Annotated in this window: 54 protein-coding genes (2 of these 54 running past the window's edge); 2 read left to right on the top strand and 52 right to left on the bottom strand. The window is 46.6% G+C overall.

Annotated elements, in window-relative coordinates; genetic code table 11:
* The 18 genes from aroA to prsW all read right to left on the bottom strand — a co-directional run.
* On the bottom strand, positions 1–1,248 hold the 5' portion of the coding sequence (aroA, locus tag KNQ02_RS04210; protein WP_088837319.1) for a 3-phosphoshikimate 1-carboxyvinyltransferase. The gene continues 9 nt to the left of window position 1, outside the view; the window shows 1,248 of its 1,257 coding nt (coding positions 1–1,248); it begins with the start codon at positions 1,246–1,248; the stop codon falls past the left edge of the window.
* Positions 1,239–2,297: a 3-dehydroquinate synthase gene (gene aroB / locus KNQ02_RS04205; protein WP_214807342.1), complete on the bottom strand. Its 1,059-nt coding sequence runs from the start codon at positions 2,295–2,297 to the stop codon at positions 1,239–1,241. Before aroB ends, aroA begins: the two co-directional genes overlap by 10 nt.
* Positions 2,294–3,448, bottom strand: a complete 1,155-nt coding sequence (aroC, locus tag KNQ02_RS04200; protein WP_088837321.1) for a chorismate synthase — start codon at positions 3,446–3,448, stop codon at positions 2,294–2,296. The genes aroB and aroC overlap by 4 nt, the downstream gene beginning before the upstream one ends.
* 21 nt (positions 3,449–3,469) lie before the next feature.
* Positions 3,470–4,243, bottom strand: a complete 774-nt coding sequence (locus KNQ02_RS04195; RefSeq protein WP_214765107.1) for a CheR family methyltransferase — start codon at positions 4,241–4,243, stop codon at positions 3,470–3,472.
* A 149-nt stretch (positions 4,244–4,392) separates the two neighbouring features.
* Positions 4,393–4,809 carry a nucleoside-diphosphate kinase gene (gene ndk, locus KNQ02_RS04190; protein ID WP_088837323.1) on the bottom strand — a complete coding sequence of 139 codons (417 nt, stop codon included), beginning with the start codon at positions 4,807–4,809 and terminating at the stop codon, positions 4,393–4,395.
* 94 nt (positions 4,810–4,903) lie between these two features.
* Entirely contained in the window at positions 4,904–5,866 is a 963-nt protein-coding gene (locus tag KNQ02_RS04185; RefSeq protein ID WP_088837324.1) for a polyprenyl synthetase family protein, read from the bottom strand.
* Position 5,867: 1 nt separating this feature from the next.
* A complete protein-coding gene (locus tag KNQ02_RS04180; RefSeq protein WP_029330660.1) occupies positions 5,868–6,575 on the bottom strand; it encodes a demethylmenaquinone methyltransferase in 708 nt (235 codons plus the stop codon).
* A gap of 22 nt (positions 6,576–6,597) precedes the next feature.
* Positions 6,598–7,176 (bottom strand): heptaprenyl diphosphate synthase component 1, encoded by a 579-nt coding sequence (locus KNQ02_RS04175; RefSeq protein ID WP_029330662.1) that lies wholly within the window; start codon positions 7,174–7,176, stop codon positions 6,598–6,600.
* Positions 7,177–7,318: 142 nt separating this feature from the next.
* Positions 7,319–7,591, bottom strand: a complete 273-nt coding sequence (locus tag KNQ02_RS04170; RefSeq protein ID WP_012370671.1) for an HU family DNA-binding protein — start codon at positions 7,589–7,591, stop codon at positions 7,319–7,321.
* Between the two features lie 85 nt (positions 7,592–7,676).
* A complete protein-coding gene (locus KNQ02_RS04165) occupies positions 7,677–8,411 on the bottom strand; it encodes a hypothetical protein (RefSeq protein ID WP_214807341.1) in 735 nt (244 codons plus the stop codon).
* Complete coding sequence (locus KNQ02_RS04160) at positions 8,408–8,605, bottom strand: DUF2768 domain-containing protein (RefSeq protein WP_029330666.1); 198 nt, start codon at positions 8,603–8,605, stop codon at positions 8,408–8,410. The genes KNQ02_RS04165 and KNQ02_RS04160 overlap by 4 nt, the downstream gene beginning before the upstream one ends.
* Before the next feature lie 18 nt (positions 8,606–8,623).
* Positions 8,624–9,649 carry an NAD(P)H-dependent glycerol-3-phosphate dehydrogenase gene (locus KNQ02_RS04155; RefSeq protein WP_201302334.1) on the bottom strand — a complete coding sequence of 342 codons (1,026 nt, stop codon included), beginning with the start codon at positions 9,647–9,649 and terminating at the stop codon, positions 8,624–8,626.
* 18 nt (positions 9,650–9,667) lie between these two features.
* Entirely contained in the window at positions 9,668–10,978 is a 1,311-nt protein-coding gene (gene der / locus KNQ02_RS04150) for a ribosome biogenesis GTPase Der (RefSeq protein WP_029330675.1), read from the bottom strand.
* A 127-nt stretch (positions 10,979–11,105) separates the two neighbouring features.
* The gene (gene rpsA, locus KNQ02_RS04145) at positions 11,106–12,239 is read right to left on the bottom strand and encodes a 30S ribosomal protein S1 (protein ID WP_029330677.1); all 1,134 of its coding nucleotides are present in this window, start codon (positions 12,237–12,239) and stop codon (positions 11,106–11,108) included.
* A 95-nt stretch (positions 12,240–12,334) separates the two neighbouring features.
* Positions 12,335–12,934 carry a lysophospholipid acyltransferase family protein gene (locus tag KNQ02_RS04140; RefSeq protein ID WP_088837326.1) on the bottom strand — a complete coding sequence of 200 codons (600 nt, stop codon included), beginning with the start codon at positions 12,932–12,934 and terminating at the stop codon, positions 12,335–12,337.
* The gene (gene cmk / locus KNQ02_RS04135; RefSeq protein ID WP_214765110.1) at positions 12,931–13,602 is read right to left on the bottom strand and encodes a (d)CMP kinase; all 672 of its coding nucleotides are present in this window, start codon (positions 13,600–13,602) and stop codon (positions 12,931–12,933) included. The genes KNQ02_RS04140 and cmk overlap by 4 nt, the downstream gene beginning before the upstream one ends.
* A gap of 75 nt (positions 13,603–13,677) precedes the next feature.
* A complete protein-coding gene (locus KNQ02_RS04130; RefSeq protein ID WP_088837327.1) occupies positions 13,678–14,334 on the bottom strand; it encodes a flagellar brake protein in 657 nt (218 codons plus the stop codon).
* 25 nt (positions 14,335–14,359) lie between these two features.
* Positions 14,360–15,019 (bottom strand): glutamic-type intramembrane protease PrsW, encoded by a 660-nt coding sequence (gene prsW / locus KNQ02_RS04125; RefSeq protein WP_088837328.1) that lies wholly within the window; start codon positions 15,017–15,019, stop codon positions 14,360–14,362.
* A 157-nt stretch (positions 15,020–15,176) separates the two neighbouring features.
* Here prsW and KNQ02_RS04120 point away from each other — a divergent pair, with 157 nt between their 5' ends.
* A complete protein-coding gene (locus KNQ02_RS04120; protein WP_088837329.1) occupies positions 15,177–16,142 on the top strand; it encodes an asparaginase in 966 nt (321 codons plus the stop codon).
* A 68-nt stretch (positions 16,143–16,210) separates the two neighbouring features.
* On the opposite strand, the gene KNQ02_RS04115 is transcribed toward KNQ02_RS04120, so the two are convergent.
* From KNQ02_RS04115 to KNQ02_RS04080, 8 genes are all read right to left on the bottom strand, one after another.
* Positions 16,211–17,203: a YpdA family putative bacillithiol disulfide reductase gene (locus KNQ02_RS04115; RefSeq protein ID WP_088837330.1), complete on the bottom strand. Its 993-nt coding sequence runs from the start codon at positions 17,201–17,203 to the stop codon at positions 16,211–16,213.
* 117 nt (positions 17,204–17,320) lie between these two features.
* The gene (locus tag KNQ02_RS04110; protein WP_029330690.1) at positions 17,321–18,586 is read right to left on the bottom strand and encodes a Glu/Leu/Phe/Val family dehydrogenase; all 1,266 of its coding nucleotides are present in this window, start codon (positions 18,584–18,586) and stop codon (positions 17,321–17,323) included.
* 134 nt (positions 18,587–18,720) lie between these two features.
* Entirely contained in the window at positions 18,721–19,665 is a 945-nt protein-coding gene (locus KNQ02_RS04105; RefSeq protein WP_029330692.1) for a D-alanine--D-alanine ligase, read from the bottom strand.
* Between the two features lie 175 nt (positions 19,666–19,840).
* Positions 19,841–20,431 carry an adaptor protein MecA gene (locus tag KNQ02_RS04100; RefSeq protein WP_214807340.1) on the bottom strand — a complete coding sequence of 197 codons (591 nt, stop codon included), beginning with the start codon at positions 20,429–20,431 and terminating at the stop codon, positions 19,841–19,843.
* Positions 20,432–20,490: 59 nt separating this feature from the next.
* Positions 20,491–21,375 carry a MerR family transcriptional regulator gene (locus KNQ02_RS04095; protein WP_088837332.1) on the bottom strand — a complete coding sequence of 295 codons (885 nt, stop codon included), beginning with the start codon at positions 21,373–21,375 and terminating at the stop codon, positions 20,491–20,493.
* Positions 21,376–21,446: 71 nt separating this feature from the next.
* Entirely contained in the window at positions 21,447–21,641 is a 195-nt protein-coding gene (locus KNQ02_RS04090) for a hypothetical protein (protein ID WP_029330697.1), read from the bottom strand.
* A gap of 37 nt (positions 21,642–21,678) precedes the next feature.
* Positions 21,679–23,109: a RecQ family ATP-dependent DNA helicase gene (locus tag KNQ02_RS04085; protein ID WP_251131905.1), complete on the bottom strand. Its 1,431-nt coding sequence runs from the start codon at positions 23,107–23,109 to the stop codon at positions 21,679–21,681.
* A complete protein-coding gene (locus KNQ02_RS04080; RefSeq protein WP_214807339.1) occupies positions 23,109–24,125 on the bottom strand; it encodes a YpbB family protein in 1,017 nt (338 codons plus the stop codon). Before KNQ02_RS04080 ends, KNQ02_RS04085 begins: the two co-directional genes overlap by 1 nt.
* 276 nt (positions 24,126–24,401) lie before the next feature.
* Here KNQ02_RS04080 and KNQ02_RS04075 point away from each other — a divergent pair, with 276 nt between their 5' ends.
* A complete protein-coding gene (locus KNQ02_RS04075) occupies positions 24,402–24,650 on the top strand; it encodes a ferredoxin (RefSeq protein ID WP_012370689.1) in 249 nt (82 codons plus the stop codon).
* A 127-nt stretch (positions 24,651–24,777) separates the two neighbouring features.
* Here KNQ02_RS04075 and KNQ02_RS04070 read toward each other — a convergent pair whose 3' ends face one another.
* From KNQ02_RS04070 to KNQ02_RS03940, 26 genes are all read right to left on the bottom strand, one after another.
* Positions 24,778–25,737, bottom strand: coding sequence for an ABC transporter permease (locus KNQ02_RS04070; RefSeq protein WP_029330703.1), 960 nt, complete (start codon positions 25,735–25,737; stop codon positions 24,778–24,780).
* Complete coding sequence (locus tag KNQ02_RS04065; protein WP_088837335.1) at positions 25,737–26,810, bottom strand: ABC transporter permease; 1,074 nt, start codon at positions 26,808–26,810, stop codon at positions 25,737–25,739. Before KNQ02_RS04065 ends, KNQ02_RS04070 begins: the two co-directional genes overlap by 1 nt.
* The gene (locus KNQ02_RS04060; protein WP_088837336.1) at positions 26,807–28,336 is read right to left on the bottom strand and encodes an ABC transporter ATP-binding protein; all 1,530 of its coding nucleotides are present in this window, start codon (positions 28,334–28,336) and stop codon (positions 26,807–26,809) included. Before KNQ02_RS04060 ends, KNQ02_RS04065 begins: the two co-directional genes overlap by 4 nt.
* 68 nt (positions 28,337–28,404) lie before the next feature.
* Positions 28,405–29,472, bottom strand: a complete 1,068-nt coding sequence (locus KNQ02_RS04055; protein ID WP_029330708.1) for a BMP family lipoprotein — start codon at positions 29,470–29,472, stop codon at positions 28,405–28,407.
* A gap of 127 nt (positions 29,473–29,599) precedes the next feature.
* Positions 29,600–30,319, bottom strand: a complete 720-nt coding sequence (locus KNQ02_RS04050; RefSeq protein WP_029330710.1) for a GntR family transcriptional regulator — start codon at positions 30,317–30,319, stop codon at positions 29,600–29,602.
* Between the two features lie 222 nt (positions 30,320–30,541).
* Complete coding sequence (locus tag KNQ02_RS04045; protein ID WP_214807337.1) at positions 30,542–31,558, bottom strand: BMP family lipoprotein; 1,017 nt, start codon at positions 31,556–31,558, stop codon at positions 30,542–30,544.
* Between the two features lie 246 nt (positions 31,559–31,804).
* Entirely contained in the window at positions 31,805–33,973 is a 2,169-nt protein-coding gene (locus KNQ02_RS04040; protein ID WP_214765120.1) for a DNA translocase FtsK, read from the bottom strand.
* 69 nt (positions 33,974–34,042) lie between these two features.
* On the bottom strand, positions 34,043–35,707 hold the full coding sequence (locus KNQ02_RS04035) for a ribonuclease J (protein ID WP_214807335.1): 1,665 nt from the start codon (positions 35,705–35,707) through the stop codon (positions 34,043–34,045).
* 153 nt (positions 35,708–35,860) lie between these two features.
* Positions 35,861–36,523, bottom strand: coding sequence for a M15 family metallopeptidase (locus KNQ02_RS04030; RefSeq protein ID WP_251131906.1), 663 nt, complete (start codon positions 36,521–36,523; stop codon positions 35,861–35,863).
* Positions 36,523–37,782, bottom strand: a complete 1,260-nt coding sequence (locus KNQ02_RS04025; protein ID WP_029330720.1) for a lipid II:glycine glycyltransferase FemX — start codon at positions 37,780–37,782, stop codon at positions 36,523–36,525. The genes KNQ02_RS04030 and KNQ02_RS04025 overlap by 1 nt, the downstream gene beginning before the upstream one ends.
* Positions 37,779–39,242, bottom strand: a complete 1,464-nt coding sequence (locus tag KNQ02_RS04020) for a UDP-N-acetylmuramoyl-L-alanyl-D-glutamate--2,6-diaminopimelate ligase (RefSeq protein WP_088837340.1) — start codon at positions 39,240–39,242, stop codon at positions 37,779–37,781. The genes KNQ02_RS04025 and KNQ02_RS04020 overlap by 4 nt, the downstream gene beginning before the upstream one ends.
* Positions 39,243–39,303: 61 nt before the next feature.
* Entirely contained in the window at positions 39,304–40,536 is a 1,233-nt protein-coding gene (locus KNQ02_RS04015) for a M16 family metallopeptidase (protein WP_214807333.1), read from the bottom strand.
* Positions 40,537–40,610: 74 nt separating this feature from the next.
* Complete coding sequence (pnp, locus tag KNQ02_RS04010; RefSeq protein WP_214807330.1) at positions 40,611–42,830, bottom strand: polyribonucleotide nucleotidyltransferase; 2,220 nt, start codon at positions 42,828–42,830, stop codon at positions 40,611–40,613.
* Positions 42,831–42,967: 137 nt separating this feature from the next.
* Positions 42,968–43,237, bottom strand: coding sequence for a 30S ribosomal protein S15 (gene rpsO / locus KNQ02_RS04005; protein ID WP_023468676.1), 270 nt, complete (start codon positions 43,235–43,237; stop codon positions 42,968–42,970).
* Between the two features lie 123 nt (positions 43,238–43,360).
* Positions 43,361–44,290 (bottom strand): bifunctional riboflavin kinase/FAD synthetase, encoded by a 930-nt coding sequence (locus KNQ02_RS04000; protein ID WP_159172422.1) that lies wholly within the window; start codon positions 44,288–44,290, stop codon positions 43,361–43,363.
* 16 nt (positions 44,291–44,306) lie between these two features.
* Positions 44,307–45,215 (bottom strand): tRNA pseudouridine(55) synthase TruB, encoded by a 909-nt coding sequence (truB, locus tag KNQ02_RS03995; protein WP_214807328.1) that lies wholly within the window; start codon positions 45,213–45,215, stop codon positions 44,307–44,309.
* Between the two features lie 56 nt (positions 45,216–45,271).
* A complete protein-coding gene (gene rbfA / locus KNQ02_RS03990; RefSeq protein ID WP_029330730.1) occupies positions 45,272–45,613 on the bottom strand; it encodes a 30S ribosome-binding factor RbfA in 342 nt (113 codons plus the stop codon).
* 35 nt (positions 45,614–45,648) lie between these two features.
* Complete coding sequence (infB, locus tag KNQ02_RS03985) at positions 45,649–47,823, bottom strand: translation initiation factor IF-2 (RefSeq protein ID WP_029330732.1); 2,175 nt, start codon at positions 47,821–47,823, stop codon at positions 45,649–45,651.
* A 15-nt stretch (positions 47,824–47,838) separates the two neighbouring features.
* Positions 47,839–48,141, bottom strand: coding sequence for a YlxQ family RNA-binding protein (locus tag KNQ02_RS03975; protein ID WP_029330734.1), 303 nt, complete (start codon positions 48,139–48,141; stop codon positions 47,839–47,841).
* Entirely contained in the window at positions 48,134–48,403 is a 270-nt protein-coding gene (gene rnpM / locus KNQ02_RS03970; protein ID WP_029330736.1) for an RNase P modulator RnpM, read from the bottom strand. The genes KNQ02_RS03975 and rnpM overlap by 8 nt, the downstream gene beginning before the upstream one ends.
* A gap of 3 nt (positions 48,404–48,406) precedes the next feature.
* Positions 48,407–49,519, bottom strand: a complete 1,113-nt coding sequence (gene nusA / locus KNQ02_RS03965; protein ID WP_029330738.1) for a transcription termination factor NusA — start codon at positions 49,517–49,519, stop codon at positions 48,407–48,409.
* 16 nt (positions 49,520–49,535) lie between these two features.
* The gene (rimP, locus tag KNQ02_RS03960; RefSeq protein WP_088837345.1) at positions 49,536–50,003 is read right to left on the bottom strand and encodes a ribosome maturation factor RimP; all 468 of its coding nucleotides are present in this window, start codon (positions 50,001–50,003) and stop codon (positions 49,536–49,538) included.
* A 129-nt stretch (positions 50,004–50,132) separates the two neighbouring features.
* Complete coding sequence (locus tag KNQ02_RS03955) at positions 50,133–54,404, bottom strand: PolC-type DNA polymerase III (RefSeq protein ID WP_371816403.1); 4,272 nt, start codon at positions 54,402–54,404, stop codon at positions 50,133–50,135.
* A 150-nt stretch (positions 54,405–54,554) separates the two neighbouring features.
* A complete protein-coding gene (locus KNQ02_RS03950) occupies positions 54,555–56,255 on the bottom strand; it encodes a proline--tRNA ligase (protein ID WP_088837347.1) in 1,701 nt (566 codons plus the stop codon).
* 30 nt (positions 56,256–56,285) lie between these two features.
* The gene (gene rseP, locus KNQ02_RS03945) at positions 56,286–57,527 is read right to left on the bottom strand and encodes an RIP metalloprotease RseP (RefSeq protein WP_088837348.1); all 1,242 of its coding nucleotides are present in this window, start codon (positions 57,525–57,527) and stop codon (positions 56,286–56,288) included.
* Between the two features lie 13 nt (positions 57,528–57,540).
* Positions 57,541–57,671, bottom strand: partial view of a 1-deoxy-D-xylulose-5-phosphate reductoisomerase gene (locus KNQ02_RS03940; RefSeq protein WP_214765126.1) — the end only. 1,024 nt of this gene lie beyond the right edge of the window; 131 of the gene's 1,155 nt are visible here — the last part of the coding sequence; the start codon falls outside the window, past its right edge; its stop codon occupies positions 57,541–57,543.

Genomic DNA, 57,671 nt, shown 5'->3' with positions numbered 1-57,671 from the left:
CCCGTTATCTTGCAGTTTCTTTAAATCATCATAGAACGTTGGGTAGCTGACTTCAACTACTTCATTCCCGTTCACTTGAATTTCTTCGTTCAATGTCTTAGCAATCGTCAACATCATCGCCAAACGGTGATCACCGGCACTGTCGACCTCCGCCCCTTTTAATGACGTCGGGCCTTCAATTGTCATCCCGTCTGCCGTCGCTTCAATCGACGCTCCGAGTCGTCGTAGTGACGCGACGACCGTCTCGATCCGGTCCGTTTCTTTGACGCGTAACTCCGCTGCATCCCGGATGATCGTCTTTCCTTCCGCTTGCGTCGCGAGTAAAGCGAGGAGCGGAATCTCGTCGATCAATGAAGGGATTTGTTCTCCTTCAATCGTCATCGCCTGCAGGGTAGTCGATTCTACCGTCACATCCGCGACTTCCTCCCCTGCCACTTCCTGCCGGTTCGAAATTTTGACGCTCGCACCCATTTGTCGTAATACTTGTAAAAATCCGATCCGGGTCGGGTTCATGAGTACGCGTTCCGTCGTGATGACACTGTCCTCGCCAATCGCCGCCGCCGTCCACCAAAATGCAGCCGAGGACGGATCGCCCGGTATATCGACCGTCGTCGCCGTAAGTTGAACAGGACCTTCGACACGAATATGCCGTCCGTCTTCAAAGTCATCGATCGTCACATCGACGCCGAATTGCGGCAACATCCGTTCCGTATGATCGCGTGATAAGATCGGCTCAATCACCGTTGTCTCACCTGTCGCAAATAACCCCGCTAGTAAGACCGCACTTTTCACCTGAGCACTTGCGACCGGTAAGGTATACGTCGTTCCGACGAGCGGTTGCCCCTGAATCCGTAACGGAGCGTAGTTCCCTTCGATTTTCGCACCAAGCTGACTGAGTGGAATCGTCACCCGATCCATCGGTCGTTTTTTTAACGAATCATCGCCTGTCAATTCATACGCCGCCTCGCTACCAGCTAAAATACCGCTTAGTAGTCGAATCGTCGTTCCGGAATTCCCACAATCGATTTTTGCTTCGTTTAATGCAGTCGTCCCTGTAATCTGAATCGTTTTTTCAGAACGCTCGATTTTCGCACCAAGTGCCTCAACCGCCTTCAGTGAAGCGAGACAATCCGCTCCTTCGAGTGCATTCGAAATCGTCGTCGTCCCGTTTGCAATCCCACCAAATAAAAAAGCACGGTGTGTCATTGATTTATCGCCGGGTACTCGTACCTTTCCCTTTAATCCCATTTCAAGCACCTCACAGTCATGTCATAGGCGGACAGCAATCGTCCCACCGGAATTTCCTCTAAGTTAAATTTCCCGTTTTCTGCTAAGACGAATCGAATCGACTGATTATTTTTTTTATCCCGTTTCATATAGTCGAAATAGACCTCGAAAGATTGCCTTTTTGGTAGTTCGACACCTAAACGCGTCAACAATTGAGCCAGTTGATCTCCTTCTTCGACTTGTCCCTCTAACATTTTGGCAAAGACTAAACCGATTCCGACTGCCTCACCATGCGCGAGACGCTCACTCGCATACTCGACGGCATGACCAAATGTATGCCCATAATTTAAAAAGGTACGGATGCCTTGTTCTTGTTCATCTTGTTCGACGATTCGTTGTTTGACGGAAATCCCTTTCGCAATCCAGGATTCGAGTGGCAACTCTCTCATATCGGACAGTTTTAAATCCATCAATTGATCAGCAAACGGTTCCGCTGCCAATAGACCATGTTTCAACAATTCAAAAAAACCGCTTCTCCACTCGCGGTCCGGTAATGTTTTCAGAAAAGATACATCGTAGAGAACGGCACTCGGTTGATAGAACGCCCCGACGAGGTTTTTACCGAGCGATAGATTTAGCCCGACTTTCCCGCCGACGCTCGAGTCATGCGCGAGTAACGTCGTCGGAATTTGGATGAACGGAATGCCTCGTAGAATCGTTGCTGCAACGAAACCGGCGAGATCTCCAATCATTCCACCACCAAATGCCAGGATGACCGTACGACGGGTCACCCCTCGTTCAATGCCTTCTTGAAGCAAGTCTGCATACGTTTCGAGCGATTTACTGCTCTCACCTGGTACGACAGTACTCGTCATCCAGTTTGTTTTCGGAAAAAGAGTCGTGACGTGTTTGATCAATGTCTCTAAATGAAGGGTACTGACCGTTTGATCGGTGATAATCCAAAATCGATCTGCTACCTGTGCTTCTTCGACTTCCGCCAGGTGTCGCAACGCACCCGGCTCGATGTGAACCGGATACGGGCGACTCGCTTTGATGCAAAGATGCGTCAAAACAGACGCACCTCCTCCTTGTAATCAGCTATCGTTTGTTTTAATCGATCCATCGTTGAACTCCCGAACATTTCGAGAATCGCGGCTGCGACTTCGAATGCGACGACAGCTTCGAGAACGACAGCTGCTGCCGGCACAGCACAAGCATCACTGCGTTCAATTTGGGCCGTGAACGGCTCTTTCGTTTCAATATCGACCGATTGCAGGGGTTGATACAATGTCGGAATCGGCTTCATCGCAACTTGAACCCGAATCGGCATTCCTGTCGACATCCCACCTTCAATTCCGCCTAGGTGATTGGTTCTGCGGGAGTAACCTGCTTCACTATGAATGATTTCATCTTGGACCGTACTACCGGGACGACGCGCCAAATCAAAACCATCACCAAATCCAACCGCTTTCATCGCATTGACACTGATGACAGCTTGGGCGATCCGACTGTCTAACTTCATGTCATTTTGCGTAAATGATCCAATCCCCGGAACAAGTCCCGTGACGACGACTTCGACTTCACCACCAAGTGTGTCGCCGTCTTTTTTAGCTTGATCGATCGCACGCATCATCTGTTCAGTCGCTGCTTCATCTGCACAACGGACTGGAGAAGCTTCAATCAACTCACGCCGCGTCGTCGGATCAACGGCTTCAGCATCAACGCCACCGATTGATCGTACATGGGAAAACAAATCGACATCGAGCTGTGCCAACAATTGTTTCGCGATTGCCCCAACTGCAACTCGGGCCGCCGTTTCTCGAGCAGAGGAACGTTCGAGGACATCACGGAGATCACGATGACCGTACTTCAAGCCACCTACAAGGTCCGCATGTCCTGGGCGCGGGCGTGTCAATGTCCGCGGACGTTCAAGCGCTTCCTCGAGCGGTTCCGCCTGCATGACTTGTTTCCAGTGCGTATGGTCTTTGTTTTCAATAAACAGACTGATTGGCGCCCCCGTCGTGTAACCGTGACGAATTCCACCCCGAACATCAATCGCATCCTGTTCGATTTGCATCCGCCGTCCACGTCCATAACCACCTTGACGTCGTGTCATTTCAGATTGAATTTTTTCGAAATCGATTGTTAGTCCGGAAGGAACACCATCGATGATGACGGAAAGTCCTTTTCCGTGTGATTCTCCAGCTGTCATGTAGCGCATACGCTTCATCCCTTCACGTCGTTAAATTTTTTCATAAAAGAAGCTTTGCTTCATTTTTAGACCAAATCGTTCCGGTTGAAAGATTTGTTCCGTTCCGCCGACGAATAAAATGCCGCCCGGTTTTAACGCATCCACAAAAGAGCGATAGACGTGCGCTTTTGCTTCTTCTGTAAAGTAAATAAGTACGTTACGACAGATGATTAAATCAAATCCACTGTCATAGCGATCTCCTAACAAATTATGTTTACTGAAACGGACGAGCCGTTTGATTTCTGGAGCGACCTCATATTGTTGATCCTGTTCGATGAAATATCGTTTTTTTCTTGATTCGACGACTTCGTTTAAGGCTGAAATGCCGTATCGACCTTGCTTCGCCTTTTCAAGAACGATCTCATCTAAATCGGTCGCTTGAATCGTGAATTGGGCAGGGTCCATCATCTCATTAAGAATCATCGCGAGCGAATAGGGCTCTTCCCCCGTTGAACAAGCCGCGCTCCATGTCCGAATCCGACCATGCGCACGTGCTTGCAGCACCGGAAGAATATCTTGTTCGAGCTGTTGCCAGCGAATCGGATTTCTGAAGAATTCACTAACATTGATCGTCATCCGGTCCAAGAATTCTTCATATAAGGTCTCGCTTTTTTCCATTGCCTGCATATACGAGGCGAAGGTATCATGTCCTTTTTTATCGCGCAAAGCCGTCAAACGTCGTTTCATTTGTGCTTCTTTATATTGTCCTAAATCAATTCCTGACTTTTTTAAGAAACGTTGGATGAAAAGCTCGTAATCGTCCATAGTACACCTCACTGGTCCTCTCTATCATCGGTCATACACGTTTTATGACCCTATCTTATTCTCTATAGTAGCATAAAGCCATTTCCTTTCCAAAATACAAAAACAGACGATTGAGCAATTGCTCAATCGTCTGTTTGCCGTTCGTTTCATTATGCGTTTACCGGTTGCCCTTGAAACCAAAGTCCAAGTTCACGCTCCGCACTCTCGACGCTGTCTGAACCATGGATGACGTTCTCGCTCATCGTGTTCGCGAAATCTCCCCGAATCGTCCCAGGTAGTGCTTCTGTCGGTTTTGTTTTTCCAATCATCAAACGTGAAACAGATACGACATCCGTTCCTTCGACACGAAGTGCGACGACAGGACCAGACGTTAAGAAAGTGACCAACTCTCCAAAGAATGGCTTCTCTGCGTGCTCTGCATAATGTGCTTTCGCCAATTCTTCAGACGCTTGCATCATTTTCATTTCACGTACAACAAATCCTTTTCGTTCGATCCGGCCGATGATTTCCCCAATCAATCCGCGTTCGACACCATCAGGTTTTACCATTAAAAATGTTTGTTCCATTTTTGAGTCCCCCTATGAAATGCTTTTAGAAAAGCGCTTACATAGTAAGTTTACTCGTAAACGGATCGAGCGGCAAGAAATTTTTGACAGTTTCTTATCCTTTTCGCTTTCCAACGTAACGTGCGACTTCTTCAAGTGAACGCTTTGCAGAAGACTTCGGTAAATGCTCTAAACGACGAATCGCTCGCTTAATGTAAAGATCGACGGTCTGTTGTGTCCGTTCAAGTGCGTCAGACGCTTGCAGACGATCAAGAAGTGGCGCGACTTCTTCGTGGGAGGGCATCTCCTGAATTTTGACGAGTTCCTTGAAAAAAGCTGGATTTTCTGAGGCGTAGAAAACTGGCAACGTCTTGTGCCCATGTCGTAAATCTTCTGCGACCGGTTTACCAAGCTCGACCCGGTTCGCTGTGAAATCCAGTAAGTCATCCGCAATTTGAAAAGCAAGACCGATGTCACGCCCAAATTGCCGCAATGCTTTCGTATCCGCTTCCGAGCAGTTCGCGACGATGGCTCCTAGATGACAACTTGCCTCAATCAAGATCGCCGTTTTCCGCTCGATTCGTTTAATATATCGTTTAATCGATTGATTCCAATCGTATTGATCATAAATTTGTTCGATTTCACCCTCACAAATTTCGCGCATCGCATGGACCATGACTTGGACGAGTTCCGGTTTCCCGATTTCTCCAATCAATTTGACTGCCTCACCAAACAAATAGTTACCCGAGTATAATGCAACTTCTTCATCAAAACGTTGCATGACGGTCGGCTTTCCACGTCTCAGTTCGGCATCATCGATGACATCATCATGCACGAGTGATGCCATGTGGACCAGTTCAAGACTTGCCGCGACACGGACCAGTTCATCCCGGTCTGCTTGACCAAACTTCGAAGCGAGCAAAACAAAAGCCGGACGAATCCGTTTCCCCCCCGCTTTCAAGAGTTGTTGTCCCGCAGCATCAATCGTCGGTTCTTCGGACGCAATATGATTTGTTAAGAATCGGTCGACTAAATTCACTTCTTTCGTTACATCTCGATAAATTGAATGCAGTGACATCTCACCACTTCTTCCCGAGGTGCATTGCAGCCGCCCCACCTGCAAACGCCTTTACTTCGACCTGCATGAAGCCAGCCTGCTCAAATAATTGCTTTAATTCAACACGATCGAGGAACACTTCCGTCGATTCTTGAAGCCAGTTATATTGATCAAACGATTTTGCAAACAAACGACCGACTTGTGGCATGATTTTACCAAAGTATAACGAGTAGGCCTCACGGAAAATTGGTGCCGTCGGTTGACTCGTCTCAAGACATACGACTGTTCCACCTGGTTTTAAGACACGATGCATCTCTTTGATGACTTGGAGATAGTCCGGAACATTCCGTAGTCCAAACCCAATTGTCACGTAGTCAAAGGAATGATCACCAAAAGGTAAATCCATCGCATTGCCATGAATCAATTCGACGTTTTTCATCCCTAACGCCTCGACTTTATCGACTCCGACTTTAAGCATGTTTTCAGAGAAATCGAGTCCTTTGATGACACCGGTCGGACCAGCCGCTTTCGCGAGTTGAATTGTCCAGTCAGCCGTTCCGCAACATAAATCAAGACATTTTGCCCCCGGAAATACATCCATCCGGCGCATTGTTTCTTTTCGCCATAATTTGTGCAAGCGGAAACTGATGATGGAATTCATCTGATCATAATTTGTCGAAATTGATTGAAACACTTCATAAACTTTCTTTTCTTTTTCTTGTGTCTGCACGCAGTTCACCCTTTCAAGAATATTACGCTACTGCCATTTGTTCTAAATGTGATAATAATAGTTGTTGCGCTTCGTGATCGAGCAATTCGGCCTGTTTCCGAATGATGCGTTGCCCTTCTCGTGTTAACCAATCTTGACCGCTGATTGCCGCCAAACCTTGAACGAGTCCAAATTCCGCCGTCAGCCAGAGTAAGACGTAATCTTCTGTCGACGTATAATTTCGCTCATGGATCGAACATTTTGCTTCATTCACACGCTGTACGGTCCGTCCTAACGTCACGAGTGCCGTTTGGGGAAGCGACGCTAACTCTTCAAAAAAGTAAGTCGAAAAAAGATCTCCCGCCAATACGAGCAATTGTCTTTCTTTTGATCCTCGTTTCGTTTCACCTACTCGTTCATGTAAGACAAGTGCGACCTTCGCAAAATGTACGCCCTTTACGAGCGCCTGCCAATCCAATGTCTCGTTTTGAGCGACATCAATCAACCAACTGATCTGTTCACGATCGATGGAAGGGAAATCCACATGTCGAGCTAGTTGAGTCGTCTGTTTGTTGTTGAGCGCAGTAATGATTTCTGTCATGAATAGCTCTCGTTGGTCCATGCTTTTACCCCCCGATCTCCAGTGCCATCTCGTTGATGGATGTTCTTCTTTTTTAATATACCATAATCATCGCTTTTTCACGCCTTTGAATACCCACAAAAAAAGCCGTTCGAGGAATTCCTCGAACGACTATGTAGCCAAATTACTTGACTGCATCTTTCAATGCTTTACCCGGTTTGAAGGCAGGCACTTTGCTTGCTGGGATTTCGATATCTTCTTTCGTACGTGGGTTGCGACCTTTACGAGCGGCACGTTCACGGACTTCGAAGTTACCAAAACCAATCAATTGGACTTTTTCTCCAGATTGGAGTGTCTCAGTGATTGATTCGAATGTTGATTCAACAACTTTAGTCACGTCTTTTTTTGTAAGACCTGATTTTTCGACAACCGCTTGAATGAGTTCAGTTTTGTTCATTACTTTCACCCCCTCCCAATCGCTTCTTCGAGGCTAATCATACCTTATAAACGTTGCTATTACAACATTTTCGTCATAATCCCTCTCAATTTTCTGATTCTTCGATCGATTCCTCAGAAAACGTAGGTTCGCCTTTTTCGTTAATTGTATAGCTTTGAGAGTATGCCGGGACAAAAGGTTGATCATCATACAGTAAATGACGAATATCTTGACCGACTTTTGGTTTTTTCTTCGCAGTTTCAACGGCTTTCTTCAATTCAGGAAGATAGTTGACATACAACTGCCCTTGACCGTCGACATAGATGTCCAGTTCCGTATCGGAATAAGGACTCGGAATCTTCGGTTCTTCCTTAATGAACAACTTTTTATAGTCGAGTGTGAATTGATTTTTACCAATCGAACCTTTAAATGGATATTTTTCATTTTTCTTTCGGTACGTATCGATGCGCACCTGTAGCTTTTGGAGTTCTTCCGCAACGAGTAAATCCATCAGCTTTACAGTCGGTTTCTCTTCCACATCGACTAACAAGTAAATGAACGTTCCACCACCTTCGAAACTATTCGGTGGAGGATCACTCATATAACGAGGAATCAAGCGTCCGAGTTCAATTTGATACCGCTCCATCAAAGGCGTATCTGCGTCTCTTGTTTTGATCGGTAAGACACCGGTATCTTTTTGATACGCGTCGACAGCATCTTGAACCGTTGCGATTTGTTGCGGATAAGGTATCCGGTTCGAAGGTTTTTGACTATCCGGGAAGAGACATCCCGATAACAACATGACAGGCACCAACATGATAAGAACGACTAGCTTCTTCATGCGCTCGGACCTGCCATGACGATGAACACCATAATAATGGAAGCTACAATAAAACATAGGAAGGCAAGGGTCGAGAGCAGGAACTGCCAAACCCCTGTCAATTTCGTTCGACTGATCGTGACGAATAAGACGCTAATCGCAAATAACCCGATCCCGCCAAACGAAATCCACATTTTTAATAATCCAGGACTCAAGGTTTCCACCCCACTCCGTTAATCTTTCGTCGTAAACAGATGTTCAATTTCATTTTTTTGCGGGCGTTGCATCAACTTCCGTACTTCTTCTTCCGGTGTGTGACCATCGAAAAGGACATGGTAGAGTGCCGTCGTGATTGGAAGCTCGCACTGTTTCGTTTCTGCCAAATCGTAAGCAGCTTGAGTCGCACGAACTCCCTCAACGACCATCCCCATGTTTTCTAATACGGTTTCGAGTTTTTCACCACGCCCGATGGCATTCCCGGCTCGCCAGTTCCGACTATGGACTGATGTACAGGTCACGATCAAGTCCCCCATCCCCGTCAAACCGGTGAACGTCATCGGTTTAGCACCAAGCAATGTACCGAGACGCGCGATTTCTACCATTCCACGCGTAATCAATGCTGCTTTCGCATTATCTCCATACCCTAAACCGTCCGTCATTCCTGCAGCTAAGGCAATGATGTTCTTCAAGGCGCCACCAAGTTCCGCTCCGATGATATCCGCGTTCAAGTACACCCGGAAGTTTTCATTCATGAAGAGTTCTTGGACACGACCGGCCTCTTCTAAATCTTCAGAAGCAATCGTCACCGTCGTCGGTTTACGTAATGCAACCTCTTCGGCGTGTGACGGTCCTGTCAAAACACAGACCGCCGAACGTTTTGCGGGATCGATTTCTTCTTCAATCAACTGAGACAATCGTAAGTGCGTCTTCGGTTCAATCCCTTTCGACGCATGAATGAGGACGACGGGTTCTGTTAATCGTTCATTTAACTGGCGTGCGACGCCACGAATCGCTGACGAAGGCGTCACAATCAAAATATGCGAAGCACCTGCTACAGCATCATCTAAATTCGTCGTTGCCCGTAAAGAAGAAGGCAATGCCACACCAGGCAGAAATTGTGTATTCTCATGATTTTCATTAATGGCATCAACATTTTTTTGATCACGGCCATAAAGAATGACGTCATGACCATTATCTGCTAAAACGAGTGAAAGCGCAGTTCCCCAGCTTCCAGCTCCAATGACTGCAATTTTTTTCATCATGATTTTCACCCTGCCTTATTGTTTTTGACGTGCCAAAATCCGAATCGGTGTTCCAGTAAAATCAAATGCTTCCCGGATTCGGTTATCGAGATACCGTTTGTATGAGAAATGCAAGAGCTCTGGATCGTTGACGAACAAGACAAATGTAGGCGGACGCGATGCCACTTGTGTCGCATAGTTAATCCGTAGACGAACACCCTTATCCGTCGGCGCTGGATTCATCGCGACTGCGTCGACGATAACATCGTTCAAGACGCTTGTCTGAATGCGTTGGGCATGACTTTTCGCCGCTTGATTGATGACAGGGAGCAATGTTTGAAGACGACGTTTCGTCTTCGCAGAGACGAAAACGATTGGCGCATAGTCGAGGAAGCGGAATTCTTCACGAATTTCTTCTTCCATTTTCTTCATCGTTTTATCATCTTTTTCGACCGCGTCCCATTTATTGACGACGATGACAATCGCACGTCCGGCTTCGTGGGCATATCCGGCGACTTTTTTATCTTGTTCGATGATACCTTCTTCACCGTCGAGGACGACACAAACGACGTCAGCTCGCTCAATGGCTTTTTGGGCACGCATGACACTAAAGCGTTCTGTCGATTCGTAGACTTTCCCACGTTTACGCATACCTGCTGTGTCGATGATGACGTATTCTTGATCGTCACGTGTAAACGGTGTATCGATTGCATCACGGGTTGTACCAGCGACACTTGAGACGATGACACGTTCTTCACCGAGAATCGAGTTCGTCATACTCGACTTCCCGACGTTTGGACGACCAACTAAGGCAAACTTAATTGTATTTTCGTCGTATTCGATGTCTTCTTTGTTTGGAGCTAGTTCGAGGACACGATCAAGCATGTCTCCGAGTCCTAGACCATGCGTTCCGGAAATCGGATATAAATCGCCGAATCCTAATGAGTAAAATTCATACATTAAATCACGCATTTCAAAGTTATCGACTTTATTGACCGCGATAACAACTGGTTTATTTGAACGGAACAACATGCCGGCGACTTCTTCATCGGCAGCCGTAATCCCTTCGCGTCCATTGACCATGAAAATAATGACGTCCGCTTCATCGATTGCAAGCTCCGCCTGATGACGCATCATTTGAAGTAAGGGCTCATCCCCGACTTCGATTCCACCTGTATCAATCAAATGAAAATGACGATTGAGCCATTCTCCAGTTCCGTATATACGGTCGCGGGTAACACCTGGCTTGTCTTCTACGATCGAAACCCGATCTCCAATCACCCGGTTAAAAATCGTCGACTTTCCGATATTTGGGCGACCTACGATCGCCACTACTGGAATTGCCATCCCAACACCTTCTTTCTCTTCTCTCGCTTCATAGCCGTTCTATTGTATCAAATCAAGCGCGCTTATACCACATCTAACCGAAACATAAAAAAAGCAGACACGAATCGTGTCCACTTTTTGTCAAAATTTATTCTTTTGCGTCCGAGTCTTTATCAGCGAGGTCCGCTACCGAAAACCCTTCATTTTGATCCGTATATTGAGAATAGTCATCTTCATCCGTCTCTTCTTGTTCTAAGACACGCGTCGAAAGGGAAATCTTGTGTTCATCTAAGTGAACCTCAAGAACTTTCGCTTCGATTTCTTGTCCCTCTTCAAGCACTTCCGACGGCGAACTAATATGGCGATTAGCGATTTGAGAGATATGGAGGAGACCTTCGACTTGCGGTGCAAGTTCGACGAATGCTCCGAATTGAACGAGACGACGGACACGTCCTTTGACGATGTCACCCGCTTCGATTTTCCCTTCCATCTGTTGCCATGGACCTGGTTGCGTCTCTTTAATTGATAGCTTGACCTTTTCTGTATCGCGGTCGACACCAAGTACTTTCACTTCGACTTGTTGCCCTTCCGTTACGATATCAGACGGTCGTTCGACACGATGATGCGCCATTTCAGAAATGTGGACGAGTCCGTCAACACCACCGATATCGACAAATGCACCAAAATCCGTTAAGCGTTGGACAGTTCCTTCAAGGACTTGACCCACTTCCAAGTTTTCAAGCGTCTCTTTTTTCTTCGCATTAAGCTCGCCTTCGACGACCGCTTTATGTGAAAGAATGACACGATTTTTTTCTTGGTCGAGCTCAACGACCTTGACTTCGATCGACCGGCCGATGTAGTCAGAAAAATCTTCTACATAGTGACGTTCGACAAGTGAAGCTGGAATGAATCCACGTACGCCGATGTCGACGACGAGCCCCCCTTTGACGATGTCTTTGACGACAACTTCAAAAATTTCAGCCGATTCATATTTCGCTTCGACTTCTTCCCATGCTTTTAAGGCATCAATCTCACGTTTTGAGACGACGACTTCTTCGTCTGTAATCTTCTTCACCTTTACTTGTAATTCATCACCGACTTTTAGCACACCTCGTATGTCATCCAAATGGAGACTTGAGACTTCGCTAATCGGCAGGATTGCTTCTGTCTTATATCCGATATCAATGAGTGCTTGCTTGTCTTCAATCTTCACGACCATCCCAGTAACTACCTGGTCCCGATGAATTTCAAAATCAGGCATATCTTTCATTTCTTCGACCATTCCAACACAACCTCCTCACGATGAGTACAAGAAACGTAATAAAATACGTTTATCCTTCTTTTAACTTCTTACAATTCTGACTATTTGTCAAGGTTTTACACATGATTGTAGTAGACCGATTTGATTTCTTCGAGAATTCGTTCTGAAATCGCTTTCGCGGCACCGCGTTGATCGCGTAAATCTTCAATATCGACTGGTTTTCCGATTACGACCCGCATCGGCTTAAACGGGCGATAGTTGCCGATGATCGCGACAGGAACGATTTGCGCCGGAGATCGGAGTGCAAAAAAACCGACACCTGGTTGCGCTGCCGTGAACTCACCTGGAGCAGACCGTGTTCCTTCTGGAAAAATTCCGACGGTTTCGTCCGTTTTCAATAATTCAATCGTTCGTTTTAAAGCTTGACGATCGCCCTGTCCGCGTCCGACGGGATACGTCCCCGCTGCCGTCATCAATTGTTTTAATCCAGGGACTTTAAACAGTTCCTCTTTTGCCATATAACGAACCGAGCGACTCGTCGGAATCGCGCTAACTAGAAAGACGGGATCCCAGTTCGAGCTATGATTCGCACATAAAAGAACGGATCCATCCTTCGGAAGATTTTCTCTCCCTGTCACGCGAAGACGAAATACAGTTTTGGCGATGACGAGCACGACGAATCGCGCTAGTCGATAAACGGAGTCCGTTCGACTCATTTTAATACCCCTTCCGCAAGCTCTGTCAGACGGAGGACGACTTGATCGATCGACATGACGGTTGTATCGAGATAAATGGCATCGTCTGCTTGTCTGAGCGGAGACACTTCCCGTTCACTATCACGTTTATCACGCAACGCGATTTCTGCTTGAAGTGCTTCTAAGTCACTGTCCATCCCCCGAGACACGTTTTCACGATGCCGGCGACTCGCACGTTCTTCGACTGTTGCTGTCATGAAGACTTTCAGTTCAGCATCTGGTAAGACGACTGTACCGATGTCACGCCCATCCATAACAATACCGCCCGATTCTGCTAAGCGGCGCTGCATCTCGACGAGTGCCGAACGTACTTGAGCATGTTTTGCGACGAATGAGACATTGTTCGTCACTTCGCTCGACCGAATCGACTCTGTTACTTCGCGCTCGCCAATAAAGACACGTTGCCCGTTTTCACCTGGTGTTAAACGAATATCAAGTGATGTCATTAACTCACCTAACCGTTGCCCATCCTCGAGATCGATTCCTTGCTCAAGTGCTGCGAGCGTTACGGCCCGATACATCGCCCCTGTGTCGATGTAGACGTAGTCAAGATGTGCTGCTAATTGTTTAGCAATTGTACTTTTTCCGGCACCAGCTGGTCCGTCAAGTGCGATTTGAATTTTAGTCATGTTTTTCGTTCCTTCCGTTTGAACCATTTTTAAGCGGTTCATAGTATCGACCGTTATCATAGCAAAAAAATAGACTTAGGTGAATGAATTCGTGCCACTCCGCGAATTTTTCATTTGCGCCTGATAACAGTGCCGTAAGACGAGCTCACGACTTCGATCATGAATTTGTGTAAATTGAAAGGCGAGTTCGTAACGTTCTTCGCGTCGATCGACGCGAACTAACTCACCTAAAACATCAAGTGTATGGGTTCCTCCATGTTCGGCCGGTAGTAAAAACGTCAATTCAACCTCGTCTTTTAGTTCAATCGGTAAATGATTCGCTAAGATCAATATTCCACCTGCTGATAAATCAAGCGAGACCGTCGTGAACGGTTCGAATTTAGTTTTATGTGGATGAAGTGCGACGTCCAAAAGTAACGGCACACGTACGAACTGACGACGTTGAACACGCTCAATCTGTTGGTCGGTCGGGCGTCTGATTGCATATCGTTGTCCACGAAGCGGATCATTTTGTCGTTCGACGATTTCCGATTCAAAGCCATACAACCGTCCCTTTTCTTTAAAAAAGTAAACGTGAATCGATTCATCTTCCGATAAAATAAATGTTTTTAGCGTGTCCGCCTCACTCGGCGCTTCCATCCAGATTAAACGGTTCGTCACAGCCGTGACCTTCGTCCGACCTTGTCGATCTTCACTGTTGCGTACCATTATCAAATCACCTGTTTGCATCATGTCACTCTCTCCCAATCCATTCTATTCAATTACTATTTTTTTTGTATCGATGATTCAAGCGATTCGCACTCTTAACTTGGTAAAGGCCGACTCCCCATAAAATCACCATAAAAATAATGGGCAGCAAGGAAATACCACCATTTTCCAATATTAACAAATTAAACATACTGTGCGCAATCATCGGAACGATTAAGGACAGACTTAGCCAACGATTCGGGTAAATTGAAAATTTTGCACGCCCCATAAAGAAGCCCATTAGAACAGCAAAGAGTGCATGACCCGATACAGGAAGCAACGCTCTGAATATCATGTGTTCAACCGTCCCATTGACCATTAAATATAAAATATTCTCAAGCGTCGCAAAGCCGAGCGAACAGGCGACTGCGTAAATGATACCATCATAATAATCATTGAAACGTTGATGGATATATACGGTATAAAAAACGATAAACCATTTCGCAAATTCTTCCGTAATTGCCGTTCGAAACAGACGAATCGATTCATCTCCCCCAAATTCAGTCTGAACGACGTAGTCGATGAACATCAATGGAAACACAAGTAAAATGCCAAAAATGAAACTCCGTAAAATATAACCGACGGGTTCAGCTTCATGTTCATGGCGGAGATAAAAATAAGTAAGTAGTGCAATTCCCGGGGCAATTCCTGAGAAAACGATCGATAACACGTTTTTGCCCCCTTCCTATTCCTTAAGGATAAAGGTTTCTCCTGGAAAAGAAAACCGAGTCCATTGTATATCCGAAAAAAAAAGGTACAATTATGGATGAAAATGAATAGTCAGCTTTTAGTGTCTGACTATCGAACGAATAGACAGGAGGCTCTTTATGAAAAAATTACTATTAGTCCATACCGGAGGCACGATCGCGATGGCACAAAATCATTCCGGTCACGTTCTGCCGAATGACATCAACCCACTTGATGCTTCATTGCCACGTGCGACCGACATCGCGGACATCACGACACGCCACTTCGCGAACCTTCCTTCACCACACATCACACCGGACATCATGCTCCGTCTCGCACACTTCATCAAAGAAGAACTGCAGGCAGGGTATGATGGCGTCGTCATCACGCACGGAACGGATACGTTAGAAGAAACGGCTTATTTCTTACAGTTGACGATTGGTGCTCCAATTCCAATCGTCTTGACAGGTGCGATGCGTTCATCAAATGAAGTCGGTTCAGACGGTGAGTTTAATTTGATTACGGCATTGCGTGTAGCCGTCAGTGATGCAGCTAGAGGAAAAGGGGTTCTCGTTGTCTTTAACGGAGAAATCCACTCTGCTTTTAACGTCACGAAAACGCATACTTCTTCTGTCGATACTTTTAAATCTGTTCATTTCGGTAACTTAGGGATGGTCACGAAAGATCATGTCTATTTATTCAATACACCTGTCTTAAAACCAACGCACATGGTGACGAAACTAACAAAGCGTGTCTCCGTCCTAAAAGTTTACGCCGGGATGGACCCCGACCTTTTAGTTGCTGTCGGTGAACTTGGTTATGATGGTCTAGTCCTCGAAGTACTCGGGCAAGGAAATGTGCCACCAAGTCTGATGGATGCGATTCGTCAGCTGACTGAACAAATGCCAATCGTCATCGTCAGTCGTTGCTTTAACGGCATCGTCCAAGATGTCTACGGATATGCAGGCGGAGGACAACAATTAAAAGAACTTGGTCTGATTTTCTCGAATGGTCTGAACTCACAAAAAGCTCGCTTGAAATTGATGATTGAGCTCGAAATTGAGGCTACACACCCTGAACTTGAGACTTCATTTCAAGTCGAATGATCTGTCACTAAAAATAACCGCTTCCCGGGGAGGGAAACGGTTATTTTTTTAGCGATCGAAAAGAGCGCTTATCGCGTCGTTTCACGAACAAGTCGATCTGCAAGACTCGTTGCAATCAATTCTCCATGAAAACGACCGTTTTCGATAAATATTTTGTTGGCGTCATATCCTGCAGCGACGACACCCGCAATATAAATGCCGGGAACGTTTGACTCCATCGTTTCCTCATTGAAATCCGGAATTCCCGTTTCTCCATCAATCATGATACCGGCATCCGCGAACAAACCAACGTCCGGTGTGTAACCTGTCATCGCAAAAACAAAATCTGCTTTAATTGAGGTCGCTTCTCCTTGTTCTTTATAATGGACGTGCGTCGGTGTGATGGAATCGATCGTTGCGTTAAACACCATCTTGACCTTCTCGGCCCGTACGAGCGCTTCGAAGTTCGGGAGGACCCATGGCTTGATTGACGGACTGTACGCTTCACCACGGTATAACAGCGTGACATGTGCACCTGCCTTCTCAAGTTCAATTGCGGCATCGACACTCGAATTTTTTCCACCAATGACGACAACGTCTTGTCCGAAGAAAGGATGACCTTCTTTAAAATAATGAGAAACGTGCGGTAATTCCTCACCTGGTACGTCCATTTTATTTGGCAATCCGTAATAGCCTGTCGCTAAGACGAGTGCCCGTGCCTGACGCGTCACCGTCTCCTCCATTCGCGACGATACGACTTCGAACCCTTCACCATCCGCACGTTTACTGATTCGTTCCACCGTCTCAAACGGACGAATCGTGATTTCTTTCCGTTTAACGACTTCACGGTAATAGACGAGTGCATCTTGGCGTTTCGGCTTAAGTTCCTTGTTGATAAACGGAACACCACCGATTTCTAATTTTTCGCTACTCGAAAAAAATGTTTGATGCGTCGGATATTGATAAATCGCTTCGACGATGTTTCCTTTTTCGATGACTTCGACAGCTAATCCACGATCTTGCATCTCGATCGCTGCCGATAACCCACACGGTCCTGCACCAATGATGAGACAATCCAGCATAATCTTTTCTCCTCTTCCACGTGTTTTTTTTTTTATCTTAGCAAACATGAGCAAACGAAGAAAGAATTTAAGTTACATGAAAAAAGTTCACTCCTGTAAGAAGTGAACTTTTTCAAATTAAACCCATCCACGGAAGCGTGAGGCTTCCGCCATTTTACGAACGCCTACCATGTAGGCAGCGAGGCGCATATCAACATTTCGTGTATGCGATGTTTGATACACTTGATTAAACGAGTTCACGAGTACTTTTTCAAGCTTTTCATGCACTTCTTCTTCCGTCCAGTAATACCCCTGGTTGTTTTGAACCCATTCAAAGTAGGACACCGTTACGCCACCACTTGAAGCCAAGACATCGGGAACAATCAAGATTTCACGATCTGCGAGAATTTTCGTCGCTTCATTCGTCGTCGGACCGTTGGCTGCTTCGACGACGATTCGCGCTTTAATGTCATGCGCATTATCTTCCGTGATTTGATTTTCAATCGCTGCCGGAACAAGAATATCACACTCTAATTCGAGCAGTTCTTTATTTGAAATTGTATTTTTGAAAAGCGTCGTCACCGTCCCGAACGAATCGCGACGATCAAGTAAATATGGGATATCCAGTCCGTTCGGATCATGGAGAGCGCCATATGCATCACTGATCGCAATGACTTTCGCCCCTAAATCATGCATGAACTTCGATAAGAAGCTCCCTGCATTACCAAACCCTTGAACGACGACGCGGGCTCCTTCTAATGTAATCCCTTTCTTCGCAGCAGCTTCCCGAATCATGATGGCGACCCCTTTAGCTGTCGCAGTCTCACGCCCGTGGGAACCACCGAGTACTAACGGCTTTCCTGTAATGAAGCCCGGTGAATTGAATTCATCAATCCGGCTGTACTCATCCATCATCCAGGCCATGATTTGTGAGTTCGTGAAGACATCAGGTGCTGGAATATCTTTTGTCGGACCAACGATTTGACTGATTGCACGGACATAGCCACGACTCAGACGCTCGATTTCCCGGAAACTCATCTCTCGTGGATCGCAAATGATTCCACCTTTACCACCACCGTATGGTAAATCGACGATTCCTGCCTTCAAGCTCATCCAGACTGATAACGCTTTGACTTCGACTTCCGTTACGTTCGGGTGGAAACGGATTCCACCTTTCGTCGGACCGACAGCATCATTGTGTTGCGCCCGGTAGCCGGTAAAGATTTTTGTTGACCCATCGTCCATCCGAACTGGAATCCGAACCGTCAACATCCGCAACGGTTCTTTTAACAATTCATACATTTCGTCCGGGTAACCCAACTTCTCAAGTGCCTCTTTTACGATTTCCTGTGTTGCTTCAAGTACGTTTTTCCGATGATTCGCATGTTGTTGGTCAGTGATCATTCCAACGTTCCTCCCCATAAGTGGCATCCCCTATGCCGTTTCCTTGTTCGGATAAAGTATACCTTGTTCCGACGTGTAATGAAAGGGATTCCTACTATATTTGTAAGCGCTTTCTATCATCTACTCTTTTTTGTTTACTTTATGTTGTTCGAAGTCGCTTGATGACGTGTAATCGCTAGATTGATAAACGATTCGACTAGCTCTGGATAATCAATCCCGATTGCCCGTGCCCCGTCCGGGAATAGACTTGTCGCTGTCATACCAGGTAGCGTATTGGTTTCTAAAATAACGGGATGACCGATTTCAGGCACCAGGAAATCAGAACGGGAATAGCCCGAACATCCGAGGACTTGATGGGCGAGGACTGCCCACTCTTGTAATTTTTGTGTCGTCACCTCATCAAAATCAGCAGGACAGATATGCTCTGATCCACCGACTGCATATTTTGATTCATAATCATAAAATTCATTTTTAGGAATGATTTCGATGACGGGCAACGCTTTTTCAGCACCTTTTTGGCCGAGCACCGGTACGGTTACTTCTCGCCCTTTAATGAATTGTTCAATCAAGACCGCATCGTCTGCCTGAAAAGCGAGTTCGATTCCGCTTCGTAACATCGCGTCGTCCATCGCAATCGTCAATCCATTTGACGATCCTTCTTGAGCCGGTTTGACGACACAAGGGAATTCACCGCCCCACTGCCGGACCTTATCTGCGATGTCGTCACCGCGTTCAATCAAGACATCACGCGCAATCCGAATGCCAGCCTTCTCAAAGTGCAACTTCGACCGTGCTTTGTCCATCGCTAAAGCGGAAGCCAACACACCTGATCCAGTATACGGAATATCCGCTAATTCTAGTAATGCTTGAACACGACCATCTTCTCCATATTTTCCATGAAGAGCAATGACGGCGACTTCAACATCCAGATTGAAAATTTCTTCAGCACGTTCCGGATGGAAATCGATGGCAACGACTTCGTGCCCTTTTCCCTCCAATGCTTGAATCACGGACTTCCCGCTACTTAACGAAACCTCACGTTCTCCAGAAATCCCACCATATAATACTGCCACTCTCATACTCTTCACTCCTTCATCTTACGTTCACTGTTTATCATACCATCACTCTTTCAACGAAAAAATACAAAATGGTGTTAACTGATGATTCCTCATGAAAAAGACCACTTTCCGTCAGAAACCGGTCAGTGGTCTTAAAAAGAATCGTCGTATGTGCCGATTCGTTAAAAATCATCATTTACACAGAAAATGTTCCGGCAATCATTTTGATTGCATCTGAACGCTGAAGTGTTTTTCCGTATTCCGCCATCGCGAGCGGACTTTTCGCACTTGGTACGCCATATTCAGACAGTACGGTCGTAATCGTCCGTTCAAGCGCCTCTGCCATCCGTTCCTCGAAATACAAGTAATACCGCCCTTCGAAGTAGTACAGCCTACCACCCGTTTCCGTCATCAGAACGTGGCAAAGCAATCCGTGGCTCGCTTGAATGACGTCCTCGAATTCTTCGAGTTGATACAGGACATGGTGTACGATATCGACGGTCATCCGAATTTCTACTTGATCAAATTCATCAAACGTTTCTTCTGGTAATTCACCTTCTCGTCGTACATCGACCAACATCCCGTCATTCGGAAAGAATGTCACAAAAAATTCAAGTGTCCCGACCGCATGAAATCCAAAATTTGATTCTGCTTCTTCTAACAGGTTACGTAATAGGTCCTGTCCTTTTCCAACTGCCAGTGTTTCTGGTCGAACGTCGTGAACGGAAAGTTCCTGCTTCGTAATAAACACACGTAAATGCCCTTGTTTAAATGTCTCAAATCTCATCTAAGACTCCTCCAGTCAATGCCGGAGAAAAACAACTTCTCCGTTCAATATGAATCACACTATACACCAGTTGTCGGAGTGAGTCGACTTAACCAACTTTTCCAGGAGGAATCGTCCGTCCCGAGGAGGTGATCCGCGTATTTTTCAGGGAGCTGTTCGACGGCATAACCACCTAGACCAATCTCGACGTTCGGTACAGCCTGTCGTAGTTCGGCAAGCGCTTCATCTAAAAGACTGAGGTGGTCAGAAATCGTACACGAAAGGACGACAGCACGTGGTACTAATTGTTTCGTCACCGTCACAAGATCTGACACGGGAATTCCTGCCCCAAGAAAAATCACATCGAAGCCGGATTGGCGTAAGTATAGCGTAAAAAATAACAATCCCAATTCATGTTCTTCTTCTGGCGCACATACACATAAAATGCGCGGTAAAAAAGGATTGATCGGCATTTGCAACGACAATGTTGAAAGGCGGGCCCGTAAAAAGGCTGTCGCAAAATGTTCATGCGCAATCGTAATTTCACCATTTTCCCACTTTGAGCCGATTTCGTGCAGCAACGGTCCAACGATATCTTGAATCACCTTATCGAAACTAAACATTGAGAATGCCTTATTCATGATGTCATGGGCATGTCGTTCCTCAAATGTCGTTAATGCCTCAAACAGCTGTTCACGTAGTTCAACACCATAATCAAGTGGAAGCTCCGTGCGACTGACAGGCATTTCGTACAGTTGAATCGCTTTCGAAACAGATAGTCCTTCTTTTTGTTTGTCTACAATCCAGCGGAGCTTCGCGACATCGCTATCACTATAGATGCGATGCCCAGATTCACTCCGATCCGGATCAAGCACTTGATATCGCCTTTCCCAAGCACGAATGGTCGTTGGGTTGAGCCCTACTAATGCAGCGACTGCTTTGATATTATATTTCCCACGATCCATGCACCGTGCCTCCTTCCTTCTCCTTTTCAGTATACCCGTAAAGGAAAATAATCTCTGTTCACAATGTGCCCTTACATCATGAAACCGAGGGAAACGAAGGCGATAATGATTGTAATCATAAGAATCGTCAGCGTAATGGCTAACGGATTTTTGACAAAGGGTTGCTTTAACCGTTCATTCCGCACATGTTCAATTCGTGAAGAACGTGGTGGTAAGCTTGATTTTGGTTCTTCTTGTCGGTTCTTTCGTTGATCGTATTTACTCAATTTCATCACCTTTTCTAAAAATAAGGATAGTACTAGTTTACACTGAATCGGCTGATGAAAAAAAGACCTCTTCTAATCGTTGTTCCCAATCCAAAATTTCAATCGTATGCCTTTTTTGCGGTGATTGCGTTGTCGTATTACCGCAAATATCACAGCACCGGTCCTGGACGATCGGTTGCTCATCAAAATGATTCAAGATGAACGTTCGTCGACACGTTATACTTTGAATATAATTTATCATTTGCATAAGTTCACGTAAACGTATCTTTTTTCGCTCTTCTTGCCAAGCGATGATGTTCTCACGCGACCAGCGATCACTTAGTTGCGATTTTAATAACCGATACGCCGGATCTTCGACATCTAACCCTAAACGCCGTTCCATCGTTTCAAGCGGTTCCTGACGTGCCATGCCCGCTAACAATTGATCAATCCAAAGCACAGGGGCATACTGCTTTTCGACTAAAAACTGCTGTAGACGGTGATCCCCCTTTGCATAGAGCAGTAGCGCTGTCGACGGCTCTCCGTCTCGCCCTGCCCGACCGACTTCCTGCATATAGGCTTCAATCGTCGCCGGCATCGAGTAATGGATGACGGTCCGGACATTCCCTTTATTGACCCCCATACCAAATGCGCTTGTACAGACGAGACACTCAATCTCATCGTGTAAGAATTGTTGTTGAATCAATTGACGATCCTCTGCTTCGAGTCCTGCATGGTAGTATGTCGCCTTCGTGATTAGACGTGCGACACGCTCTGCTTCGTTTCTTGTCGTCGTATAGATGACACACGGACGTTCTACCTTCGTTAACCAGTTTACCAGCACATGATCTTTTTGATCAGGCTCAACGTCTTCGACGATAAATTGAATTTCCGGTCGATTGACGGAATGCCGGATAATCGTCGGGTCCGACAGCTCTAAGCCTCTTAACATATCCTGTTCCACTTGTTTCGTTGCTGTTGCCGTCAAAGCTAAACAAGTCGGGTTTCCGAGTTGTTTCTTTACGATTCCAAGCTTCGCGTACTCGGGGCGAAACTCATGACCCCATTGTGAAATACAATGCGCTTCATCCACGACGAATAAATTAATGTTTGTTTGCTGAAGCCGTTGTTTGACGTTCGGCATCGCCAATTGTTCCGGTGACAAATACAAATACCGAAGTTGACTCAGATGACGTAAAATCTGCTCTTTTTGGTCTCTTGTTTCGTGCGACGTCAATTTAGCGACGGAACGTTCACCGCGACTTTTGATTTGCATGACTTGATCTTCAATCAACGATAAGAGCGGCGAAAGGATGACGGTCAACCCTTCTGGCAACAAATAGGACGGAAGTTGATAACAGATCGACTTCCCTCCCCCGGTCGGCAAGATGGCGACCGTATCGCGGCCTGCTAAAACGGATGCAATGATGTCTTTTTGACCGGCTCGAAAGCGGTCATGCTTAAAATAACGTTTTAAGACAGTCTCCATCATCTCTCCTCCCATCTTTTTCGCGCTAACGCGATACGAATTTGAAAATAATCGGTCTCAAGCTTCAATTCACCTTTAATTCGTTTCAACGAAAATGTCTCGTTTCGATTTGCTACTTCAATCACTTCTTTAAATTGTGCATCCGATAAGAATTGGCTCCGCGGGAATACGTCACTGTACATCGCAATTTCGACGAGGTGATCTTCCATCGTGCTCTTCTTCAGGCGGCGCCGCTCGGAGATTTCATTCAAAGCAAATCCGTTACGTAACATATCCCACGTTTTCTGTGCTGATTGTGTCATCTTCGATTGATCAATATCTTCACCAAGACGTAAAATCAGTCCTGCTTCATCCAAGTGACGCAGACATTTTCGCCAAGCCATCATAAATTCCAAGCGGAGCGACAAGACGTCACTGTCAAGTTTCTCTTCAAGTTGCGGGTAAGACAAACCTGTTTTCAACCCCGACAAGCGGTAGCTGATGAGCGTCGCTTCTTTTACCGACAGCTGACGCAACGCCTCTCGTAATTCATGGTACACCTGATCAATCCACTGCGTACGCTGCGGCATCCCTTTGACGCATCGCCGGACCCAGTCCTTTATCGCGACGTCTTGCTGAACCGGTACGAAAAATCGTTTTTGTTCGAGACAAACGACGGTTTGAATCAGAAGGCTTAAGCGTTTCCATAAAATGATTGGAAATCCACGCAATTCACCGCCCATGTCATCGATTAAAAACGGTACTTTGATCGAGGATTCACCAAGCTCCGTGATGCGCAACGTTTCCGCTCGTTCAATGAGTCCCTGCTGTTCCAGCTCAAGCAGTAGCCGATCGAATGTTTCTCGTCGAAAGGGCAGCACCCCAAAGACAGTTTCTAATTCATAGAAATGTGCATCCTGGAGTGATGTTGCCGAACGTTTTCCTTGAAGGATATGAAAGAGGCTACGATCTGTCCGTTCACCCCGGAGACGACTAATGGTTTCTAACAAAACTTGATTGACGACAGTCAATTTCATCCACTCCCCCTCACCTTCGATCGGTTTGATTATATTTAAAGTATCGTCTTCATTCGTTTATATGTATAGCATAATTAGCTTGGCCTTTCCAAACCTCTTTCTTAGATTAACGCACCTACTGCGCATTACCCGACTATTTCCATCGCATCCTGTTACTTTGTTTGAATACTTCTACCGCTTCCTCATTGAAAAGAACGCATGAGTCCGATACAATGACATATAGATGAGAACAATACTAGATCAATCATGTTTTCGAATAGAGAGGAGAAATACAAAATGGCTAAATTTACGATTGTCGATAAAGACACGTGTATCGCTTGTGGCGCTTGTGGTGCCGCAGCACCTGATATCTATGACTATGATGACGAGGGCTTAGCATACGTCATTCTAGACGATAACAAAGGGACAGCAGAAATCCCGGAAGCATTGTTCGATGACATGATTGACGCATTCGAAGGTTGCCCAACTGATTCAATTAAAGTGGCAGACGAATCATTCGAAGGCGACGCATTAAAATACGAATAAGTATTTGACAGTATGGTAGCTTCACGCCATGCTGTTTTTTTTATGACCATACATCAAAAAAGCTGTACGGCTCGACCCAATCGGTCGAGCCGTACAGCTTTTTTTAACAAGAATACCTGAATGATCGTTATCGTTTTCCTTTGATGTACGGTACACCAACAGCTTTTGGTGCATCGGCGCGACCGACGACACCAGCAAGTGCAAGGATCGTTAAGACGTAAGGCGCAATCAAAAGATAGACTTGAGGAATTTGATCGAGTAATGGTAACTGTTGTCCGATGATCGAGATCGCTTGAGCGAAACCGAAGAACAAGGCAGCTGCCATTGCACCGAGTGGATTCCATTTTCCGAAGATCATCGCGGCGATCGCAAGGAAACCTTGCCCGAGAATTGTCGTCACGCTGAAGTTCAATGAAATCGAAGTTGCATAAACTGCACCCGCAAGACCACCGAATCCACCTGAAATCATGACTCCGATAAAGCGCATCTTCGTGACGTTAATCCCCATCGTATCTGCTGCCATCGGGTGTTCTCCGACAGAACGGAGACGAAGACCGAATGGTGTCTTAAAGACGACGAACCATGCCACAACTGCTAAGATGATCGCAATGTACGAGGTATAGTAGACGTTTGCAAAAAACATTTTTAAAACAGGAATATCAGATAGGAACGGCACATTCTCTTTCGAAATCCGGTTCGGAATCGAGTCTGTTTGTCCTTTTCCATAGAAGGCACGCACTAAGAAAATCGCAAGGCCAACTGCTAAGATATTGATTGCGACACCAAGTACCGTTTGGTCGGCACGGAACAAAATCGCAGGCACTGCAAGGAATAAAGCGAAGATTGCTCCGATGACGATAGCGATTAACATCGCGATCCATGGACTAGCAGCGCCGAATCCCATCTTCGATAATGTCAGGGCTGAAACAACACCCGTGAATGCACCCATGACCATCAAGCCTTCAAGCGCGATGTTGACGACACCAGAACGTTCACTGAAAATACCACCGAGCGCTGCGATGATCAATGGAGCCGAATAGGCAAGCGCGATCGGTACGATAATATAAAGTACATCTAGAAAGCCCATTATTTATCGGCTCCTTTCACTTTTTTGCCTTCTGCTCTTTTAACCGTCAGCTTTTCGATGACGAGACGGATCGCGTAACCGGAAGCGACGAAGATGATGATGAAGGCGATGATGATTTTAATCAGTTCTGGTGGAATCCCGATTTGTTGCATCGACAATCCGCCAATGTTGAGTCCGGCAAATAATAATGCGGCCAGAACGACTCCGATCGGGTTGTTCGCACCAAGTAAGGCGACGGCGATTCCGTCAAATCCAACACCCGTAAAGGATGCGTTTAGCGTCATGTTTTGGAATGTCCCTAACCCTTCCATCGCACCAGCAAATCCAGCGAATACACCAGAGATGACGAATGAGAGAATGATGTTCTTGTTGACACCCATACCGGCATACTCTGCAGCACTTTTATTAAATCCAACTGCACGTAACTCGTAACCGAGCGTCGTCTTCCAAAGAATGAACCAGAAGACGAGTGCGGCGACGATGGCAATGAAAATCCCATTGTGCAAACGCGAAAAATCCGTTAACTCTTGCAAGAATGGTGAAGCCAACGAAGCCGTTTCTTTGACTGAATCTGTCCGCTCGTTTTTGATTCCGATGACGTGACGTAAAATATCATTCGTCACATACAACGCGATGTAGTTCATCATGATTGACGTGATGACTTCATGGACATGGAAACGCGCTTTTAAAATACCTGGAACCGCAGCCCAAAGTGCCCCCGCTAAACCCGCTCCGATTAACGCGAGTGGCAAGTGGATTGCTGTCGGGAGATCGAAAGAAATCCCGATCCAGACCGCGACCATCCAACCGACTAAAACTTGACCTTCAACCCCGATGTTAAATAATCCCGTTCGAAAGGCAAAGGCGACGGCGAGACCCGCAAAAATCAATGGTGCTGCTGCACGCAACGTTTCTCCGATACTATACGGTTCACCAAAGATTCCGTAAAACAGTTGATCAAATCCAGCGATTGGGTCATAACCACCAATCAACATGACGATGGCACCAACTACCATACCGAGGATAATTGACAAGATTGGAATCAAAATCCCATAAAAACGTTCGAGTTTCATGAACGACCTACCTCCTCTTTCTTACCGCCAGCCATCAGGAAGCCGAGTTCAATTTCATTCGTTTCCTTAGGATCGAGAAAGGCTACTGTCCGTCCTTCATACAGAACGGCAATGCGATCTGAGACTTGTAAAATTTCTTCGAGTTCAAACGAAATCAAGAGGACAGCGCGTCCTTTTTCCCGTTCAAGTACTAACTGCTCATGAATGAATTCAATTGCACCGACATCGAGTCCACGTGTTGGTTGCGCAGCAATTAATAAGTCAGGTGAACGATCGACTTCACGCGCGATGATGGCTTTTTGCTGGTTCCCGCCCGATAAGGCGCGAGCAAATGTTTCAGGACTTGGAGTTCGGACGTCGAACTTCTCAATTAACGTTTGAGCTTTTTCCATGACCTGCTTGTAGTTCATGATGCCTGCTTTTGAATACGGTTTTTGATAGTACGTTTGTAAGACCATGTTATGACCGATTGAATAATCAAGAACGAGTCCATGTTTATGACGGTCTTGAGGAATATGACCGATGCCCGCTTCCGTCACTTTCCGCGGCTTCAGGTTTTTGATTGATTTGTTGTTTAAGAATACTTCTCCGCTTTCGGCTCTTCTTAATCCTGTGATTGCTTCAATCAATTCAGTTTGACCATTCCCATCAATCCCTGCAATCCCGACAATTTCGCCGGCTCGAACATCTAAGTTCAGTCCGTCGACTGCTTTAATCCCACGACCGTCTTTAACGACGAGGTTTTTTACATCGAGAACGAGTTCTTGTGGATTTGCCTTGGAATACTCCGCATCAAAGTTTACTTCACGGCCAACCATCATTTCAGCGAGTCTCGACTGTGTCATCGTTTCATCGATATCAACTGTACCAATGTACTTACCACGACGAATCGTCGTACAGCGATCTGCCACTTCCATGATTTCCTTCAATTTATGTGTGATCAAGATGATCGACTTACCTTCAGCAATCAACCGATTCATGATTTGAATCAATTCTTTGATTTCCTGAGGCGTCAATACAGCCGATGGTTCATCGAAGATGAGAATGTCAGCTCCACGATACAGTGTCTTTAAAATCTCGACACGTTGTTGCATCCCGACTGAAATATCTTCAATTTTTGCATCTGGATCTACCGCAAGACCATACTGCTCCGAAATTTGGCGTACTTTCTCCCGGGCAGTTGCGCGGTCGATTTTGAGACCAGATTTCGGTTCTGCACCTAAAATGATGTTTTCCGTGACGGTGAAATTTTGAACGAGCATGAAGTGTTGATGCACCATGCCGATTCCAAGATCATTCGCGACGTTCGGACTTGTAATATTAACTTTTTCACCGCGTACACGAATTTCTCCAGCCTCAGGCTGATACAAACCAAATAAGACGTTCATCAGCGTCGATTTTCCGGCACCGTTTTCACCAAGTAAAGCGTGAATCTCACCTTTCCGAAGCTGGAGCGTGATATTATCATTTGCGACGAAACTGCCAAACTCTTTTCGTATGTTTAGCATCTCAATGACGTATTCCAAGAAAATCCACTCCCATGTTTAGTTTAAAAGGGGAGGCCGCAATGCTAGCGACCCCCGCTTCCATTTTATTAAAGTGATGCTTCGTACTCTTTATACTCATCGTCAGTTGCTGGAACTGTGATCTTTCCATCGATGATTTGCTTTTTGTAGTCTTCGACTTTCGTCAAGACGTCTTTTTCAATGTTGTCTTGTGAAGGTGCGATATCAACGCCGCCGTCTTTAAGACCGAATTCTACGACTTTACCTGCTGGGAAGTTGCCATCTTTCGTATCTTTCGCAACTTGTTCAACTGCTGTATCAACACGCTTAACCATTGACGTCAATGTAACGTTTTCTGGCATACCTTCTTCGACTTGGTCACGGTCAACACCGATGACCCAAACATCTTCACCGTTTTTCTTACGGTTTTTCGCTTCTGTGAAGACACCTTGTCCTGTACCACCAGCTGCGTGATAAATCACGTCAACTTTCTTGCCGTACATCCCTGAAGCGATTGCTTGTCCTTTTTCAGCAGCATTGAAATCTTCTGCATATTGAACTTCAACTTTTGCATCTGGGTTGACAGCCATGACGCCTGCTTTAAATCCACTTTCAAACTTTTTGATTAAGTCTGAGTTTACGCCACCGACGAATCCGACTTTATCTGTTTTCGTAGTAAGACCCGCGACGACACCGACGAGGAACGAACCTTCGTTTTCCTTGAAGACGATTGACGCGACGTTCGGCTTATCAACGACCATATCGACGAGTGCAAAGTTCTTGTCGTCAAACTGATCCGCTACTTTACCGATGTCTTCTGCCATCAAGAACCCGATTCCGAGAATCAAGTCGTAGTTCGCACGTGCTAATTGTTGTAAGTTCGGTTGATAATCCGATTGTTTTGCTGATTGAAGGTATTTGTAACCAGTTCCTTCTTCCAAATCGTTATCTTTACCGAACTTCTGAATGCCTTCCCATGCAGATTGGTTGAATGATTTATCATCAACACCGCCTGTATCTGTGACCATACCTACTTTGAAGCCGTCTTTTTCGCCGCTTCCTGAATCTTTAGAATCATCGTTGCTACCACATGCTGCGAGTACCGAACTCATTGCTAAACCTGTTGCTGCTAATGCGAGAAGTGACTTCTTTTTCATCTGAAATAATCCCCTTTCGAATATGGTCATACAAAGTTCCTGACTACGTCAAGCACCTGAGGCTGGTGATGAGGAGCGTTACGTAGGTTGGCGGAAGCGCTTTCAGTAAAACTCCTAAAACAATCGATTATACACGTTTACGGATGACATGGAAATCAAACTTATCCGCACGGAAATAGTTCGCTGAATAAAGAACGGATCGGTCGAGCTCATCATAATGCGTTTGTCGCAACGCGAGCAAGGGTTGGTCCGTATGTAATTGTTCAGCGATTTTCGGATCGATTCGAGGTTCGATATGCGTCACCGCATGTGTGACCCGACGACCTAGTTCTTTTTCTAGTGCGTCGAACAGTGAAGTCGAAGACGTAAACTGTTCTTCATTTTTAATATAATGGCTTGGAATCTTATCGACGCAATAGACAACAGGAACATCTCCTGCAAGTCGGATTCGTTCGATTCGATAAACCAGTTCATCCGGACCAAGTTGGAAACGTTCTCGGTCACGTTCTGTCGGTTGAACCATTTCTGAAGATAAGACTTCAGACGTTGGAATCATCCCAGCGCGCGCAATCATCTCCGTCACACTGTACAATTCTTCAATCCCCGACGTGAATGGTGGTCTTGCATTGATAAACGTACCGACACCGTGTTTACGGATGACGATGTTCTCATCTTCAAGAATTCGTAAAGCCTCCCGAAGAGTCGCTCGACTAACGCCAAGTTGCTTTGAAAGTTCAAACTCTGAAGGTAGTTTCTCGCCTTCCTTGTAAACGCCGTCATCGATGTCAGACTTAATCTTTTCAATCACTCGTAAGTAAAGCAAACGATGATCTAATTTAATCGACATGACGCATCTCCATCCTCTATCTAGTTGTAACCAGTGCTCAGACTTCTGACGTATGAGAACTCCAGCCAAGATAAGTATATGACGTCGAACACAATCCTGCAATCATTTTGTAACAGGTTAGAAGTCTGACTTCTGGCGCTTTTGTAACCCTTTTCATATCGTATCTATTGTTGGAAGAAAATAGGGCGTTCTACCTAAGAATGCCCGCTCTTCCTTTGACGCTTATTGTTCAGGTACTTCTGTTTTACCTGAAATGACTTTGTCTTTCGCTTGTTCGAGCATGTCGAGTGTCTTTTTCGAAATTTTTTCTGACTCAATGATGTCAACGCCTTGCTCTTTCAAACCGTAACGAATCGTCTCTCCACCTGTGAGTTTTCCAGCTTTCGCTTCATTCGCTGTATCTTTGACCGCTAAGTCCACTCGTTTGATGACAGATGTCAACGTGACATCTTCTGGCATGCCTTCTTCTTGTTGGTCACGATCGACACCGATGACAGCAACTTCTTCTCCATTTTTCTTCCGGTTTTTTGCTTCTGTGAAGACGCCGTTTCCTGTTCCACCGGCTGCCGGGAAAATGATATCTGCCCCTTTACCATACATGCCTGCTGCGATTGCTTGTCCTTTTTCAGGTGCAGCGAAATCTTCTGCGTACTGTACGTCAACTTTGATGTTCGGATTAACGGATTTTGCCCCAGCCTCAAAGCCTGCCCGGAAGCGTTCGATTACATCCATCTTCATTCCACCGACAAAGCCGATGTGATCTGTTTTCGTTTCCATCGCGGCAATGATTCCCGCAAGGTAGGCACCTTCGTTTTCTTTAAACGTAATCGATGTCACGTTGTCTCCTTCGACGACGTTATCGATGATTGCAAACTGTGTATCTTTAAACTGATCGGCAACCGTTTTGATATCTTCATTAAACGTATTCCCAATCCCAAAAATCAAATCTTCTCCCGCTCGTGCAAGACGCGATAAGTTCGGTTGGTAATCTTGTTGCGATTTTGATTGAAGGTACGAGTAACCCTCATTTTTCTGAAGGTCGTTTTCTTTTCCATACGCTTGCAGACCTTCCCACGCCGACTGGTTAAACGATTTATCATCGATTCCGCCTTTATCGGCAACCATTGCGACAGAAAACTCGTCCTTGTTTCCCTTTGCACTATCATCTGATCCTCCACATGCTGCGAGTCCCACTGTTGCTACCGTCATTGCTGACACAAGTACTTGTTTTTTCTTCATTGTCATTCATCTCCTCTTCCATTTATGTGAGCGCTTTCATTATCTATTTGTGTAAAAGTCGCTCACTTACCTCTGTGAGAGGTAGGTCAACTCATATGACTGAGTATGACAAAACATGCGTATAAAATCAACAGACGTCTGACAACTATTTTCCTGAAATCGTTCTCATTTAGACTTTTTTTAATATTTTCTTACACGTAAAGAAAACCAACGCTCATCATGTGAACGCTGGTTCTCTGTTATTACTTAACGTCCGATGACTCGGCGTGGTTTCGATCCTTCTGACGGACCGACGAGGCCATTCTCTTCTAATGCATCGATCAGTCGTGCAGCGCGATTATAACCAATCCGATACTTCCGCTGTATCATTGACGTCGAGGCTGTATCTTGCGTTAAGATGAACTGAACAACCTCATCATACAACGGATCGTCGACGTCAGATTCACCCTCAGGAACATCTTTTGGAATCATCGCTTCCACGTACTGTGCTTTTTGTTGACTGATGACATGGTTGACGACTTTTTCAACCTCTTCGTCCGATAAGAACGCCCCTTGGACACGAACAGGTTTATTCATCCCATTTCCAAGGAGCAGCATGTCTCCTCGTCCGAGTAGCTTATCTGCCCCGCTCGTATCGAGGATGGTGCGAGAATCCGTTCCACTCGATACGCTGAAAGCAATCCGAGACGGTATGTTCGCTTTGATGACACCCGTGATGATATCGACACTTGGCCGTTGTGTTGCGATGACCATATGAATTCCTGCTGCCCGTGCCATCTGAGCAAGACGCATGATGGCATCTTCGACTTCGTTTGAAGCGACCATCATCAAATCTGCTAACTCATCGACAATGACGACGATGTACGGTAAACGCTGATGGACTTTCTCTTCCGCATTCATCTTATCAATCAATGCATTGTAGCCTTCGATGTTGCGGGCGCCGTTCTGACTGAAGATTTCATACCGCCGTTCCATCTCTGAAACGACTTGTTTTAAGGCTTGCGCAGCTTTTTTCGGATCGGTGACGACGGGTGCAAGAAGATGCGGAATACCATTGTAGACATTCAACTCAACCATTTTCGGATCGATCATCATCAAACGGACTTCATCCGGTCGTGCCCGCATCAATATCGAGACGATCATCCCATTGATACAGACTGACTTCCCGGATCCCGTCGATCCTGCGACTAACACGTGTGGCATTTTGTTTAACTTCGCCGTCACGGTCTCTCCCGAGATACTCCGTCCAAGAGCGACAAGTAATCGATCAGGATCGGCTTGAACGCTTTCTGCTCCGAGGACTTCCCGAAGTGAGACCATCGCCACTTCACGATTCGGCACCTCGATCCCGACCGCTGCCTTTCCCGGAATCGGTGCTTCGATTCGAATGTCCTTCGCAGCGAGCGCGAGCGCCAGGTCATCTGCGAGTCCCGTAATCCGACTGAGCTTGATTCCTTGATGCGGTTCAATTTCATACTTCGTGACACTTGGACCTAAATGAATTTTTAAGACCTTTGCCCCAATCCCGAACGACTTTAAAGTCGCAATCAATTTCGTTGCATTGTCCTTGAGGCGTTTGTTCTCACCTGATAAATCTTTTGATGTCGGTTCCATCAATAATTCAAGAGAAGGCAATTGGTATCCGTCCGGTGTTTCAGTCATCGTCAACGGACCTTGTAGTTCAGCCGCCTGCGGTTCGACATGGTCCGCGAACCCGATGATTGGGACGTCTTGAATACTCTCCACTGCATCTTCTGGTTCGTTTTCCGGAAGTGACGGCACAGCAGTCTCCTGTTTAGCTGTCGTTGGTTTTGCTTGCCGTTCGAGTGGTTTACGTTCTTTTTGTTTTTTAGCCTCTTTGACAGGACGCTCCTTGCGTTCAGGTAAAGACCGCTCACGATTTCGAAACGCTTCCACCCGCTCGAGCATTCCATGCGCCAGTTCACTGAAGAATAACGGATGAAGCAGGTGCACGCTTGTGCCAATTAAAAACAACCCAATCAAGAAAGCACCAAAACTCGAAATGTAATAGGCCGATCCTTGATAGAGCCAAGCATTTAATGTACCCCTCGGCTCTCCTAATATTAAATCAATCCAAATTAAAAGACCGGCTGCGAGTAAACTGATCGCCCATTTTTTTTGTCGCTCGAGTTGCGATAGGAACAAGAGGAGCAAACTCCCTGACAAGCCATAAAGCAACGAGCCGAATTGACCGACCGTATCAAAAGCGAACTCGGCGAACTTCTCACCGACTCGTCCAAATTCTCCTAACGCAAGAAGATAGGCTAGTAATAACAAAACAGCGAAAACACCTACATATGTACGATATTGAATCGGAGGGCGTTGTTTTTTAGCCGGCGGTCGTTTCCGTGCCGTCGTTTGTTTGCGAACAGGTTTCTTTTTTGTCGTCGCCATCTATACTACCTCCTGATAAAAAAACGACTCAGCTGACCAGGAATTGGTCGGTCTGAGTCGCTCTTCTTGTTAAATCTCCATGATGATCGGCAAAATCATTGGACGACGTTTTGTCTGTTCATATAGATAAGAACTCAGCTTATCTCGGATCAACGACTTCATTTCAGTCCAATCGAGTTCTCCCGTTAATTTTCCTTGGAGTTGTTTCGCGACGATTCGGTTAGCCTCATTGATCATATCTTCTGACTCACGCATGTAGACGAATCCACGTGAGATGATTTCTGGGCCTGACACGATCGTTTTGTTCTTCCGACTAATCGTGATGACGCAGAGAACGACACCATCTTGAGACAAGAGACGACGGTCACGTAAGACGATGTTCCCGACATCTCCTACACCAATCCCGTCAATCAACACATTTCCGGCATTCACTTTACGTGACATGCGTGCTTTACGTTTTTCAAATTCGACCACATCACCATTTTCAATAATGAAGATGTTGTTTGCATTGACACCTACCGTCTGTGCGAGACGACTATGCGCTTTTTGCATCCGGAATTCTCCGTGAATCGGAATAAAGAACTTCGGTTTGATTAAGTTGAGCATCAACTTCAAGTCTTCTGCGTGACCGTGACCAGACACGTGAACTTTACGTTGGTTATAAATGACGTTCGCCCCGGCACGGAACAACAGATCGATTGTTTTCGAAACCGATTTCTCGTTCCCTGGAATTGGTGACGCTGCGACGACGACTGTATCGTTAAGACGGATGTTGACTTGTTTATGTGCATTGCGTGCCATCCGTGTTAATGCCGCCATCGGCTCGCCTTGTGAACCGGTCGTCAAGATGACGACTTGGTTATCATCGAGGCGATTGATTTCTGATAACTCAACCAATGTTTTTTGCTTGAACCGTAAATAGTTCAAACGTTGCGCGACTTCGACGATGTTGACCATACTTCGTCCGACGACTGCAACTTTCCGGTTATTCGCTTCGGCCGCTGCGAATACTTGTTGCAAGCGGTGAACGTTCGATGCGAACGATGCAACGATAACACGACCTGGTGCTTCATAGATGACGTCGTTCAATTCGGACCCGACCGTCGACTCTGAACCGGACATCCCTGGCCGCTCTGCATTCGTTGAATCAGATAGAAGACATAAAACGCCCCGTTGCCCGATTGCTGCAATCTTACCGAAATCTGCTTGTTTCCCGTCGACTGGTGTGTAGTCAAACTTGAAATCCCCCGTATGAACGATGGCTCCTTGTGATGTTTGGATACAAACCCCGACCGCATCCGGTATCGAGTGGTTGACGCGGAAGAACGTAATGAAATGTCCCGCAACGGTTAATTTCGTCTTGGCATCAATTGGACGAAGATCTGCCTTCTTCAATAAACCGGCTTCTTTTAATTTGATTTCAATCAATCCGAGTGTCAGGCGTGTCCCGTATACAGGCACTTTCAAGTCACGTAAGACGTAACTGAGTGCGCCGATATGGTCTTCGTGACCGTGCGTGATGAAAATCCCTTGAATCCGTTCTTTGTTTTCCTTCAGATAACTTATGTCTGGAATGACTTTGTCAATTCCAAGCATCTCATCTCCTGGGAACATCAAGCCAGCATCGATTACGAAGATGTCCTCGTCGAGTTCGACGACGTACATGTTCTTACCGATTTCACCAGCCCCACCAAGAGCAAAGACGCTTACTTTTTCCGTCTTTTTCTTTGACACAACATGACCTCCTATTTGTATTCACTTTTCGTGAGCCGTCCACTTATCACTATCACTATTCTAGCCGAACTTTGCCTTCCTGCCAACAACGGGACTAGGAAAATTAAAAAAAAACGTCATACCGAATCAGAACATGTCCGGTATGACGCTTCATCAGGATTCAAGCAAGTGCTCGATTTCCTCAGTTCGATTGGCCTTTTCTTGCTTACTCGGTCGTGCACCGGACTTCAATTCACTTAAAGAATAATTGAAATTCATCTCGAAATGCGGATAATCAACAAAACGCTTCCAGTCGCCACCCCACTCAAATCCAAGGGCTTTACCAACATCAGCGACCTCTCGCCAATCACTCTTGCCTGATTGATTGCCATCGTAGTCAATGTCATATGAAATCCCGCCATCAATCATTTGTACGAAGTCAATCGCTAGACCGTAGTTATGCATTGATTCCCCGCCACGCGCATTTGTTACGATGTCACCAGACGTTGAACGACCTTGTGCATAGAGGGCATCCTGTTGTTTTTCAGTGCGATAACCTTGCGTGATTCGAATATCAATATCGTAGCAAGAGTGGCTAATTCGAATCAAATCCTCTGCCCCTGCTTCGACGGCTGGGTGGAGCTGTTTGAGGTTGTCGCGACTAGCATTAATCAAACGGTTCTCCCCTGCTACATCCCGGGGACAGCTGTCAATTCCTAAATCTGGTTGGTCTAGTAGAACAGACGGCAAACGATTTGTTGAAGCGGCAAGAAACAACCCGACCGCGAACATCGCGAATAAAAACAAGATCCAGGCAAAGATTGTCCCTCTCTTCATTAGCGACGAAACTTCTTCCGTAATCGCTTCAGAATCGGTAGACCTGTTTCAAGCACAAGATAAAGAGGTTTGTTGAGAACGTAATCAAATTCTCCGATTTTTTCAATCATCGTACTGCCCCAGCCCGACTTGAATGCGTATAACCCTGCATAGTGATCATCCGGGTCCGTCGATCCACTGACGCCACCAAAATCATACGATACGGCGCCGTGCGCTTTGGCATACTGCATCATCGTCCACTGCATCAAGTGATTCGGCATGAACTCACGATACTCATTTGACGACGCACCATATAAATAGTAAGAACGACGACCGGCAAGCGTCAATAATCCACCTGAGAGAATGACGCCGTCCGGATGCTTCGCGGCAATTGCCATCAACTCAGTTTTTGATTTCTCAGCCTTGTCGATTTGTGCTGTCGTCTGTTCGAGACGATTGTTCAGACTCTTGATTTTTTTCTCCGTCGTCTCCTTTTCAAGCTGTCGGTGGATTTTTGCCAATTCGCGATCAGCTTGTAACAATAATGCTTCCGTGCTTTCAAGTGCCTTCGCCGCATCAAGTTTTGTTAAAAAGAGTGCCGCATCCCCGTTCGGACGCAAATGATCATAGAGATTTTCGAAGTAGTCAAGACCACGGATCGAGAACCCGTCCCGTTCGCCCGTTTCGACCATCAACTTCGCGAACGTTTTCAGTTCTTCACGACTCGCTTCATAGCAAACAATTCCTTTTCGTTCAGCCAGTCGGACGTTGTAGCGAAACTTTGAATGAAACCGATCAAAGATTTCTTTCTCCGTTCCTTCAAGGCTCGTCTCCATCGTAAAACGCGGTTGCGCATGATCGAAGCCGCCACCAAAACCATTGTGCTTAAATCCGAGGGCCATCATTTCTGTCAGCAGTGTCGGGTCTTCATCACGATCAATGTTCGGATCCAATTTGATGGCGATGGCTTTATGTTGTTTTGCCACCTTAATCGCGAGATCACGCAGTGCTGTGACGGCTTCTTTATTTGCATAATCGACGACAAATCCGCGCGGTGCGTAACATAACGTAAACGGTAGTTTCGGCACTTGCTTAAATAAGAGTAAAGCGACACCGATTGGTTGACCGTCCGGCGTTCCAACAGCAATCCGCTGATGGGTCCATCCTGTCGCCTGTTTGACGTCTCCCCATGCCGGCAACTGTAATAAGTCCCCTTTTGGATGTGTTTTAACAAACGCTTCAAATCGTTCTGTCGTTAATTCAAGTGGTTGATAATTCACTGCTTTTCCTCCAATTGGCGTATCATCTCTTTGACGATTTGTTCTTCGTCGAGTGGTGTTTTTTCGTCACCAATGATTTGATATTTTTCATGCCCTTTTCCTGCGAGAATGACGATATTATCGGGACGTGCAAGACTCGCTGCATATCGAACGGCTTCGACTCGATCGCCAATTTCGACGAATTGGTCATGAAGCATCCCTGACGCAATCCCTGATGTGATCGACTCATAAGACTCAAAGCGCGGATCATCCGTCGTGACGATGACCGTCCCGGCATAGGTCGATGCCAATTGTCCCATCATCGGACGTTTCGTCACATCCCGATTTCCACCTGTTCCAATCAAGAAAATAATCTTCTCTTTCGGGACATCGACGAGTGCCTTCAGACATTGCTCGATTCCATCTGGTGTATGGGCGTAATCGACATAGACATTATACCCGTCGATCGGTAAACGTTGCATCCGCCCTTGGGCTGGCTGAATCTGAGTGATCGCGTTCGAAATCTCAGGTAAACGATAGCCGAGTGATAATAAGATACCTGTTGCGAGCAACAAGTTATAGACGTTAAAACGACCAATGAATTGGACCGTCAATTCAATCGACTCTTCTTGATAATCCATCGTAAATGTCGTCTCTTGAAGTGTCTGTGTAATGTTGTGTGCCTGCAAATCCGCGGGCTGATCAATGCCATATGTTAACACGCGCGCACCCGTCATCATCTCAAACAATTCACTTGTCGCATCGTCTGCATTCAAGACGGCTACCTTTTCATCCGATAGGCGCTGTCCGAGTTGTGCAAACAATAACCCTTTTGCGCGGGCGTAGTTTTCGAACGTCTTATGGAAATCGAGATGATCATGCGTTAAGTTCGTAAATCCTGCCACATCAAAATCTGCGCCCGTGACACGTCCTAGCTCTAATCCATGCGACGATACCTCCATAATGACGTCTTCAACGCCCTCTTGGTACATCTGATGGAAAAATGCTTGCAGTTCCGAGCTTTGTGGCGTCGTATTCCGACTTGGAACGACACGGTCACCAATCTTCACTTCGACGGTCCCGATGATTCCTGTCTTACGCCCTAGGCGCGCCAAGACGTCACGAACAATCGTCGTCGTCGTCGTTTTTCCGTTTGTTCCTGTAATGCCAATCATCCGCATTTTTTCGGAAGGATAATCATAGAATTTCCCTGCAAGTTCAGCGATTGCCCGCGTCGTACTTCTGACAAGAATGACAGGAATCGTCACATCGAGCGCGTGTTCAGCGATGATTGCAATTGCTCCGCTCGATTCAGCCTGTCGAGCGTAATCGTGTCCATCTACTGTATATCCTTTAATCGCGACAAATAATGTCCCAGGCTTCACGTCACGTGAATCTGTCGTCAAAGAGACGACTTCCGCATCTACCATCCGTTCAATTTTTTGAATTTGGATGGCTTCGATTAATTCAGCTAAATTCAAGGGTATTCCTTCTTTCTCGACAACATGTTTTCTGTATGGTTTTTTTAGTTGAGAGCTTCTCTCACACGGTTTCTTCTTCCATTTCCGGTAAGATATACGCTTTTGCTGGTGGTTCTTCGAAGATATGTGTGATCAATCCTTGAATATCTTCTTTAGTGATGCGCTCCACCTCTTCGATGACTTCTTCTAACGTCGGGTGTTTTTCCAGATGAAGTTCATTTCGTGCATTTCGGTTCATGTGACTTGATGTTCCTTCATTCCCGAGAATGAGTGAACCTTTCAGTTGCTCGATGCCATCTTCAACTTCTTTATCCGTCAAACCATTCGCAAGCAACAGTTTGATTTCTGCTTCTAAGACATCTTCGACTTCCCTCAGTGTTTCGTGTGAAGTACCGACGTAAATCGTGAACGTCCCATGGTCGTCAAATGTCGTGTAGTACGAAAAGACAGAGTACGCCAGTCCGCGTTCTTCACGAATGGATTGGAATAAGCGGCTAGACATCGTCGCTCCAAAGGCATTATTCAATAATGCAAGTCCCGGTAAACGATCGTCCGTAGAATCGATTGCACGGAAATTATAACAAAGATGGACCTGTTCTGTATCCTTTTCCTTACGGATTACATCATTTTTTAGTTCGGGAAGCTGAATCGGACGCGAGGTTTCACTCGGTGTCATGACACTGAACCGCTCCTTCACTTGTTCCACTAAAGCATCCGATACGTGACCCGCAATCGAGATGACGATTTGGTCCGGTGCATACGCCTGTTTCATGTATTCCGTAATCATCTGCCGATTGATTTTAAGAACACTCTCTTCCGTCCCAAGGATTGGTCGCGCCATGACGTCCTCGCCATAGGCTGCGATTGCGAGCAGTTCATGGACGAGATCATCTGGTGTATCTTCGTACATCTTGATTTCTTCGATGACGACCCGTTTCTCTTTTTCGAGTTCTTCTTCGTCGAACGTCGAGTCGAGGAACATATCCGCTAGGACATCAAATGCCGTCGCTGCATGTTCATCTAATGTCTTAACGTAATAACACGTTTGATCCTTACTTGTGAATGCATTAATATTTCCACCAAGTCGGTCGAAGTAAACCGCAATCTCTTTCGCCGAGAACTGTTCTGTCCCTTTAAAGACCATATGTTCGATTAAATGACTGATTCCATGTTCCTCAAGCGTTTCTGTTCGTGAGCCGGCCTTGATGAAAATTCCTGTTGCTACGCTCCGCGCGCTCGGCATCCGTTCGATGATGATTCGTACTCCGTTTTGTAGCTGTATCCGTTCGACCATAATAGTTTCCTCCTGAATCGGAAACAAGGTGGCCCTCGTTGCGACATCCGCACCGTTGAGCCACCTTGTTTTCATTAGTTACGACGTGGTGGACGTTGTCCTTCACGTGGTGGGCGAGATCCTGTATCCCGACGTGGCGGGCGGTTGTCACGCTCTGTTTTTTTCTTTTCATCGTATGCTGCACGGTCTTCCGCGCTCATTCCTTCAACGAGAAGGATTTTATGTGAGGCGTTGACACGACCTTTATCATCAACTTCTGTGACACGGACTTTCAGCTTGTCGCCGAGTTTGACGACATCTTCCGTTTGACCGACACGATCAAGTGCAAGCTCAGAGATGTGGACGAGTGCGTCTTTTCCTTTGAACAACTCAACGAACGCTCCGAATTTCTCAATCCGGCGGACTGTCCCGTCAAACTCTTCACCGATGACGACTTCACGAACGATGTCCTCGACGAGTTGACGTGCACGATTAATGCCATCTTGATCTGTCGATGCGATAAAGACCGTACCATCTTGGTCGATATCAATCTTGACGCCTGTTTCATCGATGATCGCATTGATGACTTTACCGCCGGGTCCAATCACATCACGGATTTTATCCGGATTGATTTTGAGGGTAACGATTTTCGGTGCATATTTCGACAACTCGACACGTGGTTCTGCAATGATCGAATTCATGTGTTCAAGAATGTGCAAACGGCCAAGGCGTGCTTGTTCGAGCGCCTCTTCAAGAATTTGACGCGTGATGCCGCCAATCTTCATATCCATTTGTAAAGCAGTTACGCCATCTTTTGTTCCTGCGACTTTAAAGTCCATGTCGCCGAGGTGATCTTCCATACCTTGAATGTCTGTTAAGATTGAATAATTTTCGCCTTCTTTAATTAATCCCATCGCGATTCCTGCAACTGGTGCTTTAAGCGGGACACCGGCATCCATCATCGCGAGGATTGATCCACAGATTGAGGCTTGTGATGAAGATCCATTTGATTCAAGCACTTCCGAGACGAGACGAATCGTATACGGGAAATCTGTTTCTGACGGCAAGACAGGCTGTAAGGCACGCTCTCCAAGTGCTCCGTGACCAATTTCACGACGACCTGGTGCACGCATTGGACGCGCTTCCCCGACTGAGAACGGCGGGAAGTTGTAATGGTGCATGAACCGTTTTTCTTCTTTCAAACCAAGTCCATCGATGATTTGTGCGTCTCCAGCGACACCAAGCGTCGCGACAGACAAGACTTGTGTTTGACCACGTGTAAAGAGTCCAGAACCATGAGCACGTGGCAAAAGACCGATTTCTGAGTCGAGCGGACGAATTTCAGCAAGTCCACGACCATCCGGACGTACTTTATCTTCTGTGATGAGACGACGAACTTCCGCTTTGACGAACTTATTCAATACACCAGAAACTTCAGCAAGTTGTGCTTCCGTGACCGACTCGTCGGCTGCGTAAAGATCAATATATTTTGAGATGACTTCGTTGATCGCGACGTCACGCGCTTGTTTTTCTTCGACTTGAACCGCTGTCGTGACTTCTGCTAATGCTTCCGTCTTCAGACGCGCAACAAGTGCTTCATCAAATGATGACACCGTGTAGGCAAATTTCTCTTTCCCGACGGCAGCAACGATTTCCTCTTGGAACGCAATCAATTCTTTGATGACGTCATGTCCGAGAAGAATCGCTTCGAGCATCGCTTCTTCCGGTACTTCCTTCGCACCGGCTTCGACCATGTTGACGGCATGTTTTGTCCCTGCGACTTGTAAATCGATATCGCTTGCTTCCGACTGACTTGCCGTTGGGTTGATGATGAACTCTCCATCAACGCGACCAATCGTCACACCAGCGATTGGACCGTCAAACGGAATATCCGAGATGGAAAGGGCAATCGAAGCACCAATCATCGCTGCGACTTCTGACGAGTTGTCCGCATCTGAAGAAAGAACTGTCGTCGCGACTTGAATGTCATGACGGAATCCTTCTGGGAAGAGTGGACGAATCGGACGGTCAATTAATCGTGAAGTTAAAATCGCGTTTTCTCCAGGACGGCCTTCACGTTTTAAAAAACCTCCTGGAATTTTACCTGCTGCGTATAATTTTTCTTCATAGTTCACTGTTAATGGGAAGAAATCCAAGTCTTTCGGTTGCTTCGACGCAACGACTGTTGCGAGGACGGCTGTCTCGCCATAGCGAATCATCGCTGCCCCGTTCGCTTGTTTGGCCAGTTGACCGATTTCAATTGTTAAAGTACGTCCACCGAGTTCGGTCGAAAACGTCTGTTTTGTTTGTGACATGCACAAATCTCCTCTCACTACTATCCGTTTTTTCATTCAAATCTAATTATGTAGGTTCTTGCGCCAAATGTCCACGAATCGGCAAAAAAAAGAAACAGGAGACAATGCTCCTGCTTCCACTTGTCCTTTTAGTCGGATTAGCGACGAAGACCAAGACGCTCGATCAATGAACGGTAACGAGCAACATCCTTGTTACGAAGGTATGTGAGCAAGTTACGGCGACGACCGACCATTTTCAAGAGACCACGACGTGAGTGGTGATCCTTTTTGTGTGTGCGTAAGTGATCGTTCAAAGTTGTGATCTGTTCAGTTAAAACAGCAACTTGTACTTCCGGCGAACCAGTATCGCCTTGTTTCGTAGCATAAGCTTCGATAATTTCGTTTTTACGTTCTTTAGTGAGTGCCATTGTCACTCCACCTCCATCTTTTGAATGACCGTATTGCCGAGCATCGGATGGTGAGACCTGATGCCAAGTCAATCGGCTGTACGTGATCGTACTGACTTATCATAACGAACCGCTATTCTTCTGTCAAACGTTTAAACGACGTGCCGCTTCGATTTTATCTTGAGCGAGTTGTGCTTTTAAGCTCTCGATCCCGTCGAATGCCCGTTCGTCACGTAAATAGGCGATCCACTCGAGTTTTAATTCTTGACCGTATAAATCTTCGTCAAACTGAAGTAAGTGGGTTTCCACACTGACTTCTCCTGTTTCATAAAAGGTCGGTCTCCGTCCGATGTTCGTCATCGCGGGGAATGTCCGTCCATCTTCTAAATGGACATGTGTCGCGTATACCCCGAGTTTCGGAATGACATACGCAAACTCCGGACGGATATTAGCAGTCGGAAAGCCGATTTGTCTTCCTCGTGCATCTCCATGAATGACTGTCCCTTTAATTTGATACGGTTCCCCGAGTAAACTGGCTGCCGCTTCGACTTCACCAGCCGCTAACAGCTTTCGAATCCGCGTCGAACTGACTTTTTCATCATCTGCTTGCTGTTCAGCGACAGTCGTGTGTGTGAATTGACCGCGACTATGGAAATCGAGTGTTGCCATCTTTCCAGCTCCGAATCGTCCGTAAGAATAGTCAAATCCGGCGACGATATGTTTCGCACCCGCCGCAATCAAGTACGTATCGACGAACTCTTGCGGGGACAACTCGGAAAACGCAATCGTGAACTCAATCACGTAAGCCCGGTCGATTCCGAGGTCCGCCATCTTCTCGAGCTTTCGATCAAGCGGGGTGATGTAACGGATTTGATCGTCACTTTTTCCGAGGACCTGCTTCGGGTGCGGGTCAAACGTCATCACAGTGACAGGGAGATTGAGCTCCTCGCCTTTCTCGATTGCCGTTTGCAAGACATGTTGATGCCCTAGGTGAACCCCATCAAAGAATCCAAGTGCAATGACTCCCGACTCCGCTACCGGTTTTTCCGGATATGTTAAATGAATGATTTCCATCCCTATCTCTCCGATCTTAATCGATTTGTAACATGACCTCGACACGCCCCATATTGATTTCAGGGTCTCGGCGATAAATCGCTAACGGTACGTCCTCTTCATTATAGACAGTAAACAGTTCGAATTCATCCGGAATGCTTGCAAGCTTTGCTCCGTTTAAAACCCGAGCTGCCGTTTCAGCGTCAACAGTCATCCGTGGCCACTTTTGAATGACTTGTTCAATTGGTAAAACGTACGCCATCCGCTCCTCGACCGTCTCACAGCCTTCGAGCATCGCAAGTGTGACCGTATCACCCTCTTCAATCGCACCCGACGCCGTTCGTCGCAAGTGACTCATGTGCGCTGCATAACCGAGCAACTCTCCGATTTGAACAGCGAGCGTCCGGATATAGGTTCCTTTTCCGCAGGCAATCTTCATGTGAAAGCGGCACGTGTTGTGATCGAACGTCAAAGGAGACGTTCGTTTTAATTCGTGAATCTCAACGACGCGCGTTGGTCGTTCGACTTCGATTCCTTTTCGTGCATATTCGTATAGCTTTCTTCCATTGACTTTAACAGCAGAGTAGTACGGCGGGGTCTGTTCGATTTGCCCAGTCAATTGCCCGAGAACTAAATCGATTTGCGCTTCCGTCACTGCCCCTTGCATCACGCCAGTCGTCTCGACCGTTTCCCCATGGGCATCTTCTGTCGTCGTCGAAAAACCAAGCGTCACTTCCGCTACATACCGTTTTCCTTCATCCGTGATGAACCGCGCAAGTTTTGTCGCCCGTCCTAAACAAATCGGTAAGACGCCTGTGACTTCAGGATCAAGCGTGCCGGTATGTCCGACTTTCTTTGTTTGAAACAAACGGCGCAATTTAAATACACAATCGTGACTCGTCATACCCGCTGGTTTGTCTAACGGTAGTACACCAATCGGTTCCATCTCTCATCATCTCCTAAAAAAAGGGCAACCACGCCTGTGGTTGCCCTGTTCATGTGTCAATCTTTGTTCAAGTTCCGGAGCAACTCATCAATCCGCGATCCATACTCGACCGATGTATCAATCTCGAACATCAATTCAGGAGTTTTGCGTAACCGGATGCGTGACCCAATTTCTTTACGCATGAATCCTTTTGATTTTTCAAGACCGATCCGTGCCTCTTCGCGTACTTTCTCGTCACCAAGCACTGAATAAAAAATCGTTGCTTGCTGTAAATCACCCGTCACTTCGACACCTGTTACGGTAATCGCTTTGACACGGGGATCATTGACGTCTTTGATGAGCATTTGCGTAATCTCTTTACGAACTTGTTCTGCAACACGATTTGAACGTACACTCATGTGAATTCCCTCCAGTTCGGATATTCTCCGTTCTGTTACTTCCGTTTTACTTCTTCCATGATGAAGGCTTCGATAACGTCATCGACTTTGATGTCGTCATATTTCTCAATCTTGATTCCACATTCGTAGCCGGTTGCGACTTCTTTGACGTCGTCTTTAAAGCGACGTAGTGTATCAAGTTTCCCTTCATAAATAACGATGCTGTCACGGACGACACGAACACCTGCTGCACGTGTCAGCTTACCTTCAGTCACGTAACCACCAGCAATCGTTCCGACTTTCGAAACTTTGATGACGTCACGGACTTCAGCTTGTCCAATGATTTTCTCAACGAATTCAGGATCAAGTAACCCTTTCATCGCTTGTTCGATTTCTTCAATCGCATTGTAGATGATTTTGTGAAGACGAATCTCAACTTTTTCTTGATCTGCCATTGATTTCGCGTTGCCGTCTGGACGGACGTTGAAACCGATGATGATCGCGTTCGCTGCTGAAGCGAGGATGACATCACCTTCTGTGATGGCACCAACACCTGAGTGAACGATGTTGATTTTAACGCCTTCGACATCAATTTTCTTGAGTGAACCAGCGAGGGCTTCGACTGAACCTTGAACGTCACCTTTGATGATGATGTTTAAGTCCTTGACTTCGCCTTCTTTGATACGATCAAAGAGATCTTCGAGGCTGACTTTCGCCGAATCGCGACGTTGTGCTTCGATTTCACGTTGGTAACGTGCTTCACCGATTTGACGCGCTTTTTTCTCATCTTCAAACGCGAAGAATTGATCACCGGCTTTTGGTACATCGTTTAAGCCTGTAATTTCGATTGGTGTTGATGGACCGACTTCTTTCACACGGCGACCGATATCGTTGACCATTGCCCGGATACGACCGAACGTATGACCGACGACGACTGGATCTCCAACGCGAAGTGTCCCGTGCTGGACGAGTAACGTCGCAACCGGTCCACGACCTTTATCGAGTTTCGCCTCGATGACCGTACCACGCCCGTGCATTTCTGGTGTTGATTTGTATTCTTGAACTTCTGAGACGAGAAGAATCATTTCGAGTAACTCATCGATTCCTTCGCCTTTAAGAGCAGAAACCGGTACGAAAATCGTATCGCCGCCCCAATCTTCCGCAACGAGTTCGAACTCTGTCAATTCTTGCTTGACGCGGTCCGGATTCGCTCCTTCTTTATCCATCTTGTTGACGGCAACGATGATTGGTACGCCTGCTGCTTTAGCGTGACTAATCGCTTCTTCCGTCTGTGGCATGACACCATCATCTGCTGCAACGACGATGATTGCGATATCCGTCACATCTGCACCACGTGCCCGCATCGTTGTAAACGCTGCGTGACCTGGTGTATCGAGGAATGTGATTTTTTTGTTATCGATTTCAACTTGATATGCTCCGATGTGCTGCGTAATCCCACCTGCTTCGCCCGCTGTTACTTTCGTATTACGGATCGAGTCAAGAAGTGTTGTTTTACCATGGTCAACGTGACCCATGATCGTAACGACAGGAGGACGTTCCGAGAGTTCGTAGTTATCAAGGTCGAGTTCATACGCATCGAAATCCGTTTCGTCGACTTGGACTGATTTTTCAACTTCGAAACCGAAGTCTGATGCTAGCAATTCAACCGTCTCATCGTCGAGATCTTGGTTGATTGTCGCCATGACGCCCATGCCCATCAATTTCATGATGAGTTCGTTTGGTTTTTTCGCCATTTTTTCAGCAAGTTCACCGACCGTCAAGTTATCCGCGTATTGAACGACGTTCGCCATCGCTTCTTCTTGTGCACGGCGTGCTGCTTTCCGTTGACTTGATTTCGAGTTCGGGTCAGCGACTTCTAACTTGCGTGGTTCTGCTTTTTTCTGGTTCGGACGACGTTTTCCACCGCGGTTGTTGCGGTTTCCGAATTCTGGACGTCCGCCTTTTGTATTACGTGATTGATTGCCTGCTGGTTTATTAGTAGTAGTTCCTGGTCTGTTCGGTTTATTGTCTGATTTCACTTGTTTTGGAGCCTCCGTTTTTTGAGCCCGATGTTTCTCGGGATTAAATACTTTGTCGAGTTGCTGTACTGTCTGTTCATCTAATACTGCCATATGATTCTTGACGGGTTTCTCAAGCTTTTCAAGCTGTGCGATGACCTGCTTACTTGTTACGTTTTGTTCCTTAGCGAATTCGTATACACGTTTACCCAAAGGATCCACCTCCAATTAGTCGTTCGAGAGGAGTTCAGTTAGCTTTTTCGCAAATCCGGCTTCATTGACTGACACGACAACACGCGCATCTTTCCCTAGTGCATGGCCAAGAATCGAACGATCCCCGACTTCAAGATATGGGACATGATAACTTGTACATTTATCCGTAACCTTTTTACGCGTGGCAGCCCCCGCATCTGCTGCTAAGAGGACAAGCTTCGCTTGTCCTCCCCGTACTTCTTTCAGCACGAGTTCTTCTCCAGTCGTCACTTTCCGCGCTCGGTTCGCGAGACCAAGTAGCGATTCCCATTTACTCATGTATACCTCCCGCGATCTCAAGCAATTGATCATATAATTCATCTGTCGTCTTGACTTTTAAATGATGATCGAGCGTTCGCTTCTTTTTCGCCTTAGTAATGACAGCTACATCTTTCGTTAAATAGGCACCTCGCCCATTCATCTTACCATTAAGATCGATGACAACCTCACTGTCAGGTGTTCGAACGACGCGAATTAGCTCTTTTTTGGTTTTCATTTCTTGTGTGATGACGCATTTACGTAAAGGTACCTTCTTTTGCACGAATTATTCCTCGCCTTCGACTTGGACCGCTTCCACGTCAACTGCTTCATCTTTAAGGAACACATCACGAAGACCCATCGATTCTGCTTCTGACTCACTCTTGATATCAATTTTCCATCCCGTCAGTTTCGCCGCAAGACGTGCATTTTGTCCGCGTTTCCCGATTGCGAGTGACAATTGGAAATCAGGCACGACGACGATTGTCGCCTTCGCCGGTTCGTTGACATACACGCCGACGACTTGAGCAGGACTCAAGGCATTGGCCACATATTCTTTCGGATCATCGGAATAGCGAACGATGTCAATTTTTTCACCGTTCAATTCGTTGACGATGTTTTGAACACGTGCCCCTTTTTGACCGACACACGCACCAACCGGGTCGATATCATCTGACGCGACCGCGATTTTTGAGCGATCTCCGGCTTCACGCGCAACAGATTTCACTTCGACTTCGCCATCAGCGATTTCCGGCACTTCAATCTCAAACAAGCGTTTGAGTAAGCCGGGGTGTGTCCGTGATACAAGAATCGATGCGCCAGACCCTTTCACCATTGGGTCGACTTTCGTCACGTATACTTTGATGTATTCCCGAATACCGAACCGTTCATTCGGCATTTGTTCATGTGTTGATAGAACCGCTTCGATTCCCTCGAGATTAACATAGAGGTTACGTGCGTCTTGGCGTTCGACCATCCCCGTCATGATTTCATCTTCACGATCCGCAAAGTGATTGTAGATGCGCTCGCGCTCTGCTTCACGCATTTTTTGTGTGACGATTTGTTTTGCCGTCTGTGCCGCGACACGTCCGAAATCTCCCGGTGTGACTTCAACTTTATGGAAGTCTCCTAGTTCATAGGTCGGATCGATTTCATGCGCTTCTTCTAGCGAAAGTTGCTCTTCCGGTTGTGTCAACCGTTCGACGACTTCCTTCAGTGCAAAGACACGAATCTCTCCTGTTTTTTGGTCGAACTCAACCTTGACTGCCTCCGACTCTTTACCGAAGTTCCGGCGGTAAGCTGAAATCAATGCTTGTTCTAACGCATCGATGATGATGTTCTTATCGATTTCTTTTTCTTTTGCAATTTGCTCGATTGCTTCGAGTAGCTGTGGTCCCATCGTTCTCTTCCTTTCCTTAGAACAGTACCGCAAGTCGCGCCATCGCGATCTTGGTCACCGGTATTTCAATTTTCAATTTTCGTGTTTTTACGCGGACTTCGATTTCAAGCATTTCGTCGTTATACGCAAGTAACGTTCCTTCAAATTCGGTAGCATCTTTAACCGGATCATTCGTTTTGACGTAGATATGTTTACCAATCGCCTTTTCGAAATCTTCCGCTTTTTTGAGTGGTCGTTCTGCACCTGGACTGGCAACATCTAGATAATAGGGTTCGTCAATCGGATCATCATTATTCAATGCTTCCGATAACTGTTCGTTGATGTTGACACAATCTTCAAGGTCAACGCCACCTTCCTTATCGATGGAGACACGTAGGAACCAATCCGCCCCCTCTTTGACGAATTCGACGTCGACAAGCTCCATCCCCTCTCGTTCCACGATTGGTTTTGCGAGCGCCTCGACCTTCTCAGTTACGTTCGTCATCTTCATCCTCCTTCAAAAAACAAACAAGAAAGGAGCAGGTCCCCCTACTCCTTCCAAGTCGTAGTATAAAAAACATTTCCTCACTCAATATAGCATAATGAACCGCTCTAAGCAAGTCTCCGCCTGGCTTTACAGGTCAAATAACGAAAGCTGGTTCTCGTCCGGAAGACCTTCGAGACAACCAAGATTGTCGAGCGTTTCGATAATCGTTTTCGATAATTTGGCACGTTTCTGTAAATCTTCTTTCGACAGGAACTCGCCACCTTTTCGGGCCTCGACGATTTGTTTTGCCGCATTTGTTCCGAGCCCTGTCACGGCGTCGAACGGTGGTAACAGCGAATCACCTTCAATTAGGAATTCACTGGCGCTCGACTTATACAAATCGACTTTTTGGAACGTAAAGCCGCGTTCAATCATCTCAAGCGCAATTTCAAGAACCGTATAGAGTCCTTTATCCTTCGCCGTCGCCTCGAATCCTTTATCTTTGATATCTTGTAAAACTTTTCGGACGGCAGCTGTTCCTTTGTTCATCGCGCCGATGTCAAAGTCACCCGCTCGGACCGTGAAGTACGATGCGTAGTAGTACATCGGATGGTGGACTTTGTAATAGGCAATCCGGACCGCCATCAAAACGTAAGCTGCAGCGTGGGCTTTCGGGAACATGTACTTGATTTTTTTACACGAGTCGATGTACCAAAGGGGTACACTGTTTTCAATCATCGCTTCTTCCATCTCAATCGAGAGCCCTTTTCCTTTACGGACGGATTCCATGATTTTAAAGGCAAGCGACGGCTCAAGACCGGCATAAATCAAGTAGACCATGATGTCATCCCGGCAGCCGATGACGTCTTTCAGTTCACAGGTTCCGTTATAAATCAACTCACTGGCATTCCCGAGCCAAACGTCCGTTCCGTGCGACAGACCGGAAATCTGGACGAGTTCCGAGAACGTCGTCGGTTTCGTTTCTTCAAGCATCTGTCGAACGAACTTCGTCCCGAACTCTGGAATCCCGAGCGTTCCGGTTTTCGAATCAATCTGTTCCGGTGTGACACCAATCGATTCCGTCGAACTGAAAATTTTCATGACCTCGGCGTCATCGACGGGAATCGTTTTCGGATCACGACCGGATAAATCTTGCAGCATCCGAATCATCGTCGGGTCATCGTGTCCGAGAATATCAAGTTTCAGTAGATTATCGTGAATCGAGTGGAAGTCAAAGTGTGTCGTTTTCCATTCCGATCCCATATCGTCCGCCGGGAACTGGATCGGACTGATATCATAGATGTCCATGTAGTCCGGGACAACGATGATACCGCCGGGGTGCTGTCCTGTCGTCCGCTTGACACCTGTCACCCCGCTGACGAGCCGGTCGACTTCCGCGTTACGGTAATTTAAATCATTTTCCGACTGATACCCCTTCACATACCCATAGGCTGTTTTTTCGGCGATCGTCCCGATCGTCCCTGCACGGTAGACATAATCATCCCCGAACAAGACTTTCGTATAGGCATGGGCTTTCGGCTGGTACTCCCCACTAAAGTTCAAATCGATATCCGGTACTTTATCCCCCTTGAACCCAAGGAACGTTTCGAACGGGATGTCGTGTCCGTCTTTCGTCAATGGAATTTGACACGTCTTACATTCCTTATCCGGTAAATCGAATCCGGATCCGACCGACCCATCATCGAAGAACTCGGATTCTTGACAGTTCGGACAGACGTAATGCGGCGGTAATGGATTAACTTCCGTGATCTCCGTCATCGTCGCGACGAGACTCGATCCGACAGAACCACGCGATCCGACAAGGTACCCATCATCAAGCGATTTTTTTACGAGTTTATGCGAAATCAAATAGATGACGGCAAAACCATGGCCGATGATTGATTTCAATTCCTTTTCGAGTCGGGCTTCGACGATTTCCGGTAACGTCTCCCCATAAATTTTATGTGCCATGTCGTAGGACAGATTGCGAACCTCATCATCAGCACCGTCAATTTTAGGAGTAAAGAGATCTTTCGGGATGATATCGATGTTTTCGAACATCTCAGCGACTTTCTGACTATTCGTGACGACAAGACGTTCTGCAAGATCCGGTGCAAGGAACCGGAAGTCTTCCATCATTTCCTGCGTTGTCCGGAAATGAGCCGGGGGAAGCTGTTTCCGCATGTTGAGCATATTTGCCCCACCTTGCGTCCGAATCAAAACTTCACGGTACGTCGCGTCATGGCGATCGAGATAATGTACGTTCCCTGTCGCGACCGGCAGGATGTCGTTTTCTTCTGCGACCCGGATGACTTTTTTGATCAACTCACGAAGTTCGAGTTCATTTTGAACGATTTCCCGCTCGATTAAATGACCGTACATCGCCGGCGGCTGAATTTCGATGAAATCATAAAACTGCATGACCTTCGCTAAATCTTCATCCGATTTATTGAGCGCCGCATCAAACACTTCCCCATTGTCACACGCAGAGCCGATGATTAAACCTTCCCGGTGCGCAACGAGCTGCGAACGTGGCGTCCGAACGACACGATGGACGTGTTTCGTATGCGCAAGCGAGATGAGCTGGTAGAGATTTTTTAGCCCCGTCCGATTTTTAGCATAGACGGTCGCATGATATGGACGCGTCCGAGAAATGTCTTTTCCCATCTCCCGGTTGAGCGACAAGTGCGTTGTCATGTTGAACATCTCATCTGCCATTTGCAATAACTTCAACATCAAGTAGCCGGTTGCTTCCGCATCATAAATCGCACGGTGATGTTGTGTCAGTTCGATATCAAACCGTTTCGCGAGCGTATTCAAACGGTGATTCTTCAGTGTCGGCATCAAGACACGTGCCAGTTCAAGCGTATCGATAACGGGCAATGTCGATTCGTCATGTTCACCAGAACGAAGCGTCGCATTCAAAAATCCGATGTCAAAGGCCGCATTATGGGCGACAAGAATCGAATCCCCCGCCCAGTCCATGAATTCCTTGACGACTTGTTCCGGATCCGGTTTCCCACGGACCATGTCATCGGTGATGCCCGTCAAATCGATCGTCGTCGCAGATAATAAGTGTTTCGGATCAGCGAATGCTTCGAATTTATCAATCACGTCTCCGTCATAAATTTTCACGGCAGCTAATTCGATGATTTTGTTATACATCGCTGATAATCCGGTTGTCTCGACGTCAAAGACGACGAACGTCGCGTCCTCAAGACTGCGATCGACCGGGTTATAGGCAACTTGGACACCATCATTGACGACGTTCGCTTCGATTCCATACAATACCTTAATGTCATTTTTCTTTCCGGCATAATAGGCATCCGGGAAGCTTTGCGCTCCCGCGTGATCTGTGATGGCGACGGCCGGGTGTCCCCAAGCAGCAGCACGTTCGACGTACTTCGTCACGTTCATGACAGCATCCATCTGACTCATTTGCGAGTGCGCGTGCAATTCGACACGCTTCTCACCTGTCCAAGGGTCACCCGGAAGTTCAACCTTCACTTCAGACAATTGTGCAATCATCATACAGAGATCGCGGAGGAAGGTGTCGAACTCGACTCGTCCAGCCACTTGAATCCACATGCCTTTTTTAATTGCTGATAGGACTTTGACGTCCGTTTCATCTCGTGCAAACATCTTGACGACAAGCGAATCGGTATAGTCGGTCAATTTAAACGTAAAGATCGTTTTTCCACTTCGTAATTCCCGGCTCTCTGCTGAGAAGACAAGTCCCCGAATCGCAATCCGACGTTCTTCATCTTGAATCGTCTTAATCGGCACGATTTCATCTTGAATCGGTTTTCCGATCCGAATGTCGACCGGTCCCTCATCATCATCGCGCGACTGCTCACGTTTGAATTGAAGCTCGAGCATCCGTTTCGCTTCCTCGATGTCCTCTTGTTTGACTTGATTGCGTAATGCCTCTTGCGTCGATTGATCCATCTGGACAATCGGTTCACAAACAAACTTCGGAAATCCATAGGCACCGTATAATAATTGCATCTCTCCACACAGATCATTCTTTAAAAAACCAGCTTCCGGTTCACTCCGAACAGGGATGAAGAGTTTATTTTCCCTAAACTCTGGCAAAACACGACTGAGCTGGGTCCGCATCGCTGCAGACGCATCAGCTAAATCCTGAACGACGTACGGCCAGTAGTCGATGAAAAGTTTGCTTTCCGGACGATCGTCCGAAACGAGGTTTAATTTGACTTCCGCAAATTGTTGATAACGACTCGTCAAACGACTGAAAAACATCTGATAGACGTTTTGCGGCAAAATCTTCGGAATTCGAATTTGGAACGTCCACGTTGAATTGCTTTTATTGACACGGAGCTTCTCAAGGGTAGCCCCCGTAAAATATTCTTCAGTAATTCCTGTCGGTAAATCTAAATCACTCATTAAAAGCGACATGCGTTGTTGTGTATCCACTCGCAATTGTGCTGTCCTATCGCATCACACCGTGACAGCAACTCCTCCTCCTCTTGCAGATTGCCCAAGGGGCGAATGGGTGTGAGACAAGAAAACAGTCACTTAAACGTTTTAAGTGACCGTTCCCATTACTTATTCTAAACCTTCATACAGCGAACGAACAGCCTGAACGAGATTTCCTTGTTCAATTTCTTCTGCTTCGCCGCCGCGGCGTGCTTTCAGCTCAACGATTCCGTCTGCCGCTTTTTTCCCGACGTTGATTCGAACAGGTAAGCCAACTAAATCAGCATCTGCGAATTTCACGCCAGCCCGTTCTTTCCGATCGTCAAACAGAACAGAGAATCCAGCAGCCGTCAGTTGACGGTAGACGTTTTCTGCCACTTCCATTTGCTCAGCGTTTTTCCCATTGACGGCAATCAAATGCACATCATACGGAGCAATCGCTTTCGGCCAAATGATACCACGCTCATCATAATGCTGTTCGACGACGGCAGAAAGTGTCCGTGAAACACCGATGCCGTAACAACCCATGATAAGGGGTTGCGCTTTTCCACCTTCATCAAGGAACGTCGCACCCATTCCTTGCGAGTAGCGTGTCCCGAGTTTGAAGACTTGTCCGACTTCGATACCGCGGGCGAACTTGACGTGCCCCTCGCCGTCTGGTGAAGCATCGCCTTCTTCGACGAAGCGCAAATCTGTATATTCCGCTTCGAAATCACGACTTGGATTTACATGGATGTAATGCGTTTCCGCTTTATTCGCTCCACAAACTGCGTTTGTCAAAGCGCGGACAGCATAATCCGCCACGACCTGCATGTCTGCTCCAATCGGACCGAGCGTGCCCGGTTTCGAATGCAGTGCTTGTTCGATTTCCTCATCAGAAGCCATCGTGATATCAAGCGCACCAAGGTAGTTTTTCAATTTAATGTCATTGACTTCGTGATCACCCCGGACGAGGGCCATGACGAGACCTTGTTCCGTCTTGAAGACGACCGTCTTGATTGATTCGGTTGCCGGTACCTGCAGGAACTCGCCTACCGCTTCAATCGTTTTCGCTTCTCCTGTATTAACGGTTTCCAGTGCTTCCGGTGCTTTGCCTTGTACGTCGTACGCGTCAACAGCTTCTGCCATCTCCAGGTTTGCTGCGTAATCCGACTGATCGGAATAAACAATCGTATCTTCACCGATTGCTGCAAGTGCATGGAATTCATGTGTGCCACTTCCACCAATCGCACCCGAATCGGCAACGACAGGGCGGAACTCTAATCCGACACGCGTAAAGATTTTATTGTATGTTTCAAACATGTTTTGGTATTCGTCATCCAGGCTTTCTTGTGTCGCATGGAACGAATACGCATCTTTCATGATGAACTCACGCCCGCGCAAGAGACCGAACCGTGGGCGACGTTCGTCACGATACTTCATTTGAATCTGAAACAGATTGACCGGTAATTTTTTGTACGAGTTCAACTCATCCCGAACGATTGACGTAATTAATTCTTCATGTGTCGCACCGAGCGCGAACCGTCGATCATGACGGTCTGTCAAGCGCATCAATTCAGGTCCGTAAATGTCCCAGCGCCCAGTTTCTTCCCATAGCTCTGCCGGTTGAATAGCTGGCATCAATAGCTCTTGTGCCCCAGCCGCATCCATCTCTTCACGAATGATCGTCTCAATCTTCGCTAAGACACGTTTCGCAAGTGGCAAGTATGAGTAAATTCCTGCTGCATTTTGACGGACAAAACCCGCACGTAATAATAGTTGATGGCTAATAGCATCTGCGTCTGATGGTACTTCACGCAATGTTGGCATAAACATTTTCGATTGTTTCATAATGAGTCGTGAACCCCTTTGATTGAAAGATTAAAAGAACTTCTGGATGTCATTCCATGTGACGACGAGCATCAAGAGCATGAGCAGTGCAAATCCAACGAAGTGCACGAGCCCTTCTTTTTGCGGGTCGACCGGTTTGCCGCGTAACGCTTCGAGGAAGAGGAAGAGTAATCGACCACCGTCAAGCGCGGGTAGTGGTAATAGGTTAAAGACCGCTAAGTTGACGGACAATAGAGCTGTCCACGTCAAGAGCATCGAAAATCCGCTGTCCGCTACCTGGTCCGTCATCTTGACGATTCCGACAGGACCTGATAGTTGATCGACACCAACGACCCCTGTCACTAAGTCACCGACTGCGCCGACAATTAACGTCGACATCCGCCATGTTTCCGTTACACCCGTTTCGAGTGCCGTCCCGAACGACTTTTCCGTCTCGTTCGTCACACCGATGATTCCGACTTTTTGATCGCCTTGTTGTTGAATTTTCGGCGTAATTTGTGTTGTTGTTTCTTGACCATCCCGCTCATAGACGACGGTCGTTTCTTTTCCAGCTTCATCTTGGAAGCCAGCACGAAGGTCTTCCCATTTTGTCGTCTCGTCTCCGTTGACGGAAACGATCCGGTCGCCTTCGACGAGCCCTGCTTGGTCCGCCGGCGAATCTTTTTGGACGGTCCCGATGACACTTTCACCCGTTGGAGAACCGTTGTACAACGCTAATCCAAATAAGATGATGAAGGCGAGAACAAAGTTCATCGCTGGTCCGGCAGCAATCGCAAGTACCCGTTTAAAAACGGATTTCGAACCAAATGTCCGGTCGTACGGCGCAATTTGTGTTCGTGTCTGCCCTTCGACGAGGAAGGCGGTTTTTGAAATATCGTATCGTGTCGAGACTTCGTCTTGTAACCCAACGAGCTCTAACTTGTGCAATAAATCAATCCGTTCGACCGTCACGACTTGGTCTGCCTTCGGATGGCTTGCATCTAAATAGATCGCGTCGACAAGGCCCTCGTTCATGCCTAAGCCAACAGCCTGACCAGGTTTGACTTCAACGAACTCTGGTTCTTCGCCAGCCATCTTAACATATCCGCCAATTGGCAAGAGGCGAACCGTATACAATGTCTCATTTTTGAAAAACGAGAAGATTTTCGGTCCAAAGCCGATCGCGAACTCCCGGCAAAGGATTCCAGCGCGCTTCGCCATTACGAGATGACCCCATTCATGTACGGCAACAAGTACACCGAACATCAATACGATCGAAATAAAGGTCGTCATTGCTATCCCATCCTTAGTTAGCGAGTGAAAGTGACGCGACAAACGCACGTGCCCAACGATCCGCCTCTAAAATTTGATCCAAAGACGGATCGTTGATCAGTTCATGCGCCCGTAACGCAGCTTCAACACTCACTTCGATTTCTA

This window comes from Exiguobacterium sp. s102, from assembly GCF_018618635.1.
Lineage (GTDB): Bacteria > Bacillota > Bacilli > Exiguobacteriales > Exiguobacteriaceae > Exiguobacterium_A > Exiguobacterium_A oxidotolerans.
This window is presented reverse-complemented; position numbering and strand designations above follow the sequence as displayed.

What these genes read in the sequence shown, in the direction of transcription:
- KNQ02_RS04120 (WP_088837329.1), top strand. Translation starts at nt 15,177, where the DNA reads ATGAAAAAATTACTATTAGTCCATACCGGAGGCACGATCGCGATGGCA.
- KNQ02_RS04175 (WP_029330662.1), bottom strand. Translation starts at nt 7,176, where the DNA reads ATGGACCAACGAGAGCTATTCATGACAGAAATCATTACTGCGCTCAAC.
- rpsA (WP_029330677.1), bottom strand. Translation starts at nt 12,239, where the DNA reads ATGGTCGAAGAAATGAAAGATATGCCTGATTTTGAAATTCATCGGGAC.
- KNQ02_RS04070 (WP_029330703.1), bottom strand. Translation starts at nt 25,737, where the DNA reads ATGGGCTTTCTAGATGTACTTTATATTATCGTACCGATCGCGCTTGCC.
- der (WP_029330675.1), bottom strand. Translation starts at nt 10,978, where the DNA reads ATGGCAATTCCAGTAGTGGCGATCGTAGGTCGCCCAAATATCGGAAAG.
- nusA (WP_029330738.1), bottom strand. Translation starts at nt 49,519, where the DNA reads ATGGGACCACAGCTACTCGAAGCAATCGAGCAAATTGCAAAAGAAAAA.
- KNQ02_RS04165 (WP_214807341.1), bottom strand. Translation starts at nt 8,411, where the DNA reads ATGAAGAAGCTAGTCGTTCTTATCATGTTGGTGCCTGTCATGTTGTTA.
- KNQ02_RS04080 (WP_214807339.1), bottom strand. Translation starts at nt 24,125, where the DNA reads ATGAAATTGACTGTCGTCAATCAAGTTTTGTTAGAAACCATTAGTCGT.
- KNQ02_RS04185 (WP_088837324.1), bottom strand. Translation starts at nt 5,866, where the DNA reads ATGTCACTGCATTCAATTTATCGAGATGTAACGAAAGAAGTGAATTTA.
- rimP (WP_088837345.1), bottom strand. Translation starts at nt 50,003, where the DNA reads ATGACGAACGTAACTGAGAAGGTCGAGGCGCTCGCAAAACCAATCGTG.
- KNQ02_RS04140 (WP_088837326.1), bottom strand. Translation starts at nt 12,934, where the DNA reads ATGAGTCGAACGGACTCCGTTTATCGACTAGCGCGATTCGTCGTGCTC.
- KNQ02_RS04110 (WP_029330690.1), bottom strand. Translation starts at nt 18,586, where the DNA reads ATGATCACTGACCAACAACATGCGAATCATCGGAAAAACGTACTTGAA.
- KNQ02_RS04100 (WP_214807340.1), bottom strand. Translation starts at nt 20,431, where the DNA reads ATGAGATTTGAGACATTTAAACAAGGGCATTTACGTGTGTTTATTACG.
- KNQ02_RS04065 (WP_088837335.1), bottom strand. Translation starts at nt 26,810, where the DNA reads ATGAAACTCGAACGTTTTTATGGGATTTTGATTCCAATCTTGTCAATT.
- KNQ02_RS04155 (WP_201302334.1), bottom strand. Translation starts at nt 9,649, where the DNA reads ATGAAAAAAATTGCAGTCATTGGAGCTGGAAGCTGGGGAACTGCGCTT.
- cmk (WP_214765110.1), bottom strand. Translation starts at nt 13,602, where the DNA reads ATGACTAAAATTCAAATCGCACTTGACGGACCAGCTGGTGCCGGAAAA.
- KNQ02_RS04015 (WP_214807333.1), bottom strand. Translation starts at nt 40,536, where the DNA reads ATGGTCGAACGGATACAGCTACAAAACGGAGTACGAATCATCATCGAA.
- KNQ02_RS04105 (WP_029330692.1), bottom strand. Translation starts at nt 19,665, where the DNA reads ATGAGAGTGGCAGTATTATATGGTGGGATTTCTGGAGAACGTGAGGTT.
- pnp (WP_214807330.1), bottom strand. Translation starts at nt 42,830, where the DNA reads ATGTCACAAACAAAACAGACGTTTTCGACCGAACTCGGTGGACGTACT.
- KNQ02_RS04045 (WP_214807337.1), bottom strand. Translation starts at nt 31,558, where the DNA reads ATGAAGAAAAAACAAGTACTTGTGTCAGCAATGACGGTAGCAACAGTG.
- rseP (WP_088837348.1), bottom strand. Translation starts at nt 57,527, where the DNA reads ATGACGACCTTTATTTCGATCGTATTGATGTTCGGTGTACTTGTTGCC.
- KNQ02_RS04085 (WP_251131905.1), bottom strand. Translation starts at nt 23,109, where the DNA reads ATGGAGACTGTCTTAAAACGTTATTTTAAGCATGACCGCTTTCGAGCC.
- KNQ02_RS04000 (WP_159172422.1), bottom strand. Translation starts at nt 44,290, where the DNA reads ATGGAAATCATTCATTTAACATATCCGGAAAAACCGGTAGCGGAGTCG.
- KNQ02_RS04115 (WP_088837330.1), bottom strand. Translation starts at nt 17,203, where the DNA reads ATGCTGGATTGTCTCATCATTGGTGCAGGACCGTGTGGGTTATCGGCA.
- KNQ02_RS04040 (WP_214765120.1), bottom strand. Translation starts at nt 33,973, where the DNA reads ATGGCGACGACAAAAAAGAAACCTGTTCGCAAACAAACGACGGCACGG.
- KNQ02_RS03975 (WP_029330734.1), bottom strand. Translation starts at nt 48,141, where the DNA reads ATGAGTAAATGGGAATCGCTACTTGGTCTCGCGAACCGAGCGCGGAAA.
- KNQ02_RS04130 (WP_088837327.1), bottom strand. Translation starts at nt 14,334, where the DNA reads ATGATGCAAACAGGTGATTTGATAATGGTACGCAACAGTGAAGATCGA.
- KNQ02_RS04050 (WP_029330710.1), bottom strand. Translation starts at nt 30,319, where the DNA reads ATGTCGATTAAATTAGATCATCGTTTGCTTTACTTACGAGTGATTGAA.
- KNQ02_RS04195 (WP_214765107.1), bottom strand. Translation starts at nt 4,243, where the DNA reads ATGGACGATTACGAGCTTTTCATCCAACGTTTCTTAAAAAAGTCAGGA.
- rpsO (WP_023468676.1), bottom strand. Translation starts at nt 43,237, where the DNA reads ATGGCACTCACTAAAGAACGTAAAAACGAAATTATCGAAGCTTATGCT.
- KNQ02_RS03955 (WP_371816403.1), bottom strand. Translation starts at nt 54,404, where the DNA reads ATGTCGCTTTTAATGAGTGATTTAGATTTACCGACAGGAATTACTGAA.
- rbfA (WP_029330730.1), bottom strand. Translation starts at nt 45,613, where the DNA reads ATGAGTGTACGTTCAAATCGTGTTGCAGAACAAGTTCGTAAAGAGATT.
- ndk (WP_088837323.1), bottom strand. Translation starts at nt 4,809, where the DNA reads ATGGAACAAACATTTTTAATGGTAAAACCTGATGGTGTCGAACGCGGA.
- KNQ02_RS04170 (WP_012370671.1), bottom strand. Translation starts at nt 7,591, where the DNA reads ATGAACAAAACTGAACTCATTCAAGCGGTTGTCGAAAAATCAGGTCTT.
- aroC (WP_088837321.1), bottom strand. Translation starts at nt 3,448, where the DNA reads ATGCGCTACATGACAGCTGGAGAATCACACGGAAAAGGACTTTCCGTC.
- KNQ02_RS03950 (WP_088837347.1), bottom strand. Translation starts at nt 56,255, where the DNA reads ATGAAACAATCGAAAATGTTTATGCCAACATTGCGTGAAGTACCATCA.
- KNQ02_RS04095 (WP_088837332.1), bottom strand. Translation starts at nt 21,375, where the DNA reads ATGGATCGTGGGAAATATAATATCAAAGCAGTCGCTGCATTAGTAGGG.
- KNQ02_RS04055 (WP_029330708.1), bottom strand. Translation starts at nt 29,472, where the DNA reads ATGAAAAAGAAGTCACTTCTCGCATTAGCAGCAACAGGTTTAGCAATG.
- KNQ02_RS04075 (WP_012370689.1), top strand. Translation starts at nt 24,402, where the DNA reads ATGGCTAAATTTACGATTGTCGATAAAGACACGTGTATCGCTTGTGGC.
- KNQ02_RS04030 (WP_251131906.1), bottom strand. Translation starts at nt 36,523, where the DNA reads ATGAAGAGAGGGACAATCTTTGCCTGGATCTTGTTTTTATTCGCGATG.
- truB (WP_214807328.1), bottom strand. Translation starts at nt 45,215, where the DNA reads ATGGAACCGATTGGTGTACTACCGTTAGACAAACCAGCGGGTATGACG.